A 55,994-nucleotide genomic window follows, 5' to 3' on the forward strand; every position below is an offset into this window, starting at 1 on the left:
GGCGACGGCCCACAGCAGCCAGCGTGAGACGCGGGCGGGCTCGAGCGCGGGGGGGTGGGCGTCGTAGGTGAGGGCGTCTGTTGCTGCCATCGTCTCTCTCCGGTTGTCATCCCCGCGCAGGCGGGGGCCCATGAACACCGCTATTCGCCGTCGCGGTCGACCGGCGGCGCATCGTCTCGACTAGCGGTGATCATGGGTCCCCGCCTGCGCGGGGATGACACCGAATGCTTGGCACCGCGCCGCTGCACGCCCCTCAGTTCACCGCCAGCGACTTCAGCACGTCATCTCGCGGCCCGACCGCGACGATCTTCCCCCGGTCGAGGATGATCACCCGGTCGACCAGCCGCAGCATCGACTGGCGGTGCGTGACCAGCACCACCGTCCGCCCCGCCAGCTCGGGCTCCAGCCGCGCGATCAACGCATTCTCCGACTGGATATCCATCGCGGAAGTCGGCTCGTCGAACAGCATGATCGGACGTTCGTGAGCCAGCGCCCGGGCGATCGCGATCGACTGGCGCTGGCCGCCCGACAGGCCCTCGCCGCGGTCGGCAAGCCGCAGGTCGTAGCCGTTCGCCAGCTGCCCGATGAAGTCGTGGGTGCCGCTGAGCTTTGCCGCCCGGAGCACGGCCGCGCCGTCCACCGCAGCCTCCCCCAGGTCGATGTTCTCGCGCACCGAGCCGCTGAGCAGCATCACGTCCTGCAGGACCGCGCCGATGTTGCGGCGGAGGTCGTCGGGGTGGAGCTGGCGGACGTCGGCGTCGTCGATCAGCACCGCGCCTTCCTCGGCATGGTACAGCCCGAGCAGCAGGCGGCCGATCGTCGACTTGCCGCTGCCGACCCGGCCGATCACCGCGACGCGCTCGCCGGGCTCGATGCGGAACGACACGTCGTCGAGCGCGCGCGCCGTCGCGCCGGGGTATTTGAACACGACGTTCCGGAACTCGATGCCACCGTCGAGTTTGTCACGGCGCAGGTAGTTGCCGCTGGTCTCGCCGCTCGCCTGCATCAGCCGGTCGATCGCCGCGTAGGCCGAGCGGGTGTGGCTGAGCCGGGTCAGCAGCGCCGCGATCTGGGCCAGCGGCGCGACGCAGCGTCCGACCAGGATCGAACAGGCGATCAACCCGCCCATGCTCAGCGACTGGTGCGCGATCATCGCGACCCCGGCGACGACGGTGGCGACATAGGCGACCTGCTGGGCCGAGGCGGCGACGTTGATGCCGGCCGCCGCGACCAGCCGCTGGCGCAGCGACGACGCGGCATGGTCGTCGACCGCGCTCGCCCAGCGCCGGGCGAGAAGGGGGCCGGCCGAGGACGACTTGATCGTCTCCAGCCCGGAGATCGCCTCGACCAGCACGCCCTGCTTCGACATGCCCTGGTTGAGGCCCTGCACCGCGAGGCGAGCCAGCAGGGGTTGCGTCGCCAGTCCGACGAGGACGACGAGCGGGATCAGCACCAGCGGTACCATCACCAGCCAGCCGCCGATCGCCCAGATCACGACACCGAACAGCAGGATGAACGGCACGTCGACGACCGCGGTGAGCGTGGCGGAGGCGAAGAAGTCGCGCAGCGCCTCGAACTCGCGGAGCAGCCCGGCGAAGGCACCGCTAGAGCCCGAGCGATCACCGAGCTTCATGCCGAGCATGCGCTCGAAGATCGCGGTGCCGACGACGCGGTCGATGCGGCTGCCGGCGATGTCGATGAAATAGCCGCGCAACGTCCGCAGCACGAAGTCGAACACCACGACGATGCCGACGCCGATGGTCAGCGCGACCAGCGAGTCGATCGCGTTGTTGGGGACGATGCGGTTGTACACCGTCATCGAGAACAGGCTCGTCGCCAGTCCGAACAGGTTGACCAGCACGGCGGCCAGCGCGACCTGCAGGTACAGGCTGCGGCTGTCGCGGATCGGCCCGGTCAGCCACTCGGCGAGGCGCGGCTCTGGGGCCGCGTGAACCTGGCCGGTCAGGCGCGGCGCATCCGTCGTTGGGGTCATCGGGGTCATCCTCACAGCGTGATGTCGAGCTTGATGCCGAGCACCGGGAGCATCTCGCCGGTGCGCGCCAGCAGGGCGTAGCGGGCGACGTCGAGGTCGACGCTACCCTGCAACAGCGCGGCAGCGGCGGACTGGAACTCCTGCTCGGCGCGCAGCAGCTCGATCAGCGTGCCGCGCGACACCCGGAACTGCTCGACGTACGCATCGCGCACGCGGCGGTTGGCAACGTAGGCGGTTTCGAGGCTGGCGGCGGAGCGGGTCAGCGCGGCGACGTCGGCGAAGGCGGACGCCGCGTCGCGCTCGCTGTTGCCAGCTTGATAATCGGCGTTGGCGGCGGCGGCGCGGGACTTCGCGGCGGCCTCGGCGACGACGCCGCGCTGGTGGCCGCCGGCGAACAGGCTCTGGCGCAGCGTGAGTTGTCCGCGGACCTCGTAGTCGGAGCCGGTGAACACGTCGTAGCGGGTCGCGGCGATCCCGGCCGACAGGCGCGGCAGGCCGTCGGCGTGGGCCGCGCGCCAGTCACGCCGGGCAGCGGTGGCGAGGCTCAATGCGGCGACGACGGCGGGTGACTTTCGCGCCATCGCGGCGGCGGCGTCCAGGCTGTGGGCGGCGGATTCGGGGGCGAGCGGGCGCGGCAGTTGTGCCGGGGCTTCGACTCCGAACGCCTCGCGGTACCGTGCCAGCGCCTGCCCGAGCTTGCGGTCGTAGCGCGCCGCCAGCCCGAGCGTGTCGGCGAGCATCGCTTCGGCGCGCGCGATGTCCCCGCCGGCGCCGAGGCCCTGGTCGACGCGGGCGCGGACCTGGTCGAGGATCGCCTGCTGACGCTCGGTCGCAGCGGCTTCGAGGTCGACCAGCAGCCGCGCCGCGACGACGTCGTACCAGGCTTCGACGCCGCTTAGCGCCGTGTCGGCGGCGGTGCGCTCGACCTCGGCGCGGGCGGCGTCGATGCGGGCGCTGGCGGCGGCGATGCGGTTGCCGGTGGCGCCAAAGTCGAACAGCAACTGGTCGCCGTTGGCCAGCGCATCGGTCCGGCCGCGCGGCTGCAGGCTCTCGACGATGGTGTCGCTGGTGTGGAAATCGCGCGCCAGTTGCCGGCTCGCGACGAGGCTGACGTCGAGCTGCGGGAACAGGCCGGAGCGGACCTGGGTCCGCACCCCCTGCGTCGCCTGCGCCTCGGCGATCGCGGCGGCGACGGCGGGGTGATGCGCGACCGCCTCGCCGAGCCGGTCGAGGAAGGGTTGGGCCGGGGCCGCCCCCCGGACGAAACCGAGCAGCGGATCGCGGGCGAAGTCGATGCGCTGCGGGTCGCCACTCGGGGCGGGCAGCACGAGGGTTGCGGCGGCGAGGGGTGCGGCGAGGGCGAGCCAGACAGCGCTGGCGGCGAGGGGCCAGCCCTTGCTAGGCTGTGCGCCTGCCCCGCTGAAGGAATCCGATTTGCGCGCGATCATTGCCATTTCAGCGCTGCTCGCCAGCACGGCGGCTGCGGCGGCACCGCCCACCGATCTCGTCGCGATTTACCGTGATCTGCATGAGCACCCCGAGACCGCGTTCAAGGAAACCAGGTCGGCTGCGATCCTCGCCAAGGAGGCGAAGGCCGCGGGCTTCACGGTTACGACGGGCGTCGGCAAGACCGGCGTCGTCGCAGTCTTGGTTAACGGTCCGGGGCCGGTGCTCTTAATCCGCACCGACATGGATGCGCTGCCGGTGACCGAGACGACAGGGCTGCCCTATGCCAGCCTGACGCCGGGAACGATGCATGCCTGCGGGCACGACATCCACATGAGCAGCTGGATCGGGCTGGCGCGCTACATGTCCGAAAACCGCCAGAAATGGTCGGGCACGCTGGTAATGATCGGGCAGCCCGCCGAGGAGGGCGTCGGCGGGGCCAAGGCGATGCTCGAGGACGGGCTCTATACGCGCTTCCCCAAGCCGCAGTTCGCGCTCGCCTTCCACGACTCCGCCAGCCTGCCCGCGGGGCAGGTCGGCATCACCGACGGCTATGCGCTGGCCAACGTCGACTCGATCGACATGACGGTGCGCGGCATCGGCAGCCACGGCTCCGAGCCGCAGAACGGCATCGATCCCATCGTCATCGCGGCGCGCATCGTCGGCACGCTGCAAACCCTCGTCAGCCGCGAGAACGACCCGCGCCAGCCCGCGGTCATCACCGTCGGGGCGTTCAACGGCGGCACCCGCTACAACATCATCCCCGACGAGGCGAAGCTGATGATCACCGTCCGCAGCTACGACCCCGTCGTCCGCGAGCGGCTGATCGCGAGCATCCGCCGGGTGGCGCGCGCCGAGGCCGAGGCGGCGGGCGTGCCCGAGGCGCTGATGCCGGTGATAACCCGCGGCAACGGCAGCGAGTCGACCTTCAACACGCCCAAGATGACCGCCACCGTCACCGCCGCGCTCGACAAGGCGCTGGGCCCGGACCGGGTCAAGCGCGTGCCCGCCTCGATGGCGGCGGAGGACTTCGGCGCGTTCTCGCGCGGCCTCGGCGTCGAGAGCACGATGTTCTGGGTCGGCGCCCAGCCGCAGGCGACGTGGGATGCGGCCGGCGGCGATGTCCGCAAGCTGCCCGGCCTGCACAGCGCCAAGTTCGCGCCCGATCCCGCCCCGACGCTGGCGACTGCGGTCAAGGCGATGGCGGCGGCGGCACTGTCTATCGTTGGAAAGTAAGCGCTAGTGTCCGAGAACGAACGTGGCGGGTGACGTTTACGTAAACCGGTGCTAAAAACCGCTCAAAATAAAACCTTGGGAGACGTTGCGATGCGCGATTACCTGAAGTTCTACATCGACGGCGCGTGGGTCGACCCGGTCGCCGGGGCCCGCCAGCTCGACGTCATCAACCCCGCCACCGAAGCCGTCGCGGGGCGCATCAGCCTCGGCGGTGCCGCCGACGTCGACGCCGCGGTAAAGGCCGCCCGGCGCGCCTTCGAGAGCTTCAGCGTGTTCACCCGAGAGCAGCGCCTCGAGTTGATGCAGAACGTCGTCGCGGAATACCAGAAGCGCTACAACGACGTCGCCTCGGCCGTCACCGAGGAGATGGGCGCGCCGGTGTGGCTGGCGACGCAGGCCCACGCCGCGATCGGCATCGGCCACCTGATGACCGGCATCGAGGTCCTGAAGACCTACAGCTTCGAGGAGTTGCACGGCACGACGATGATCGCCAAGGAGCCGGTCGGCGTCTGCGCTTTCATCACGCCGTGGAACTGGCCGATCAACCAGATCGCCTGCAAGGTCGTGCCGGCGCTGGCGACCGGTTGCACGATGATCCTGAAGCCGTCGGAGATCGCGCCGTTCTCGGCGCAGGTGTGGACCGAGATCATGCACGCGGCCGGCGTGCCCGCAGGCGTCTTCAACCTCGTCAACGGCGACGGCCCGACGGTCGGCGCGGCGCTGTCGTCGCATCCCGGCGTCGACATGGTCAGCTTCACCGGCTCGACCCGCGCCGGCATCGAAGTGGCGCGCAACGCCGCCCCGACCGTCAAGCGCGTCGCCCAGGAACTCGGCGGCAAGTCGCCGAACATCGTCCTCGACGACGCCGACCTGCAGACCGCGGTGACGTCCGGCGTCCTCCAGATGATGACCAACAGCGGCCAGAGCTGCAATGCGCCGAGCCGGATGCTCGTCCCCGCCGCGAAGATGGCGCAGGCCAAGGAGATCGCGCGCGCCGCGGCCGAATCGGTGACCGTCGGCTCGCCCGACGGCAACGCGAAGATCGGCCCGGTGGTCAGCGAGCTCCAGTGGAACAAGATCCAGGGCCTGATCCAGAAGGGCATCGACGAGGGCGCGACCCTCGTCAGCGGCGGCACCGGCCGGCCCGAGGGTCTGGAGGTCGGCTATTACGTCAAGCCGACGGTGTTCGCCGACGTCACCAACGAGATGACCATCGCGCGCGAGGAAATCTTCGGACCCGTCCTGACGATGCTGCCCTACGAAGGCGAGGACGAGGCGGTCCGCATCGGCAACGACACGGTCTACGGTCTTGCGGGCTACGTCCAGGGCGAGCTCGTCCACGCTCGCGAAGTCGCCCGCAAGCTGCGCGTCGGGCAGGTCTTCATCAACGGTGCGCCCGGTGACATGAACGCCCCGTTCGGCGGCTACAAGCAGTCGGGCAACGGTCGCGAATGGGGTGCCCACGCGTTTGCCGAGTTCCTCGAGACCAAGTCGATGCTCGGCTACGAGGTCAAGCAAGCCGCGGAGTAGCATCTACCCTCCCCCCTCGGGGGGAGGGACAGGTCGCGTCTTCGCGACCAGGGAGAGGGGCCGGGAGCCGCTCACCCGGAGGATCCCCTCCCTCTCCCTCTCCCTGGCTGCAAGCGCAGCCGTCCCTCCCCCTCAAGGGGGGAGGGTAGCAAGAAGGAAGATCGTATGACCGCCTATATCGTTTTTACGCGCGAGCGCCTTCGCGACAAGACCGAGTTCGACGCCTACGGGGCCGTTGCCGGCGGCACGCTGGCCGGGCATCCGGGCAAGCCGCTCGCCTTCTACGGCACCAACGAGACGCTCGAGGGCGCGCCGATCGAAGGCGCGGTGATCGTCGAGTTCCCGACCATGGCCGAGGCGAAGGCCTGGTATGAAAGCCCCGACTACCAGGCCGCGGTCCCCCACCGTTGGGCCGGCGCCGACTACCGGGTGTTTATCACCGAGGGGATGTAGTGGGCCTGCGCACCCCGATCTGCGACCTGCTCGGGGTCGAGCATCCGATCCTCCTCGCCGGCATGGGCGGGGTCTCGTACGCCGAGGTCTGCGCCGCGGTCAGCGAGGCCGGCGGCTTCGGCTCGCTCGGCATGGCGGGGCTCGGGCCCGACCGCATCCGCCAGCAGATGCGGCGCGTCCGTGAGCTGACCGACAAGCCGTTCGGAGTCGATCTCCTGACGGCGCAGCCCGAGACGCTGACCGACGCCGTCGATGTGATCATCGAGGAGGGCGCCAAGGCCTTCATCGCCGGACTCGGCGTGCCGGTGGCGATCGTCGACCAGCTTAGGCAGGCGGGCGTTATCGTGATGTGCATGGCGGGCAATGTCCGCCACGCCGTCAAGGCGGTCGAGGCGGGCTGCGATGTCGTCATCGCGCAGGGCACCGAGGCCGGCGGCCACACCGGCTCGGTCGCCTCGGTGGCGCTGTGGCCGCAGGTCGTCGATGCGGTCGACGTGCCGGTGATCGCGGCGGGCGGGCTGTTCGACGGGCGCGGCCTTGCAGCTGCGCTGGCGTTCGGTTGCCAGGGCGTCTGGATGGGCACGCGGTTCATCGCCAGCGACGAGGCGCATGCGGGGCAAGCCTACAAGGACGCGATCGTCGCGATGTCGGAGAGCGACACGGTGATCAGCCGCGCCTTCACCGGCAAGACGCTGCGCGCCATCGCCAACGCCACCACCAGGGAGTGGGAGGGCAAGCCGACGCTGCCGTTCATGGCGCAGGTCGCGAATTCGGTGCGCAACAACCTGCTCGGGCCGATCTCGGGGATCATGGAGGTCGACGCCGACACCCAGTGCCTCGCGGCGGGCCAGGGCGGCGGCGCGATCACCGAGGTGCTGAGCTGCGCCGAGATCGTGCGGCGGACGATGGCGCAGGCCGAGGCGACGATCGAGCGAATGGGCGCGCGGCTAGGCCGGGGCTGAGACCCGCTTCAGCAGCCACGCCAGCGCAACGCCGACGCCGATCGCGACCGTCAGGTCGACGAGCACGGTCAGCAGGAAGGTGACGAGCAGCACCGCAGCATCGCCGCGCGGCGCCTTGGGCAGCGCGGCGAAACGGTGCGCCTCGCTCATCCCCCAGGCGACGACGAGCAGCACCGCGGCCAGCGCCGCCATCGGGACGTAGGCCATCAGGCCCCCCGCCAGCCCCATGAAGGCGAGCAGGAACACGGCGTGGAGAATGCCGGCAACCGGGGTCCGGCCGCCGCTGCGGACATTCGTCGCCGTCCGGGCGATCGCGCCGGTCGCGGGCAGGCCGCCGAACAGCGCCGAGCCGAGGTTGGCGACGCCCATGCCGACGAGTTCCTGGTTCGAGCGGTGGTTGAACCCGGTCATGCCGTCGGCAACGACCGCCGAGAGCAGCGCCTCGATACCGGCGAGAAAGGCGATGACCAGCGCCGATGGCAACAGCTCGATCACGCGGGCGACGGTGACGACGGGCAGCGCCGGCATCGGCAGGCCGGTGGGGAGCGCCGGGAAGCGCGAGCCGATGGTGTCGACCGGCAGGCCGAGTGCTGCGACCGCGACCGCCGCGGCGACGACTGCGACCAGTGTCGCCGGCCCCTTCGGTACGATGCGCCGCACCAGCAGGATCAGCGCCAGCGCCGCCGCGCCGACGGCCAGCGCCGCCGGGTTGATGCTGCCGAGCGCCGCCGCATAGGCGCGCCACTTGGGGACGAAGTCGGCGGGAACCGACGCCATGTGCAGCCCGAGGAAGTCGCGGACCTGGCTCGACGCGATGATCACCGCGATCCCCGCTGTGAAGCCGGTGACCACGGGCTGGGGCACGAAGCGGATATAGCGCCCCAGCCCCGCGAACCCCGCGACGATCAGGATCAGTCCCGCCAGCAGCGTCGCGATGACCAGGCCGTCGTAACCATGCGCCGCGATCACCCCGAAGACGACGACCACGAACGCGCCGGTCGGGCCGCCGATCTGGACCCGCGAGCCGCCCAGCAGCGAGATCAGGAAGCCGGCGACGACGGCGGTGACCAGGCCCTTGTCGGGCGAGGCGCCGCTGGCGATCCCGAGCGCCATCGCCAGCGGCAGGGCGACGATGGCGACGGTCAGCCCCGCGACCGCATCGGCGCGCAGGTCGCCGAGACGGTAGCCCGCACGCAGCACGGTCCACAGCTTCGGCGTGAATTGCAGGGCGCGATCGGTCATCGCAGCCGGTCTGGGCCGCAATCATGGCCGAATTGTCCCGGAGGCAGGCGGCGGGTGCTGTTGCGCCCCCGTTGTCATCCCGGGCTTGACCCGGGACCCAGCTAACGCCGTGCTCGGACTTCGGAAGAAGCTGGGTCCCGGGTCAAGCCCGGGATGACAATAGGCCAGCGCCCCCTCACGCCGATGGGGCCAGCGCCGCTCTCACTCCGGCACGCTCTCCCCCGAACCCCCAAGCTCCGCCGGGAAATCCTTCAACTTCGGCAGCCCGTCGCGCATCGGCAGCACAGTCTCGGCGTAGTTGACGTGGACGCCCGGGACAAAGGCCAGTTCGGGGATCGTCGCGGCGAACACGTCGACGAGGCCGAGCGGCGGGTGGTTGGTCATCAGGTGGCCGCCGCACAGGCTGCAGAACTTGCGCTGGCTCAGCGGCGACGCGGAATAGGTCGCGACGTGCCCGGCACCGGCGACGACGACGACCGCCGCAGGCTTCCACAGGCTGAACGCGTTGACCGGGCTGCCCGACCATAATCGGCACGACGCGCAGTGGCAGTAACCCATGCCCTCGGGCTCGCCGCTGACCTCGATCTCGACCGCCCCGCAGAAACATTTGCCGTGAAGTGTCATCGCAGTTTTCTCCGTCACCCGATCGACGACGATAGCGGCTGCAACGCTATCGGCATTGGACAGAAGCGACAAGGACGACCCGCCGGCATGCCGGCAGGGCATCACACTCAGATCACCTAAGCCGTCGAAATTGCTTAACGTTTAATGTGCAAACCCCGTATAAGCGTAAACATCGTACAGTTCGGTCAGGCCTTCGTTGCCGGCCTCGCGACCATCGACGGCGCGAGCCGCGCCGCCTCGCTGGGCGTCGTCTCGGGCGACGGCAGGCCTGCATCGACTCCGCCCGCCGCGGCCCGGTGGATCGCCTTGCGGATGCGCGGGTAGGTGCCGCACCGGCACAGGTTGGTGATCGCGGCGTCGATCTGCGCGTCGCTCGGGTGCTTGTTGACCTTGAGCAGCGCCGCCACCGCCATGATCATCCCCGACTGGCAATAGCCGCACTGCGGTACGGCTTCCGCGATCCATGCCTGCTGGACCGGATGCGAGCGATCGTCGGCGAGGCCCTCGATGGTAGTGACGAAGCTGCCCTCGATGTCGCCGATCGCGACCTGGCAGCTGCGCTGTGCAACGCCGTCGACGTGGACCGTGCAGGCGCCGCACAGCCCGGCCCCGCAGCCGAACTTGGTGCCGGTCAGGTTCGATGCGTCCCGCAGCGCCCACAGCAGCGGCGTCGACGGCGGCATCAGGTACTGGACGGGGTTGCCGTTGACGGTGAACTTGGTCATGCCGGGAACAGATAGCCGAGGAACGACGCGCATGGAACTGACGACGCTGACGCTCGAAGTCGCCGATGCCGTGGCGACCGTGACGATGATCCGCCCGCAGGCGCTCAACACCATGAACAAGGAATTCTGGACCGAGCTGATCGAGGTCTTCGCCGTCATCGACGCCGACCCGAGCGTCCGCGCCGTCGTCATCGCGTCGACCGGCAGGCACTTCACCGCGGGCCTCGACCTGCAATGGGCGGGCGCGACGCTCGGCGGTCCTCCCGGCGACGCGGGCCGGGCCCGCGAGGCCTTCCGCCGCCACACCCACGACATGCAGGACACCTTCAGCGTCGTCGACCGCTGCCGGGTGCCGGTGATCGCCGTGGTCCAGGGCGGCTGCATCGGCGGCGGCGTCGACTTCGTCACCGCCTGCGACATGCGGATCGGCACCGCCGACTGCTTCTTCACGGTGCAGGAGATCAACATCGCCATCGTCGCCGACGTCGGCACGCTGCAGCGCATCCCGCACCTGCTGCCGCAGGGCATCGTCCGCGAGCTTGCCTACACCGGGCGGCGCTTTCCGGCGGAGGAGGCGAAGGCGCACGGCTTCCTCAACCGTGTCGAGCCCGACCATGCGGCGGCGCTGGCCAGCGCGCGCTCGCTCGCCCTCGAGATCGCTGCCAAGTCGCCGCTGGCGATGACGGGCGTAAAGGCGGTACTCAACTACGGTCGCGACCATTCGATCGCCGACGGACTCGAATATGTCGCGCTCTGGAACGCGGCGATGTTGCAGGGTGAGGACGTGCCTGCAGCGGTCGGCGCACAGATGCGCAAGGAAAGCGCACGCTTCGCCGATCTGAAGGCATGAGTCATTTGCCTCGTGTGCGACCGCTTGCGCGCTTGTCGCACTGCACCACGGCGCATATAAGCCCCCGCAACGTCGACCGCCGCCGGCATTCCCGTCGCTACCTGAGGGCCTGATGAACCGACTGAGGCTTGCCTGTTCTGCCCTGCTGCTGGCGATGACGCCGGTGGGCGCGCTTGCGCAGGTCGCTGCCGCGCCCGTGACTCCGGTCCAGACCGTCGAGGTCCAGCCGGGTGGCCCGGCCGTCACCCGCGTTCCTCAGGTTGCCGGCATCGGGCAGCCGACCCCGGGTGCTTGGCAGCTGCAGGCTCCCGAGACGCCGATCGCCGACGAAGCGCATGGCATGGTGCTCAGCGTGCTCGATCCGCTGATGATCGTGATCTCGGTGTTTGTGCTCGGTCTGCTCGGCTATGTCGTCTTCCGCTTCCGCGCCAGTCGCAACCCGACTGCGTCGCGGACCAGCCACAACACTGTCGTCGAGGTGATCTGGACGGTCGTGCCGGTCCTGATCCTGGTGTGGATCGCGGTCCCGTCGTTCCGCCTGCTGGCAAACCAGTACTCGCCGCCCAAGGCCGACCTGACGATCAAGGCGACCGGCCACCAGTGGTACTGGGAGTATGAATACCCGGACCAGGGCAAGTTCAGCTTCGACTCGATCATGCTGACCAAGGAGGAAGCCGCCAAGGCCGGCTCGCCGTATCAGCTCGATGTCGACAACCGGATCGTCGTGCCCGTCGGCGCGACCGTCAAGATACTGACGACATCCGCCGACGTCATCCACGCCTTCATGATCCCGAGCTTCTGGGTTCAGATGGACGCCGTGCCGGGCCGCATCAACGAGACCTGGTTCAAGGCGTTAAAGACCGGCGTGTATTTCGGCCAATGCTACCAGCTCTGTGGCACGCGCCACGCCTTCATGCCGATCGCGGTCGAGGTCGTTTCGAAGGACCGCTTCGACGCCTGGGTCGCCGCCAAGCAGAAGGAAAACGGCATCACGCCCGCCGGTGCTGCAAGCGGTGCTGCTCCTGCGCCCGTGGGCAATGCCACTGCAGAGGCCGCGACGACGCCGACCCCGTCTGATCCGGCGAAGGCTGCTGCTGCCGGCGGCCTGTCGACTCCGGTAACCGAAACCGACTCAACCGCCGCGTCCGCGCCCGCCAAGGCTGCTGCCGCGACCCCGGCGCCTGCCGCCGCCCCTGCCGCGAAGTAAGAGAGCCCGACGATGGCCAGTCCCCCCACCCACGCCGCCGCCCGCGACCTCGTCCACGACGATGCGCACGGTCACGACGATCATGCCCACGCGCCGTTGAGCTTTGCCCAGCGCTGGCTGTTCTCGACCAATCACAAGGACATCGGCACACTGTACCTGATCTTCGCGATCATCGCGGGGACCATCGGCGGCGCGATCTCGGGCATCATGCGCGCCGAGCTCGCCCAGCCGGGTATCCAGTACCTGACGTGGTTCACGCAGGGCAATCTCGACGCCGGCTACCACTTGTGGAACGTCTTCATTACCGCGCACGGCCTGATCATGGTGTTCTTCACCGTCATGCCGGCGATGATCGGTGGCTTCGGCAACTGGTTTGTGCCGCTGATGATCGGCGCGCCCGACATGGCCTTCCCACGCATGAACAACGTCTCGTTCTGGCTGCTGGTGCCGTCGTTCCTGCTGCTTGTCGCGTCGATGTTCGTGCCCGGTCCTGCCGGCTTCAACGGAGCCGGCACCGGTTGGACGCTTTATCCGCCGCTTAGCACGTCGGGCCACCCGGGTCCCGCCGTCGATCTGGCGATCCTGTCGCTCCACCTCGCCGGTGCGTCTTCGATCCTCGGCGCGATCAACTTCATCACGACGATCTTCAACATGCGCGCACCCGGCATGACGCTGCACAAGATGCCGCTGTTCGTGTGGTCGGTGCTCGTCACCGCCTTCCTGCTGCTGCTGTCGCTGCCGGTGCTGGCGGGTGCGATCACCATGCTGCTGACCGACCGTAACTTCGGCACGACGTTCTTCGACCCGAGTGGCGGCGGCGACCCGATCCTGTACCAGCACTTGTTCTGGTTCTTCGGCCACCCGGAGGTCTATATCCTCATCCTCCCGGGCTTCGGCATGGTGAGCCAGGTCATCTCGACCTTCTCGAAGAAGCCGGTCTTCGGCTACCTGGGCATGGCGTACGCGATGGTCGCCATCGGCGTCATCGGCTTCATCGTCTGGGCCCACCACATGTTCACCTCGGGCCTCGACGTGAACACCAAGATGTACTTCACCGCTGCGACGATGATCATCGCGGTGCCCACCGGCATCAAGATTTTCAGCTGGATCGCCACGATGTGGGGCGGCTCGATCACGTTCAAGACGCCGATGCTGTGGGCGATCGGCTTCATCTTCATGTTCACGGTTGGCGGCGTCACCGGCGTGCTGCTGTCGAACGCCGGCGTCGATACGTACATGCACAACAGCTATTATGTCGTTGCGCACTTCCACTACGTGTTGTCGCTGGGTGCAGTGTTCGCGATCTTCGCGGGCTTCTACTACTGGTTCGGCAAGATGAGTGGCAAGGCTTACAACGAGACGCTGGGCCAGTTGCACTTCTGGATCTTCTTCGTGGGCGTGAACGTCATGTTCTTCCCGCAGCATTTCCTCGGCCAGCAGGGCATGCCGCGCCGCCTGCCCGACTACCCGGTGGCATTCACCTACTGGAATCACATCTCGAGCATTGGCTACGCGATCATGGCGTTCGGCATGGTGTTCTTCTTCATCAACGTGATCTGGTCGCTGATCGCCGGCAAGCGTGTCGAGGGCAATTACTGGGGTGAAGGCGCGACGACGCTCGAGTGGACGCTGAGCTCGCCGCCGCCGTTCCATCAGTTCGAGACGCTGCCGCAGATCAATTAGCATGACGACGACTGTCCTCCCGGCGCCGACGGAGCTGATCCCGTCGGCGGCCCTCGCTGATTGGCGCGACTATTTTGCGCTGCTCAAGCCGCGCGTGATGACGCTGGTCGTCTTCAGCGCTGCGTGCGGCCTGCTGGTTGCGCCAGGGCACATCAACCCGTTTCTCGGCTTCGTCGCGATCTTGTGCATCGCGGTGGGAGCGGGCGCGGCGGGCGCGCTGAACCAGTGGTACGAAGCCGACATTGACGCGGTGATGAAGCGCACCGCCGGCCGCCCGATTCCCGCTGGCAAGGTCTCGCCGCAGGAAGCGCTCTCGTTCGCGGTGGCGCTGGCGGGTGGTTCGGTGATGGTGATGGGGCTGTCCGTCGGCTGGTTGGCGGCGGGATTGCTCCTCGGCTCGATCCTTTTCTACGCGGTCGTCTATACCGTCTGGCTCAAGCGCCGGACCCCGCAGAATATTGTCATCGGCGGTGCGGCTGGGGCGTTTCCGCCGGTGATTGGCTGGGCTGCGGTGACCGGCGATGTGACGCTGATGCCGGTGCTGCTGTTCGCGATCATCTTCCTGTGGACGCCGCCGCACTTCTGGAGCCTCGCGCTGTTCATGGAGGCCGACTACTCCAAGGCTGGCGTGCCGATGCTTCCCGTCACTCACGGCCCCAAGGCGACGCGGACGCAGGTGCTGCTGTATTCGCTGGTTCTGGTGCCCGTGTCGGCGTTGCCGTGGGCGCTCGGTTACACCGGCTGGGTATACGGCGCGGTCGCGCTCGGCCTCGGCGCTGTCTTTATCGTCGAGGCGTATGTGGTGTCCCGGAGCACGGCGGTCGCCACCGCTGACATGCTCGCCGAAAAGCGCCTCTTCCGTTTCTCGCTGCTCTACCTGTTTCTCATCTTCGCCGGCCTCGTCGCCGACCACTGGATCCTCACGTGACGCCGGCCGAGACCCGCGTCTTCATGGCCAAGCGGCGGTCGCGGAGCATTGCGCTCGGTGTGCTCCTGGGGGCGCTGGCGCTGCTGTTCTTCGGGATCACCATTGTCCGGATGGTCAAGTGAGCCTCGCTGCCGCCAAGCGCCAGACCGCGATCGGCACCGCCGCGATCGCTACGGGAATGATCGCGTTGTCGTTCGCCGCGGTGCCGCTGTACCGCGCTTTCTGCCAGGCGACTGGTTTTGCCGGGACGACTCAGCGTGCCGAAGCGAGCGCGCTGCCGAACCAGACGGCGCTCACCGGCCGCACCATCAAGATCCGCTTCGACGCCAACACGTCGGCTGGGATGCCGTGGCAGTTCGCGCCCGAGGTGACCGACGTGCCGGTCAAGATCGGCGAGCGCAAGCTGGCGTTCTTCAAGGCCACGAACATCAGCGCTGCGCCGGTCACGGGTCGTGCCACCTATAATGTGTCTCCCGACGTTGCTGGCAAATACTTCAAGAAGATCCAGTGCTTCTGCTTCAACGAGCAGACGCTCAAGGCCGGCGAGACGGTCGAGATGCCAGTGACGTATTTCGTCGATCCGGCGATCCTCGACGACCCGATCGCCAAGCGCATCGACGAGATTACCCTCAGCTACACTTTCTACCCGGTGGACGAGCGCGACCGGACGCAGGTAGAGAGCAATTCGAAGACACAGGGCTAAGACCAATGGCAGCCGGCAAGACCCACTCGTTCCACATCGTCAATCCTTCGGCGAACCCGCTGCTGGCCGCCTTCTCGGCGTTGGTGCTGGCGAGCGGCGCGGTGTCGTGGATGCACAAGCTCGGTGCCTGGGCGCCGTGGATGTTCGGCATCGGCGCAGTGCTGGTGCTCTATACCTTCTATCGTTGGTGGTCGGACGTGGTGCATGAAGCCAACGCCGGCGACCACACGCCAGTCGTCCAGCTCCATCACCGCTACGGCATGATCCTGTTCATCGCCTCCGAGGTGATGTTCTTCGTCGCCTGGTTCTGGGCCTATTTCAGCGCTGCACTGTACCCGTCGGGCGCCGAGGTCATCGGTGGTGTCTGGCCGCCCAAGGGCATCGAGGCGCTCGACCCGTTCGTCTTCCCGCTGCTCAACACGATGATCCTGCTGCTGTCGGGCACGACCGTTACCTGGGCCCATCACGCGCTCATCCATGGTGACCGCAAGGGCCTGAAGCAGGGTCTGTGGCTGACCATCGTCCTCGGGCTCTGCTTCTCGGCGATCCAGGCCTTCGAGTATCACCACGCCGAGTTCGGCTTCGCAGGCAGCATCTACGGTGCGACCTTCTACATGGCGACCGGCTTCCATGGCTTTCACGTCATCGTCGGCACGATCTTCCTCATGGTCTGCCTGGCGCGTGCCTACCGCGGCGACTTCACGCCCCGTCAGCATTTCGGCTTCGAGGCGGCGGCCTGGTACTGGCACTTCGTCGACGTGGTCTGGCTGTTCCTGTTCGTCTCGATCTACGTCTGGGGTTCGAACTTCGGCGCGGCGGCCGCAGCCGCGGTGCATTGACCCGGAAGCTCGCGCGGCCGCTCGTTACCGGCGCGCTGCTCGGAGCCTGTCCGCAATGCGGGGCACCGACCCTGTTCCGCAGCGTCGCCGGTTTCGCCAAGCGCTGCCCCAAGTGCGGTCTCGACTTCGAGCAGTTCGATGTTGGTGATGCCGCCGCTCCCTTCCTGATCTTCTTGGTCGGCACGGTCGTCGTCGTCGGCGCGATCTGGCTTGAACTGTCCCGGTCGCCGCCGTGGTGGGTCCACGCCCTGATCTGGGTACCGCTGACGATCATCCTGACGCTGGCTCTGCTCCGTTTCGCCAAGGCGATGCTGGTTGCCCTCGAGTACAAGAACGAGGCAAAGCTCGGCCGCCTCGAGTGACGCCCCCAGTGAACCGTCGCCTCCCCCTGATCCCGACGCTGATGACCCTGGTCATGGTCGGCACGATGATCTGGCTCGGCTTCTGGCAGCTCCAGCGGCGCGAGTGGAAGCACAGGCTCATCGCCAGCCTCGAGGCGGCCGAGCATTTGCCACCCGCGACCCCGAGCGACTTCTACCGCGCGATGATCGGCGCCGGCAGCGTCCAGTACCGCCGCGCCGTCGTCGCTTGCCACCCGGGTCGCGTCACCCCCTATGACGTCCGTGGCGGCGAGAGCGCCACCGGCCAGTCCGGCTTCCTCATCGTCGTCGCCTGTCGCGAGCCGGCGTATACCCACAAGAAGGGCCCCGACCTCGTCGTCGTCGCCGGCTTCAGCGATCGTCCCGAACTCCGCGCGCCCCTCATCGTTGACACCGAGTTCGACGGCACCATCATCGAGCGGCCATACGACAAGCAGCCCGGTCGACCGCTGTTCATGCTCATTCCGAAGACTGCGGTGCCGCCGCTGACGCCGTCCCGCCTGCCGTCGCCCGAGGATTTGCCCGATAGCCACCTGAGCTATGCCATCCAGTGGTTCTCGTTCGCGACGATTCTTGCGGTGATCTACGCAATTTTCGTCTTTCGGCGGCAGCGTGACCAGCGAGCAACCGGGGTGATGGTCTGACGAACTTTACGAAGTTTAGGCTTAGTCGACTGATTGCATCATACCTTTTCACCGAGATAGTTTGTGACAACCTTAAGACATAACCCATAGGGTTCGTAATGTCAAGGTGCGATCGGCGTTCTTTTGTAGCCCCATTGTCATCCCGGGCTTGACCCGGGACCCAGCTAGCTCAGCGCTCGGACTTCGGGGTTAGCTGGGTTCCGGGGCAAGCCCGGGATGACAGGGGGGGTGGCCCGGGCGGAATGACTTCGCATTGCCCACACCAACCCCCGCGCCACCCCCCGCCTCCCGCACTCCCGCAGCGGCGCGGCAATATTGCGCTGCACCACTCCCGCGCCTAAACCCCGCGCGATGCGTTACATCAGCACGCGCGGCCGTGCGCCGACCCTCGACTTCGAAGCCGTGACGCTTGCCGGGCTCGCCAGCGACGGCGGGCTCTACGTGCCCGAGACGCTCCCGCATTTCAGCGAAGCCGCGATCGCCGGGTTGGCGGGCCTGTCCTACGTCGAGACCGCGGTGCGCATCTGCCTGCCGTTCGTCGGCGAAGCGCTGACCGAGGCTGAATTGCGCGCGCTGCTCGCCGAAGCCTACGGCAGCTTCGACCACGACGCCGTGACCCCGCTGGTCCAGCTCGACCAGCGGTACTGGCTGCTCGAGCTGTTTCACGGCCCGACGCTGGCGTTCAAGGACGTCGCGCTCCAGGTCATCGGGCAATTGTTCGAGCGCTTCCTCAAGGGGCGCGGCGAGCATCTGACGATCATCGGGGCAACCAGCGGCGACACCGGGTCGGCGGCGATCCACGCGCTGGCCGGGCGCGCCAACCTCGACGTCTTCATGCTGCATCCGGCGGGCCGGGTGTCCGACGTCCAGCGCCGCCAGATGACGACGGTGATGGCGCCCAATGTCCACAATATCGCGGTGACGGGCACGTTCGACGACGCGCAGGCGCTGGTGAAGGCGATGTTCAACGACGATGCGTTTGCGGGGCGTTTCCGGCTGTCGGCGGTCAATTCCATCAACTGGGCGCGGCTGCTGTTCCAGATCGTCTATTATTTCTATGCGGCCGTCCGCCTCGGCGCACCGGGGCGGCGGATCAGCTTCGCGGTCCCGACCGGCAATTTCGGCGACGTCTTCGCGGGCTATCTGGCCGCCCGGATGGGCCTGCCGATCGAGCGGCTGATCGTCGCCACCAACGTCAACGATATCCTGTCGCGGGCGCTCGGCAGCGGCGATTACTCGGTCGGGCACGTCGAGCCGACCGCGGCACCGTCGATGGACATCCAGGTCAGCTCCAACTTCGAGCGGCTGCTGTTCGACCTGCATGGTCGCGATGGGGCCAGCCTTGCCGCCGCGATGCACGGCTTCGAAGTGAGCAAGCGACTGCAGCTTTCGCCCGACCAGCAGGCGCAAGCGGCAGGATTGTTCTCGGCCGCGCGCATCGATGCCGACGGCATGGCGCTGACGCTGCGCTGGGCCCACGAGCGCTGCGGGCAGGTCATCGACCCGCACACCGCGATCGGGCTGGCGGCAGCGCGTGCGCACCCTGGCAACGAGCCGGTGGTGACGCTGGCGACCGCGCACCCGGCGAAGTTCCGCGATGCCGTCGAGCGCGCCACCGGAGTGCGCCCGTCGATGCCGCCACGCGCGCAGGGGCTGTTCGACCGCGAGGAGCGCTTCGACACGCTGCCCGCCGACCTTGCTGCGGTCGAGGCGTTCATCGCCGCACGGGCGGTGGCGCGATGACCCGGATCACCACCCTCGCCAACGGCCTCCGCGTCGTCAGCCAGGCGATGCCGCACGTCGAGACCGTAGCCGTAGCGCTCCACATCGACGCCGGTGCGCGGCACGAGGGCGCTGGCGTCAACGGTGTCGCGCACCTGTTCGAGCACATGGTTTTCAAGGGCACCGCGACTCGCTCGGCGCGCGACATCGCCGAGGTCGTCGAGGACGTCGGCGGCTCATTGAACGCCTACACCGCGCGCGACATGACGGTGTTTCACGCCCGTCTGCTCAAGGACGACCTCGGGCTCGGGGTCGAGGTCATCGCCGACCTCGTCACCGGGCCGCTGTTCGATGCGGAGGAGACCGAGCGCGAAAAGCAGGTCGTGCTGCAGGAGCTCGGCGAGGCGCGCGACACGCCGGACGACATCGTCTTCGACCACCTCCAGGAGGCCGCGTTCCCAGGCCAGGCGCTCGGCCGCTCGATCCTCGGCACCGACGACAGCATCGCCAGCCTCGGGCCGACGCACCTGCGCGACTGGCTGGCGACGCAGTATCGGGCCGGGTCGTGCGTGCTCGTCGCGGCGGGGGCGGTCGAGCACGAGGCGCTGGTGGCGATGGCGGAACAGCGGCTCGGCGGCCTGCCCGCGGGCGAGCGTCCGGCGACCATCGGGGCGAGCTTCGGCGGCACGACGCATCACGACCGCCGCAAGTTCGAGCAGGCGCATCTGACGCTCGGGTTGTCGGCTCCGGGCCACGGCGCGTCCGACCATGACGCGGCGATGCTGTTCACCACGGCGGCGGGCGGCGGCGCGTCGTCGCGGCTGTTCCAGGAACTGCGCGAGGACCGCGGACTCGCGTACAGTGTCTACGCCAGCACGACGCCCTACGCCGACACCGGGCTGTTCTCGGTTTATCTCGCGACCGCCAAGCGCGACGCGGCAAAGGCGCTGGCGCTGACCGACACCGTCCTCGCCGCGACCGCTGCGGGCCTGACCCAGGCCGAGCTCGACCGGGCGAAGGCGCAGGTTCGCGCCGGGCTGCTGATGTCGCTCGAGGCACCCGGCGGCTGGTCCGAGTATCTGGCGCGCTCGCTGCTGGTCCACGGGCGGGTCGTGCCGACGGCGGAAGTCGTAGCGCGGATCAACGCGGTGACCGTCGACGAGGCCCGCGCCGCCGGGGCCGCGATGCTGGCCGGGCCGCGCGCGCGCGCCGATGTCGGGGCGCCGCTGCTGAAGGCCGCGTGATGGCTACGAACGTCGCTATCATCCCCGCGCCACTCCCTGTCATCCCCGCGCAGGCGGGGACCCATGAACACTCGTTTGCGCTTAAAGGCGGAACCCGGTGTTCATGGGTCCCCGCCTGCGCGGGGATGACAAGCAACGTCGGCCCCCGATGCAACTGAGCATCCTCACCGCCGAGCCTTGGCCCGACTACGCGCTGCTCGACAGCGGCAACGGCCGCAAGCTCGAGCGCTACGGCCCCTACCGCTTCATCCGCCCCGAACCGCAGGCGTTGTGGTCTCCAGTCGAGACCGAATGGCAGGCGGACGGCGAGTTCGTCGGCGGGTCGGAGGAGGACGGCGGCGGGCGCTGGAACCTGTCGGGCAATGTCCCGGCGTCGTGGCCGCTGGGTCGGGGCGCGCTGCGCTTCCACGCCGCGAACACCAACTTCCGCCACCTTGCGTTCTTCCCGGACATGGCGGTGCACTGGGACTGGATGGCCGAGCGGCTCGGAGCGGGGAGCAGCGTGCTCAATGTCTTCGGCTACACCGGCGTCGGCAGCCTGGCGTGCGCTGCCGCCGGAGCCTCGGTTACCCACGTCGATGCGTCGAAGAAGGCGGTCGCCAGCGCGCAGGCCAACGCCCAGCTATCGGGGCTGTCGGGCGCGCCGATCCGCTGGCTGACCGACGACGCGATGAAGTTCATCCGGCGCGAGGTCCGGCGCGGCAAGCGCTACGACGGCATCGTGCTCGACCCGCCCAAATATGGCCGCGGGCCGGAGGGTGAGGTCTGGGAATTGTACCGCGACCTGCCCGAACTGGTGCGCGCGGCGCGCGCGCTGATGGATGCGGACAGCCGCTTCCTGGTGCTGACCGTCTACGCGATCCGCATGTCGGCGGTGGCGATCGCCGAGCTGGTCGCGGAGGCGTTCGCCGACCTCGGCGGAACGGTGACTGCGGGCGAGATGACGATCCGCGAGGAGGGCCGGGGGCGGTTGCTGCCGACCGCGATCTTCGTGCGCTGGGAGGCAGCGGGCGCGGACTAAGAGCGCGTCCGAACCCCGATTGTCATCCCGGGCTTGACCCGGGACCCAGCTTACTCCGGAGTCCGACCTCGGGGTTAGCTGGGTCCCGGGTCAAGCCCGGGATGACGAGGGAGCACCGGGAACGCGCTACCGCCGCGCGAAGATTTCGCTCAGCGGGTTGGACGGGGCCATGCTGCCGTCGCCCTGCAGGAACGACACCAGCGGGCCACGGCGGCGGGCGAGCTCCGACTGGCCGAGGCGGGCGAGTTGGATGACCGCGCAGATCACGCACCAGGCGACCAGCACGCGGTATCCTTCGGTGATCATGCCGAGCGCCAGGGCCACGGTGAGGATCAGCAGGTTCGGGTTGCGGCGCGCGAGGATCAGGCGGAAGCGCGCATCGAAGGGCCGCCAGACGAACGGGCCGAAGCCGTTCCGGAGTTCGAAGGCACCCTCGCACAGGCGGCCGACGACATAGCTCGCCATGATCAGCCCGAAACAGATCCACAGGCGCGCGTCGCCGGCGGGGGGCTCGTCGATCATCGCGCCCCACATGAACGCCCACCACCAGATCGGCGGGAAGACGATGTCGGGGATGTGATCGAAGTAATTGCCGAATTTCGAGTAGCTGACGGTGACCCGCGCCAGCTTGCCGTCGACGGTGTCGAGGAAGGTCATGCCCCAGGCGCAGGCCAGTCCGGCGGCAAACCAGTGGGTCATCAGCAGCGGGATCGCGGCGATCGACAGCAGGGTCGACAGCGTCGTCACCATGTTCGGCGTAATGCCGAGCGCGACGCAGGCGCGGACGACGAGCAGCGCCGGGTGCGGCCAGGCGTACTTCGTGACGAGGTCGGTGACGCCCTTGAAGCTGGCGAAGTAAAGCGCGTCCTCGGGCGCTTTCGAGCGGTCGTCCGAGCGGCCGTAGGCGAGGAATTTCTCGCGCTTCTTGAGGGTGCCGCTGGCGAAGTCGAAGCTGCCCGCGACCACGACGGGGCAGGGTGGGGCGGCGGGTAAGGTGCCGCTGGCGAAGCTGTCGCGCAGGCCGTCGACCATCGCCGGGTCGACCCAGCCGAGCAGCGGGCGGCCCTTCGCATCGGTGACCAGCAGCGGCTCGCCGGCCAGTAAATGGGCGAGGGCGGGAGTGTCGACGATCGCATCGCTGGCGACCATGAGCACGCGGCTGGCGGCGGGCTTGAGACGGGCAAGCTGGCGGTCGAGTCGGGTCGCGGGCGACAGGCCGAAGGTCGTCGCGGGGGTGCCGGGGTAGTCGATGCGGACGACTGCGGTTGCGCTCATGCCGCGCCTCGGGCAGCGTCGGTGGCATGCATGCGACACTCGCCAAGTTCGGCTACGGCCCCGGCACGGTCTTCGAGGACGAGCATTGGGCGGTCGTGGTTCGTGCCGCTCAGCCGACGCTCGGCGCGGTCGTGCTGATCGCCAAGCGCGAGGTCGAGGCGTTTGGCGACCTGACCCCCGACGAAGGCGCGGCGCTGCCGGCGATGGCGGCGCGGATCGCGCTGGCGCAGGCTGGTGTCTCGCAGCCGCAGAGGGTCAACTACCTGATGTTGATGATGGTCGACCGCCACGTCCATTTTCACGTCATTCCGCGCTACGAGCAGGCGCGCGCATGGCGCGGGCGCAGCTTTCCCGATGCCGGCTGGCCGGGGGTGCCCGAACTCGGCGCGGCGGTGACGCTCGATGCGGACGGCGTGGCTCAGATGGTTCGCGACCTGCGCGACGCGCTGAACGGCACCACGCTCGGGGGCTGAGCCCAGGTGGCGGTCGACCATGACGCGGTCAGCGCACGCGCCCCGGGCAGATCGGCCGGGAAGTCGACCTCGGCGGATTCGTGGCCGGTGACGTCGGTCGCGCCGACGACTCCGGTGATCGCCAGTTCCGCCACGGCGCTGAGGTAGTAGTTGCCGGTGCCGCCCTCGCGCGCGATGACGCGGTCGACCATCGCGGCGAAGGTCGCGCCGCCCGTGCCCTTCATCACCAGCATGCCGATCGACTCGGCGTCGGTCTCGCCGGGGGGCAGCAGCTTCGACACCGCCGTAACGCGGCCGGCGGCGAGCGTCACCTTCATGTCGTCGGCGTCGTAGGCGGGCTTGACCGCGATCGTGACGTTGACCGGAGCGGAGGCCCCGGCGATCGCCTGCGCGATCAGCTCGGGCCCGATCAGCGTGTCACCGTTGAGGACAATGGCGTCGCCCGCGGCCAGCACGCCGCGCGCCAGCCAGACCGACGAGATGTTGTCGGCGATCCGGTAGAACGGGTTGTGCAGCGTCTCGACGTTGACGTGCGCCGCCGCCAGCCGGTCGCGGACCTGCCCAGCCTCGAAGCCGGTGACCACGGTCATGCGGTCGACCCCGGCGGCGGCCAGCGCCGCCACCTGCCACTCGAGCAGGCTGCGGCCGTGGAAGTCGATCAGGCACTTCGGCGTCGTGGCGGTCAGCGGCGCGAGCCGCGACCCCTGGCCGGCGGAAAGGATGACTGCGTGCAAGGCGGTGACCTTCGGAACTTCGGTCGCATGATCTGCCGGTGGCTTGCGGCGATTTTGCGGCGAGTTTGTTACGCTCGGCTCAGGCCGGCGCGCGCACGCACGGCTTGATCGCCGACGGTGCCGGACGTCGGCCGACCGGCTCGAACACCGCGAGGTAGCCGCCCGCCGCGCCGAGATCGAGATCGCCGATGCGACGGAAGCCGACTGCGGCGAGTTCGCAAGCAAGCTGGGCGCGGGGCGTGCCGTGCTGGGCGGCGGGCCGGTCGACGTCGACGATCGCGACCTTGCCGCCGCGGCGCAGGGCCCCGTGGACGTGCCACAGCAAGGCGTAGGGCTGGCGAACCTCGTGGTACATGTGGACCATCAGCGCGGCGTCGACGCTGTTGAGCGGCAGGTGCGGATTGTCGGGTGCGCCGCGCACGACGGTGACGTTCTTCAGGCGCTGCTCGCGGACGCGCTGGCGCAGCGCGGTGATGTAGGCGGGCACGATATCCTCGGCGATGACGCGGCCGGTCGGCAGCAGGCGCGGCGCGAGGCGGACGGTGTAATAGCCGCTGCCGGCCCCGATGTCGGCGACGACCATGCCGGGCTTTGCGCCCAGGAAGACCATCACCTGCTCGGCCTCGCGGGCGGCATCGCGGCTGTTTTCGTCGGACCATTCATCGGCGACGATCGAGGCGACCGGGCGCTCGACCTGCGGAAAGCGGCTGGGGCTCGCGCCGATCAGGACGAGCAGGGGCAGGACGGCAAGGGCTCGGGACATGGCTTACTTGTAGCGAGATTGCAGCGTCGGTGGCTAGGGGCGGCCCGGGACCGCGCAAAATCTAGCCGCGCAGCTTCGCCATCGCGGCCTTGAAGCGCGCCAGGTCACCGCCGGCAAGATTGGTGCCGCCGAGGAACTTGAGCGTGATCGGGTTGACCGGCTTGCCGTTGAGCCAGGTCTCGTAGTGGAGGTGCGGACCGGTCGACAGCCCCGTGGAGCCAACGTAACCGATGACCTGGCCCTGCACGACCTGCTGGCCGGGCTTCACCGCGAACTTCGACATGTGCGCGTAGGCCGTGCTGAGCGTCTTGCTGTGCGCCAGCATGACGTAGTTGCCGTGGCCGCCGTGCCAGCCAACGAAGCTCACCTTGCCGCTCGCCGCCGCCTTGATCGGGGTCCCCATCGGCACGCCGAAGTCGACGCCCTGGTGCATCCGCGAATAATTGAGCAGCGGGTGGAAGCGCATGCCGAAGTCCGACGTCAGCCGCGCGCCGTCGACCGGGGTCTTCATCAGGCCCTTGCGGGCGCTCTCGCCGTTGGCGCGGAAGAACTGCGACGCGCCGCTGTAATCCCAGCGCATCAACTCGGCGTTGCCGAGCGCGGCATACATCAATTTGCCGGTCTGGGTTTCGCCGGTCTCGGCGCGCTTGTGCTCGACGATGAGTGTGAACTTGTCGTGGCGGCCGATGCCGTGCTGGAAATCGACGACATAGCCGAGCTGCTGGATCGCATCGGCGATGACGTCGGCGGGCAAACCGCTGGCCTTCGCCGAGCGTGCCATGCTGCCGCCGACGACGCCGCTGACGCGCAGGGGTGTCGAGTCGATGGCGATCGGTATGCGCTTCAGCTGCAGGGTGCCGTTCTCGGCACGGGTCAGTTCGACGCGGAGGTCGAAGGCGGCGCGGAAGGCGAGGCTTTCGAGGGGGCGCGGCACGCTCTTGGTCTCGCGGCGGCCGAGCACGACGTCGATGTCGGTGGTGGTGCGGATCTGGTCGAGGCGGACGGCACCGCCGATCGCGCGGGCGGCATCGTTGGCGTCCTCCTTGCCGACCCCGGCGCGGCGCAGCGCGCCTTCGAAATTGTCCGACGGGCGGAGCGTCGCGGTCTTTTCGACGCGCGGGCGCTCGGGGATTTCCGACAGGGCGCGAACGCGGGCGGTCGGGGCAGTGAAGCGGCCGGTCGCGGCACCGAGCGCCAGCGGGGCGATGGTGTCGGGGCGGGCGTCGTCGTACTGGGCCGGGGTCATCGTGCCGCGCACCGCGACCGGCAGCGGCGTCATATGAGTACCGGCGTAGAGGGTCGCGACCGACAGCAGCGCCAGCGTCGCGATGCCGCGCCACCAGGTCCGCGAGCCGATGCCGTCGCCGAGGTCGATGGCAATGTCGGCACCGGCGAGCCGGTCGATCAGGGCGGCATGGTCGAAGCGACGGCGGCGCGGCCCGGTGGCGTTCCCGCCGAAGCCGGACAGCGACGGGGCGAACCCGTCCGCGACCAGCACTCCGCCGAATCCTCGCCCGCTCGCTTGAAACAAGTCCGTCGCCCCCCGGGATCCCGCGAGGCGCAACAGGCCCCGCGCCGCCAATGAAGTCAACAACTAGCGATTTTTGCCCTCGCGAACTGCGACGAATCGCCGTCTTCGAACGGTCACTTGAATCGGGAGTCCGACTGTGCGACCTTCCCTGCGTCGGACGCGTTTCAAAGGACGTGATGACCAGTTGGCGTAACGTTTCGCTCGCGGCCTTGTGCACAGGCCCTTCACGCCCAGATTGGGCGGGATGAGCACTTTACCGTGACCAACCGGGCAGGATCCAACCTCACCGCCGTGCTCGGCCCGACAAATACGGGCAAAACCCATCTCGCCGTCGGACGCCTGTGCGGCCACGTCAGCGGCATGATCGGCTTTCCGCTGCGTCTGCTGGCACGTGAGGTCTATGACCGCGTCGTCGCAATCAAGGGCGAGGCGCAGGTCGCACTGATCACCGGCGAGGAGAAGATCCTGCCGCCCAACGCCCGCTATTTCCTGTGCACCGCGGAATCGATGCCTGCCGACCGCGAGGTCGCATTCGTCGCGCTCGACGAGGGGCAGGTCGGCGCGGACCCGGAGCGCGGGCACATCTTCACCGACCGCATGCTGCACCGCCGGGGCTATGCCGAGACCATGATCCTCGGGTCGGAGACGCTGCGCCCGCTGATCCGGCGGCTGCTGCCCGACTGCGAGATCATCACCCGGCCGCGCTTCTCGACCTTGAGCTATGCGCCACCCAAGAAGCTCAGCCGCCTCCCCAAGCGCTCGGCGATCGTCGCGTTCACCGCGGCCGAGGTCTACGCGCTGGCCGAGATGCTGCGGCGTCACAAGGGCGGGGCGGCGGTGGTGATGGGCGCGCTCAGCCCGCGCACCCGCAACGCCCAGGTCGCGATGTACCAGTCGGGCGAGGTCGACTACCTCGTCGCCACCGACGCGATCGGCATGGGGCTCAACATGGACATCGCCCATGTCGCGTTCGCGTCGCTGCACAAGTTCGACGGGCGGCGGCAGCGGCGGCTGACGACCTCGGAGCTGGCGCAGATCGCCGGGCGCGCCGGGCGGCACCAGCGCGACGGCACGTTCGGGGTGGTCCAGCTCGGCCACGACGCGGCGCAGACCTTCGAGCCCGAAGAAATCGCGGCGATCGAGAACCACCAGTTTCCGCCTTTGACCCATCTGGTGTGGCGCAACCCAAAGCTCGATTTCGACAGCCTGCCGCGGCTGATCGGCAGCCTCGAGGAGATGCCGGGCTGCCGCGAACTGATCCGCGCCGACGACGCGATCGACCTCGCGGTGCTGCGGCGGCTGGCGAGCGAGGACGGCATCGGTGCCCGCGCGCGGGGACGCGACCGGATCCAAAGGCTGTGGGCGGCTTGCCAGCTCCCCGATTACCGCAAGACCGGGCCGGAGCAGCATGCGCGCCTCGTCAGCCGGGTGTTCCGCCACCTCAGCGAGGGCGACGGCACGTTGCCGCCGGCCTGGATTGCCGCGGAAGTCGCGGCGCTCGACAACGTGAACGGTGATATCGCGACGCTGTCGGGGCGGATCGCAGCGGCGCGGACGTGGACCTACGCGACGCACCGGCCGGGCTGGATCGCCGATGCGGCGGAGTGGGCGGCGAAGACGCGGGCGCTCGAGGACCGGCTGTCGGACGCGCTCCACCAGCGCCTGACCCAGCGCTTCGTCGACCGGCGCACGGCGGTCCTGCTCAAGGATTTCCACGTTCGCGGCGAGCAGCGCGTCGCGGTCGACGACGACGGCGTGCTCGCGGTCGAGGGCGAGGCGATCGGCACGCTCGACGGCTTCCGCTTTACGCCCGACCCGACCGCCCGCGCCGGCGAGCGCAAGCTGCTGCTCGCCGCCGCCGAGCGCCACCTGCCGCGCGAACTGGCGCGGCGCGCGGTCGCGCTCGCCGACAGCGCCGACGCCGATTTCGAGATGGTCTTCGATGGCGGGATGCCGCCGCGCATCCTGTGGAAGGGCGCGCGGATCGCCAAGCTCCGTCCGGGCCGCGACGCGCTGCATCCGCGGATCGATCTCGACCGCGCGCTAGAGGTTATCCCGACGCCCGAGCGGGCCCGCGTCGTCGGACGGCTGGCGGCCTGGTTCGAGGTGGCGCGCGACAAGCACCTCGCGGCGCTGATCCGCGTCGTCCGGCTGTCGCCCGACCTGTCGCCTGCAGCCCGTGGCCTCATTGTCCGCCTCGTCGAGCACATGGGCTGCGCGCCGCGCGAGGCGCTGTCGGCGCAGGTCGAGGCGCTGACCCGCATCGACCGCAAGATGCTGCAGGGCGCGGGCGTCCGCCTCGGCGACATCCACGTTTACGTCCACGAACTGCTGCGGCCGGAGCCGACGCGCTGGCGGCTGGCACTGTGGGGGGTCGCGACGGTTGCCGACGACCTGCCCGCGCCGCCGCTCGGCGGGCGCGTCGCGATCGACGTCATCGCGACCGCGCCGCCCGCCTATTACGGGGTCGCCGGGTTCTGGATCGTCGGGACGCAGGCGGTGCGCGTCGACATGGTCGACCGGCTGGCGCGGGCCATGCACGGCGCCCGCGACGGCCGCGCGCCGTTCGTGCCCGACGACAATTGGGTGGCGAGCGTCGGCATGAGCCGCGACGGCTTCGCGCGGCTGATGCGCGCACTCGGCTACCGCCCGCGCCTCGTCGACGGTGCCCCGGCGTTTGCCTGGGGCGGCATCAGTCGCGAGCGCGGACGCGACGCCCCGGTCCTGGTTTCTCCCTCCAACCCGTTTGCCGCTTTGGCAGGAATGAAAGGCCCGCGCGGATAGTCGCGCTTTAGACAGGAAAGGACGGTAGCTTTTGGTTTACGGTCAGGGATTGCGACTGGACAAGTGGCTCTGGTTCGCACGGCTGGCGAAATCGCGCAGTGATGCGCAACGGCTCTGCGAGAGCCGACACCTGAGGCTCGACGGCCGGGTCATCGACCGGGCTTCGGCGCTGGTCCGGGCCGGTTCGGTGCTCAGCTACCCCAGGCACGACGAGGTCGTGGTGGTGCGGGTCGAGGGCCTGGCAGAGCGCCGTGGACCCTTCGTCGAGGCACGGGAGCTCTACACCGACCTGACGTCGCGGCGGGCGTCGGCGGCACAGGTCGAGGAACTAGTCCTCGCCTAGTGGCATTGAGGAAGGCGGTTGCCGTCGATCAGCGGCATTGACGGAGGCGCTTGCCGCCGTTTAGCAGGGCCGTAGATAACCTAAAATGCGTTCAGGGGACCGGCGATGACCTATGTGGTGACGGAAGCTTGCATCAAGTGCAAGTACATGGATTGCGTCGAGGTCTGCCCCGTCGACTGCTTCTACGAGGGCGACAACATGGTCGTCATCAACCCGAACGAGTGCATCGATTGCGGCGTCTGCGAGCCCGAGTGCCCCGCCGAGGCGATTCTCCCGGACACCGAGGGCGGTCTGGAAAAATGGCTCGAGCTCAACGCCACCCTGTCCGCGACCTGGCCCAACATCACGGTCAAGGGCCCGACGCCCGCCGATGCCGACGAGCACAAGGGCGAAGAAGGCAAGTTCGACAAGTATTTCAGCGACAAGCCCGGCGACAGCTGAGCCGCCTGCCCGGCCCGTATCCGCAAGTCCGCAACAGTGGATTTCGGCGCAAATTTCTGATATGAAGGATTTGCGTTAATCGCGAACGTCAACCGGCTGCCGTACCCGTCCTGCGGTACGGCATCGCCTATAACAGTCGCCGGCAGGTCAGAGGCAAGGTCCGCAGTCGCTCCTCTCATCGGGAAGGTGCGCTCAACTCTCTTCGGGAGCAAGCGCGCACCACGGCTGGCCCATCCGCGGCGGCACGAAAGGTAAGACACTATGGTGGTAGCAGCCAAGGCGCTCAACTTCGTCGCGGGAGATTATGTCGTTTACCCCAAGCACGGGGTCGGCCGGGTGGTCGAAGTGCAAAGCTCCGAGATCGCTGGCGCCGCGCTTGAACTGTACGTGCTCCGCTTCGAGAAGGAGCGCATGACGCTCCGCGTTCCAACCAACAAGGCCGAAGGCGTCGGCATGCGCAAGCTGTCGAGCCAGGCGACCCTGCTCGAGGCGCTGACCACCCTGAAGGGCAAGCCCAAGGTCAAGCGCACGATGTGGTCGCGCCGCGCCCAGGAGTATGAGGCCAAGATCAACTCCGGTGATTTGGTCTCGATCGCCGAGGTCGTCCGCGACCTCCACCGTGCCGAGGACCAGCCCGAGCAGAGCTATTCCGAGCGCCAGATCTACGAGGCCGCGATCGGCCGCCTGGCACGCGAGCTCGCCGCGATGGAGAACATCGACGAGCCGGCAGCACAGCTGAAGATCGAACAGGTCCTCAAGGCAGCCTGACTTCCGGCGCGCAAGGCGAAGTCCGCTTCACGGCGGTTTCGTCTTGCGCGCCGACTCATGTCAGCCTGTGCGTCGCGTCAGTTGGGTACAGTCACGTCCGACGCTGGCGGTTGCTCGTTCCAGCCTTCCTGCCATTCGCGGTATTTGCCGGTATCCTGAGCGAACGGGCAACTGGACTCCGGGGCGCCCTTCAGGCGCGCGTCGAAGCCGGCCCAGAAGGCAGCCCCCGTTACGTCCGACATGGCCCACCCGTTGCGCCCATGTCCGACCGTTATCGCATCCGCTAATTTGTGACAGTCCGTTCACGTACCGCCGTTCGCGTACCGGCCGTTCGCGTACCGGAATGGCGACAGCGACAAACGCCAACGCCGCACGCGCGCGAAGGCCGTGCCAGTGGGCGAGCTAAAGTGCAGCGCGGACGTCCCATAGACCAACAGGGGTGCTCGCCTATGGGACGGTACGCACTCATAACTCGAGGGCAGTCGAGTCGCTCTCTTGATAGTTTAACAACTCGTTAATTACCATCTATCGGATGGTGTACGAGTGGCGGCTGTCGCGTCAGCGGTCGGGGCGGATGGCGCGCGTCGAGAAGCCGCCCCGATGCTTGCTCGTCCGGAAGATGTCGAGGCAGGCGGCGCAGGTGATGCTGCCGTACAGCATCGTCTGCATGTGCTCGTTTCCGTCGATGACCTGCCCGCAGCGCGCGACCTGATCACGGCGATGCTCGCCGGTCAGGTGGATCGCCGACATGAAGACCTCCGGCGCGACTTTTGCATGGCGTCTCATGGCACGGTGTTGCGGCCATGACGGTACGATCTCGGACCAATGATTATTTATTCTGGTACGAAATTGTACAGGACGGCGTGGGTCCGCCATAAACCGTCTTGAACCCGCCTGTTCGACGTGTATTATTATGCCAATACAGCTTGGGAGCTCTCGATGATCCGCACCGCCGCCATTGCCGCCGCCCTGCTTGCCTCCGCCGCGACCGGAGCGAGCGCCGCCGAACAGTCGTTTCCGGTCGGGAATTTCGACCGCATCGCGCTCGGCGGCTCTCCCGAAGTCACCGTGACTACCGGCGCCGCCGCATCGGTGCGCGCGACCGGCGAGCAGCAGGCGCTCGACCGCCTCGATATCCGCGTCGAGGCGGGCGTCCTGCGCATCGGCAACAAGCGCGGCAGCGGCTGGAACTGGAGCGGCGGCAACCGCAGCCAGGTCCGCATCGCGGTCACCGTGCCCATGGTCCGCGGCGTCGAGATCGGCGGGTCGGGCAGCGTCGCCGTCGACCGCGTCAAGGTGCCGGCTTTCGTGGCTTCGGTCGGCGGCTCGGGCTCGATGCGGATCGGCGCGCTCGACACCCGCGATGCGAGCTTCAGTATCGCCGGCTCGGGCAATGTCACCGTCGATGGCCGCTGCGACACGGCGAAAATCGATGTCGCCGGGTCGGGCCGCCTGCGCCTCGGCGGGTTCAAGTGCCATACGCTCAGCGCCAGCATCGCCGGATCGGGCAACATCGACGCGACCGCGACGCAAACCGCCAGCGTCTCGGTGATGGGCTCGGGCGATGCGCGGATCGGTGGCGGTGCGGTGTGCAGCGTCTCGAAGCACGGCAGCGGCTCGGTGATCTGCGGCACGAATTCGATCAGCTAGACCAGCCAGAGCGACTGCAGTTCGCGCAGCATCGCCGGCGGGACATCGGCCTCGGGGTCGCTGCCGTCGCGGTCGGGCGGGGCGTCGGCAGGCTCGAAATAGCGCCAGCCCTGGTGCGCCTTGCGCGGCGTCCCGACCACCGGGACCGGGCCGGGGCGCAGCAGGATGGCGCATTTCTCGCCCCACGGCGTCGGCGTCATGGTCAGGCCGAGCACCTCCTGCCGTCCGATCAGCCGGTGCTTGATGATCCAGAACAGCGAGCCGCCGACCAGCTCGTCGGCACGGCGCGGCATGTAGCGGGTCAGCGTCACTGCCGCGGCGCCGAGGCCGGGCAGGTCGGCAGCGCGAGCAGCCTGGCGCGCGGCGAGGACCTCCAGGTCGGCACAACCGACCGCGACCTTGGTCAGGTGGATCACGCCAGCAGGAACACGGTCGCCAGACCGAGGAACGAGAAAAAGCCCATGACGTCGGTCATCGTGGTGACGAACACCGCCGACGACACCGCCGGATCGACGCCGGCCTTGTCGAGCCCGACCGGGATCAGCAGCCCGGCGAGCCCGGCGACGAGGTTGTTGATCAGCATCGCCGCCGCGATCACCGCGCCGAGCTGCCACTCGCCGTAGATCAGCGACACCCCGGCACCGATCAGCACCCCAAGCGCCAAGCCGTTGGCGCAGGCGATGGTAAATTCGCGCAGGATCATCCGGCGGGTGTTGGCGGTGGTGAGCTGGTTCAACGCCAGCGCCCGCACCGCGACTGCCATCGTCTGCGTGCCGGCGTTGCCGCCCATGCCGCTGACGATCGGCATCAGCACCGCGAGCACGACGAGCTTCGAGATCGTCGCCTGGAACAGCCCGACAACCGAGGCCGCGAGGATCGCGGTGAGCAGGTTGACGATCAACCACGACAACCGGACTTTTACCGTCCGCGCGATTGGCTCGTTGATGTCGCCGTCGCCGGCGCCGGACAGCTTGAGGATGTCCTCGCCGGCCTCCTCCTGGATGATGTGGACGACGTCGTCGACGGTGACGACGCCGACCAGTCGCCCGATGTCGTCGATCACGGCAGCCGAGATCAAGGCGTACTTCTGGAAGCGCAGCGCGACTTCCTCCTGGTCCATGTCGACCGGGATCAGCGTCTGGTCGCGCTGCATGATGTCGGCGACCCTGATCTCGTCGGGCGAGGTCAGCACCAGGCTGAGGCGCATCGTGCCGACCGGCTTGTGCGCGGTGTCGACGACGAAGATCTCCCAGAACTCGGTAGTCTGGTCGGCGCGCGATCGGGCGAAGGCGACGGTCTGCCCGACGGTGAAATGCTCCGGCACCGCGACCAGGTCGCGCTGCATCAGGCGGCCGGCGGAATCGAGCGGGTAGGACAGCGCCTCCTCGATCGCGGCGCGGTCGTCGGGATCCATCGCGCGCAGGACTTCGCGCGCGTCGTCCTCGTCCATGTCCTCGATGATCGCGACGGCGTCGTCGGTATCGAGCGCCTCGGCGATGTCGGCGACCTGTTGCGGCTCGAGCAGGTCGAGCAGTTCGCTCTTCACCCACTCGTTCATCTCGGCGAAGACATCGGCGTCGAGCAGGTCGCCGAGCGCCGTCGCCAGCGCCGCGCGGTGGTCGCCGCGGACCTGCTCGAACAGGTCGGCGATGTCGGCATTGTGGAGCGGCTCGACGAGCGCCCGCACCCCGGCATAGTCGCCGGCGTCGAGGGCATCGACGACGTCGCCGACATAGACGCCGGTCAGCCGGTCGTCCTCGTCGAGCGCGGCAGCGCGGGCCTCGGGGGCTGCGTCGGGGAGAGTGTCGGCCATTGCCCGGGGCTTATAGCCCTCGAATCGCGCGCGTCATCCCCGCGTGAAGCGGCTGGCCGCTATGCACTGTGCGAACTTTGCGGGGGCCGGAAGCGGTGCTAGTTGCGGACCATGACCTCTCCACGCACCCTTTATGCCAAGATCTGGGACGACCACGTTGTCGCCCGCGGCGATACCGCCCCCGACGCGGGCGGCACCGATCTCGTCTGGATCGACCGGCATCTCATCCACGAGGTCACCTCGCCACAGGCTTTCGAGGCGCTGCGCGTCGCCGGGCGGCGGGTCCACCGTCCCGACCTGACGCTGGCGGTTCCCGACCACAATGTCCCGACCAGCCACCGCGACCTGCCCAACCCCGACCCGCAAAGCGCGCTCCAGCTTGAGATGCTGACCCGCAACTGCGCCGAGTTCGGTATCGAGCTGATCGACGTATTCGCGCCCGAGCAGGGCATCGTCCACATCATCGGGCCGGAGCAGGGCTTCACGCTGCCCGGCCTGACGCTGGTGTGCGGCGACAGCCACACCGCGACGCACGGTGCCTTCGGGACGCTGGCGTTCGGCATCGGCACGTCCGAGGTCGAGCACGTCTTCGCGACCCAGACGCTGCACCTGGCGCGAGCAAAGGCGATGCGCGTCACGGTGACCGGCAGCCTCGGCTTCTCGATTAGCGCGAAAGACGTCGCGCTGGCGATCTGCGGGCAGCTCGGGGCGGGTGGCGGCACCGGCTACGTGCTCGAATACGCGGGCCCGGTGATCGAGGCGCTGTCGATGGAAGGCCGCATGACGGTCTGCAACATGGCCATCGAGGCCGGTGCGCGCGCCGGGCTCATCGCACCCGACGACAAGACGTTCGAGTATATCCGCGGCCGCCAGCGCGCGCCGCAGGGCGCCGAGCTCGAGGCGGCCATCGCCTATTGGCGGACCCTGCCGAGCGACGCGGGCGCGGTCTTCGACGCCGAGATCACCATCGACGGCAGCGCCATCGCGCCGCTGGTGACATGGGGCACCAGCCCCGAGGACGTCGTCGCGATCACCGGCCGGGTGCCCGCACCGGCGGACTTCGCGGACGCCGGCAAGCAGGCGGCGGCGGCGAAAAGCCTCGCCTACATGGGGCTGGCGCCGGGTGACCGGCTGGACGAGGTCCGGGTCGAGAACATCTTCATCGGCAGTTGCACCAACAGCCGCATCGAGGATCTTCGTGCGGCCGCCGCGGTCGCCAAGGGGCGGCACGTCGCCAGCGGCGTCAAGCAGGCGCTGGTCGTGCCGGGCTCCGGCCTCGTCAAGCGCCAGGCCGAGGCCGAGGGGCTCGACCGCATCTTCATCGAGGCCGGCTTCGACTGGCGCGAGCCGGGCTGCTCGATGTGCCTCGCGATGAACCCCGACAAGGTCCCGCCCGGCGAGCGCTGCGCCTCGACCAGCAACCGCAACTTCGTGGGGCGGCAGGGGCCCGGTGCGCGGACCCACCTGCTCAGCCCGGCGATGGCGGCGGCAGCGGCGGTGACCGGTCGCCTCACCGACGTGCGCGAGTTGATGGCCTGATGCAGCCCTTTCACACCCTCACCGGCGTCGCCGTGCCGTTCGGCCTGTCGAACATCGACACCGACGTCATCATCCCGGCGCGCTTCCTGAAGACGATCACCCGCGCCGGACTGGGGCAGCATGCCTTCGCCGGGCTGCGCGCCGAGCCGGGCAACATCTTCGACACGGAGCGCAACCGCGGCGCTCCGATCCTCGTCGCGGGCGACAATTTCGGCTGCGGGTCGAGCCGCGAGCACGCGCCGTGGGCGCTTGCCGACATGGGCTTCCGGGTGGTCATCGCGCCGAGCTTCGCCGACATCTTCGCGGGCAACGCCTTCAAGAACGGCATGCTGCTGGTCGCGCTGCCGCAGGAGGAGATCGACCGGCTGATGGTCGTCGCCGAGAACTTCGAGGTCACCGTCGACCTTGAGAACCAGGTCGTCACGACCCCCTTCCAGGACCGCTTCGCCTTCGCCGTCGACCCGTTTCGCAAGGACTGCCTGCTGAATGGCCGCGACGAGATCGGGCTGACCGAGACACGGCTCGCGGACATCACCGCTTTCGAGGCGCGGCTGGCGAGCGCCCGGCCGTGGGTCGCGGGCGCAGCAACGCGGGTGAGCGCATGACCAAGACCCTGCTCCTGCTGCCCGGCGACGGCATCGGCCCCGAAGTGACTGCGCAGGCGCGCCGCGTCGTCGAAGCCCTCGACGCCGGCATCGTGATGACCGAGGCGCGCTTCGGCGGTGCCGCGATCGACGCCGACGGCGTGCCGCTGGCGGCCGAGACGCTGGCCGCGGCGAAGGCGGCGGACGCGGTGCTGATGGGCGCGGTGGGTGGCCCGCAGTGGGCGAAGCAGCCCTACGACAAGCGGCCCGAAGCCGGCCTGCTGGCGCTGCGAGCGGGCATGAACGTGTTCGCCAACCTGCGTCCGGCGCGGTGCTTCGATGCGCTGGCGGACGCCTCGAGCCTGAAGCGCGAACTGGTCGAGGGCCTCGACATATTGTTCGTCCGCGAACTGACCGGCGGGGTCTATTTCGGCGAGCCGCGCGGCATCGAGGACCTTGGCGGCGGCGAGCGACGCGGGCTCAACACCCACAGCTACACCAGCGGCGAAATCCGGCGGGTGGCGCGGGTCGCCTTCGAGCTGGCCGCCGGACGCTCGGGCCGGGTCTGCTCGGCTGAGAAGTCGAACGTCATGGAGGCCGGGCTGCTGTGGCGCGAGGAGGTCCAGGCCCTGCGCGACGCCGAGTACCCGCACGTCGAGCTCAGCCACATGCTCGCCGACAACACCGCGATGCAGCTGGTCAAGAATCCGAAACAGTTCGACATCATCCTGACCGACAATCTGTTCGGCGACATCCTCAGCGACGAGGCGGCGATGCTGACCGGCTCGCTCGGGCTGCTGCCGTCGGCGGCGCTCGGGGAAAAGGGCATGCCCGGCCTGTACGAGCCGATCCATGGCTCGGCGCCCGACATCGCGGGGCAGGGGCTGGCGAACCCATGTGCCTCGATCCTCAGCCTGGCGATGGCGCTGCGCTATTCGCTCGGGCGGGTCGATCTGGCGGACCGGGTCGAGGCGGCGGTCGAGGCGGCGCTCGATGCGGGGGCGCGGACGCGGGATCTGGGCGGGGTGCTTGGGACGCAGGCGATGGGTGACGCGGTGCTGTCGCGGCTGAGCGTCTAAATCCAGTGTCATCTCCGCGCAGGCGGAGACCCATGAACACGGAATGCGGTGTTCATGGGTCCCCGCCTGCGCGGGGATGACAGTCGGGTGAGATCGCCGGGAAACAGGGCGCCATCCGTCCTCCAAGCTTTCCTCGTTTGCCAAACCCGCGCCGCCCGCGTTCACTGCGCGCATGACCCTGACCGTCCGCATCTTCCTCGCCCTCGTGCTCGGCCTCGGCGGCGGCATCGCGCTGGCGGCCTTCGCCTCCCCTGACATTGTCGCGCGCATCGCCAGCGTTGCCGAGCCGACCGGCGGCATCTGGCTCGACGCGCTGCAGATGACCATCATCCCGCTGGTCTTCGGGCTGCTGTTCACGGGCATCGTCTCGGCGGCGGGCAGCGCGGGGGCGAGCAAGCTGGCGGGCCGCGGCCTGTTGTGGTTCGCGGTGATCATCATCGCGGGTGGCGCGATGAGCGTCATCGTCGTGCCGTTGCTGCTCCAGCTCGTGCCGATCCCCGAGACCGCGGCGAAGGCGTTGCTCGCGACCGCCGGTGCCGCCCCCGCCGCGGTGCCGCTCAGCGCCGGCGCCTGGGTCCGCAGTTTCGTGCCGTCGAATGCCTTCAGCGTCGCGGCGGAGGGCAAGATGCTGCCGCTGGTGGTGTTCGGCATGGCCTTTGCCTTCGCCGCGACGCGTATCCCCGATGCACCCCGCGCCGCGCTCAACGGGTTTTTCGACGCCGTCGTCCAGACCATGCTGGTGCTGGTCGAGTGGGTGCTCTGGCTCGCGCCGGTCGGGGTGTTCGCGCTGGCGCTGCTGGTTGGCGCGCACGCCGGGCTCGGTGCGATCGGCGTGCTGGCGCATTATGTCGGCATCGTCATCGCGGTCCAGCTGGTGCTGATTGCCGGGCTCTACGGGCTGGTCGCGGTGTTCCGCCCGGTGCCGTTCATGCTGTTCGTGCGCGCCATGATCCCGGTGCAGGTGGTGGCGCTGAGCACCCAGTCGTCGATTGCGACGCTGCCCGCGATGGTCGAGGCTGCCAACGAGAGCCTCAAGCTGCCGCAGCCGCTGACCCGCCTGATCCTGCCGCTCGCGGTGTCGATCTTCCGTGCCACCAGCGCCCCCGCCAATCTCGCGGTCGTGGTCTATGTCGCGCATCTCCACGGACTGGTGTTGTCGCCGACGACGCTGGCCGCGGGTGTCGCGGTGGCGTTTGCGGTCAGCATCGCGGCGATCGGGCTGCCGGGCCAGGTGTCGTTCATCACCAGCGTCGCGCCGATCGCGCTGGCGATGGGGGTACCGATCACGACGCTGCCACTGCTGATCGCGGTCGAGCTGCTGCCCGACCTGTTCCGCACCATCGGCAACGTCACCGGCGATGTCGCGGTGACCGCGCTTGTCGGCAAGGGCAAGGCTGGAAGCCAAAATCCGTAACAATCTTTCGTTAACCCCTTCGTAACAGCAGGGGGTTTTCTGGCGATGACGAAGTTGAAACTGGCGCTGGCTGCAGCGCTGCTCGGGAGCAGCGCAGCGCAGGCGGCGACCTTCCAGTTCACCTACCGCGCCGATGCGGGCACCGTGAGTGGCCGCCTGACTGGCACGCTCCAGTCCGACAACAACACGGTCCTGGTCGACGGCGTCCGCGACTTCGTCACGCTCGACGGTGTCGCGCTGCCGTCGTTCCCGTTCGTCACCACCGGCAGCAGCATCTATGGCACGCCGCGCGCGGCGTCGGTGACCTTCGACGGTTCCAACCTCGATTTCCTCGCCTGCACTGCCGACGAATTCTGCTCGGACCAGGGGATCGGCTTCGATCCGGACACCCTGGCGTTTACGCCGGTCTTCCGCATCTTCGTCGGTGCCGTCAGCCCCGACCTGATCGAGGAAGCAACCGACGCTACGCGCTGGACCCTCAGTGCCGTCCCTGAGCCCGCGACCTGGGGCCTGATGCTCGTGGGCTTCGTCGCTATCGGCGCGGTCAACCGCCGACGTACGGCAAGCGTCGCTGCCTGAATGGTGACCTGACAGCTGCGCAACCGGTCTTGCCCGAAACGGCCACCGGCCTTAAGTCGCAGCGCTCAGGAGATCAACAACATGGCTTATAAAGTCGTCGTCGTCGGCGCGACGGGCAGCGTCGGGCGCGAAATGCTCAATATTCTCGCCGAGCGCCAGTTCCCGATCGACGAGATCGCAGCGCTGGCCAGCGGTCGCAGCCAGGGCGACATCATCGATTTCGGCGAGAACGGTCGCGAGCTCAAGGTCCAGAACCTCGAGCATTTCGACTTCACCGGCTGGGACATCGCGCTGTTCGCGGCGGGCTCCGGCCCGGCGAAGATCTATGCGCCGAAGGCTGCCGCTGCGGGCTGCACCGTCATCGACAACTCGTCGCTGTTCCGCATGGATCACGACGTGCCGCTGATCGTGCCCGAGGTGAATCCGCAGGCGATCGACAAGTACCGCAAGCGCAACATCATCGCGAACCCGAACTGCTCGACCGCGCAGATGGTCGTCGCGCTGAAGCCGCTCCACGACGCGGCGACGATCAAGCGTGTCGTCGTCTCGACCTACCAGTCGGTCAGCGGCGCCGGCAAGGCGGGCATGGACGAGTTGTTCGAGCAGACCCGCGCGGTGTTCGTCGGCGACCCCAAGACCAGCCACAAGTTCACCAAGCAGATCGCCTTCAACGTCATCCCCCACATCGACGACTTCATGGCCGACGGCCAGACCAAGGAGGAGTGGAAGATGGTGGTCGAGACCCGCAAGATCCTCGATCCCGACATCGAGGTGACCGCGACCTGCGTCCGCGTGCCGGTGTTCGTCGGGCACTCCGAGGCGATCAACATCGAGTTCGAGCGGCCGCTGTCGGTCGCCGAGGCGCAGCGCATCCTGCGCGAGGCCCCGGGCATCATGCTCGTCGATAAGCACGAGGACGGCGGCTACATCACCCCGATCGAGTGCGTCGGGGAGTTCGCGACCTACGTCAGCCGCGTGCGCAAGGACCCGACCGTGCCGCACGGCCTCAACCTGTGGTGCGTCAGCGACAACCTCCGCAAGGGCGCGGCGCTGAACGCGGTGCAGATCGCCGAACTGCTCGGCCGGCGGCACCTGAAGAAGGCGGCTTAACGGGAAAACCCCGTCATCGCCGCGCGGGCGAGGAGCCGTCACCACGGCATCCCGTGGTGATGGGCCCCGCCTGCGCGGGGATGACGGGCTGCGGGATTGGACTCGCTTCACCGGTTCCACTGCCCGCCCCGCCGCCCCTGCATGGCTGCCATGCAGGGGGTCGGCGGATGAACCTGCGTAACGCGACCGGGCTGCAGCTGGATCGCTGCTCCTTGCGCCGGTGCAGTTCGCCGGAAGTAGCGCGAGTTTGAACCCATGAAAAAGCAGATCCTTATCGCCGTGGCGGCACTGGTTGCCGCGCCCGCGTTTGCCGCGCCCGCCGAGCCGTTCGACGGTCCGTTCGTCGGCATCCAGGGTGGCTGGCAGCAGGATACCCAGCATCTTCGCATCGACGACGTCGACAGCACCGACCGCTTCCGCGAGCGCAAGGACGGTTTCGCTTATGGTGGCCAGATCGGCTACGACTACCGCATCCAGCCCCGCGTCGTCCTCGGGTTCGAGGCGAGCGTGACCGGCCGTACCGGGCATGACGACTTCAGCGACTCCGCCGGCAACGACTACCGCCTCAAGCAGGGCCGTACCGTCGGCGCTAGCGCGCGTGTCGGCTATCTGGTGACACCGACCGGGCTGCTCTACGCCCGCGGCGGTTATACCAACGCCCGCTTCGACCTCAACGACACACTCGGTGACCGTGCGTCGAGCAACCGCGACGGCTATGTCGCGGGCGTCGGTTACGAGCAGGCGCTGACCAAGACAGTGTCGGCGCGGGTCGAGTACGACTACTCGAACTTCGGCCATGACCGGCTTTACGATGTCGGTAGCGATACCGACGCGACGGCCCGCTACCGCCGCAACGCGGTCACCGCCGGGCTCAACCTGCACTTCTAGTGACGGCCCGCGACGCCACCCTCGCGACCGCGGGGGTGGCAGCGGTGCCTAGCCGTCGATCGTCGGCAACGTGTCCGGCTGGACGTCGACAAGCCACAGGCTGACCGAGTTCGGCACCGGGGTCAGCGAGGTCCGCAGCACTGGCGTCGCACCGAGCGCGTATTTGCCGAGTTCGCCCCGGGACAGCATCAGCGCCCCACGACCGATCTCGCTCGAAGCCAGGCAAAAAGCGTATTGCGCGTCGAGGGTCGAGAAGCTGTTGTAGGTCCGGGTCGTGTACTGGTCGAAGCTGTTGAGCGCCCGGGTGCCGTCATAGCGCTTGAAATGCTTGAGCATCGTCGCCTGTGCGTCGGCCAGTTCGCCCGAGTGCAGCTTCAGCAGGTCGTTATAGATCCGCACCGTCGCGAGAAACGGCGAATATTGGCACTGCAGCGCCGCGACATTGAGCCCGGCGCGCAGGTTCCAGATCGCGTTCGCCTCGGCCTCTGCCGGGGTCAGCGGTTTCATGATTGTCGCTTGCGGGATGTGGATCCCGGGATGGGCGTCGTAGACCGGCGCTGCCTCGACCTCGGCAGGCTTTTTCGCCGCTGGTTTCTTGGCCGCCGACTTGGTGGGTGCCCGCTTGGGCGGGGCCGCGGCCAACGGTGCGGTGGCAACGGCGAACGCCGCCAGGCTTCCGAGAACGACCTGAATACGCATCATAACTCCCCGACGCCGTGCGCTTGTGATGCGACATAGCCCTCACCGGCGACGACCGCTAGCCGCCGCCGCCAGGTGCCGGGAAACTTTGCGTCTAGCCGAGGATGCTGCCGAGCTGCATCGCGACGCCCATGTCGCCTTCGACCTTCAGCTTGCCCATCATGAAGGCCATCTGCGGGTTCTGCTTGCCGGTCGCCATGTCGGTAAAGTCCGACATGCTGACCTTGACCGTGCAATCGGTCGGCAGGCTCTGGTTGTCGACCACGGCGGGGCTGACCGTGTCGTCGATGCGGACGACGCCGTCGTCACCGAAATCGAACTTGACCGACTTCTTGAGGTTCGCGCTGGCGCCGACGCGGGCGCGCATCTGCTCGGTGATCGTGTCGAGGCTCATCGTCTCACTCCCCAGTGGGTCTGCTTCGTGGCCGGGCTCGATGCGAGCCAGACAAAAGAAGGGCCGCCAGTGCGGCGGCCCTTCCCTAACATTCGAACGAGCTAAAAGAAGCTTACTTCTTTTCGGTCGTCGTCGTGGTGCTCTCGGTGGTGGTGGCCGGAGCAGCCATCGCGTCGGCGGCCGGAGCGGTCGCGGTTGCGTCGGTGGCACCAGCAGCCGGCGCCATCGCGTCGGTGGTGGTGGCATCGGCGGCCGGCGGCGTCGCGGTCGCATCAGCGGCCGGCGGCGTTGCTTCGGTCGTCGTGGTGGTGCTGGTGTCGGTGGTCTCGGCCTTCTTGCCGCAAGCGACGAGTGCCAGGCCAACGCCCGCGATCAGCGCGACAGTCTTGAGATTGCTAACCATATTTATCTCCTTCGGTGTTTTTCTTGAGCGAGCGTTATAGCGACGGTTTGGTTCAGCCCTTATCCCCACACCGGAGTGGACATTAGCACATATCGCGCGCCCCTCAAGCGCGATTGATGCGGTCCTGAAACCGCAATATTGCCAATGCCCGTACGCAACGCGCGAGGAACATTGCAACTCTAGTCGCATGTCGGCACGATCGCAACAATTGTCAGCGCAACAGCGGCGGAACGGTCGCAGCGAGCGCCGCGTCGAGCGCGGGAAGGCCTGCCGTGCTGTCTAGCGCGGCGAGGCTGGTGACCGCGAACTCGGGCAGTCCGCAGGGCACGATGCCGGCGAAATGTCCGAGGTCGGGCGACACGTTGAGCGCAAATCCGTGGTAGGTGACCCAGCGCCGAACGCGCACGCCGATCGCACCGATCTTGGCTTCGCCCGCCGCTGTGTCGACCCACACCCCGACCCGCCCCGGCACCGCATAGGCCGTCACGCCCAGCTGTCCGAGCGCGGCGATCGCCCAGCCTTCCAGGCTCGCTACATAGCCTCGGATGTCGCGTCCGCGCTTGTCGAGATCGGCGATCACATAGACCACGCGTTGGCCCGGGCCGTGGTAGGTGTAGCGCCCGCCGCGGCCACTCACGAACACCGGGAAACGCGACGGCTCGAGCAGTTCGTCCTCGGCCGCGCTGGTCCCGGCGGTGTAGAGCGGCGGGTGCTCGACGAGCCAGATCAGCTCTTCCCCGCCCGCGTCGCGGACAGCGGCGGCGCGTGCCTCCATCGTTGCGACGGCATGCGGGTAGGGCGTGAGGCCCGGCTCGACCCGCCACTCCATCGCCGTCGTCAGAGCCCCGCCGCGAAGGCGCGTACATCCGCAAGGAACAACTCGGGCTCCTCGAGACTGGCGAAATGCCCGCCGCGAGGCATCGTCGTCCAGTGCACGACGTTATAACCGCGCTCGACGACGCGACGCGCCGGGAAGGCGAGCAGGTCGTGCGGGAACGCCGCAACGCCGGTCGGCACTTCGACGCGGCTGCCCTCGGGGATCGCGAAGCCCCCGTCGAGGATCATGCCGCGGTAGATCCACGTCGCCGTCGCAAAGCTGCGCGTCGACAGGTAGATCATGATGTTGGTGAGCAGCCAGTCCATCGAATAGGGCGGGTCGGTGACCTTGCCGCCACCGTCGGACCAGCCGACGAACTTCTCGCAGAACCACGCCGCCACGCCCATTGGCGAGTCCATCATCGCGAAGCCGAGGCTTTGCGGCTTGGTGCCCTGGAGCTGGAGGTAGCCGGTCTCGTTGTCGCGGACCTTCATCGCCTTCTGCAGCCAGGCGACGTCTTCCGGAGTCTCGGGGCTCATGTTGGCCGGACGCAGGCCGAAGCCGCTGAGGTGCAGCGCATCGAGGCGCGTGCTGTCGAGGCCGAGCCAGCCCCCAATCACGCAGCCCCAGTCGCCGCCCTGGTACATGTAGCGGTCGTAGCCGAGCGCCGGCATGAGCTTGTCGTACAGCCCGGCGATGTGCCGCGGCCCCCACATGTCGGTCGGCCGGTCGGACCAGGCGTAGCCGGGCAGCGACGGCGCGACGACGTGAAAGGCGGGCGACCCGTCCTCAGGCTCGGCGAGGCGCTCGATGATCGCATCGAACTCCATCACCGATCCCGGCCAACCGTGCGCGATCAGCAGCGGGCGAGCGTCGGAACGCAACGAGCGGCGGTGGATGCAGTGGAGGCTGAAGCCGGGCTCGACCTCGACCCTGAAATGCGGATGGCGGTTGAGGCTGGCGACTGCAGAGGGCCAATCGAAGCTCTCGAGCCAGTAGGTCCGCAATTTCTCCATGTAGGCGCGGTTGGCGCCGTGCTTCCAGCCCGCACCCTTGGGCTCGTCGAAGAAGCGGTAGGCGGCGACGCGCTCGCGCACCCACGCCGCTTCGGCCTCGGCAACGGGGACGGTGAAGGGCTGGGCAGTCATGCGGCAAGGGCCTGCTTTGCTTGTGCCAGGATCATGTCGCTGGCCTTTTCGGCGATCATGATCGTCGGCGCGTTGGTGTTGCCGCTGACGAGATAGGGCATGACGCTGGCGTCGACCACTCGCAGCCCTTCGACGCCGTTGACCCTGAGCGAGCCGTCGACGACCGCGGCATCGTCGACGCCCATGCGGCAGGTGCCGACCGGATGGTAGATGGTCTCGCCCCACTCGCGCATCGCCGATAGCAGCGCCGCGGGGTTGTCGGCGACCGCTTCGGTCGGCCAAAGTTCGGCCTTGCGGTAGGGGTCGAAGGCGGGCGAATTGCCGATCTTGCGCGCGATGTGGACGCCGGCGGTCAGGGTCTCGACGTCCTCGCGCGCCGTGAAGTAGCGCGGGTCGATCGCAGGGGGCGTCGCAGCGTTCGGTGCAGTCAGCCGGATCGTGCCCCGGCTCTCGGGGCGGAGCTGGCAGACGTGCATCTGGTAGCCATGCTCGGCCGACATCGTGCCGGCGCCGTGGGCGCGGCCGCGCACCGGCATGAAATGGATCTGGACGTCGGGTGCCGCCAGTCCCTCGCGGGTCGACAAGAACGCGCCCGCCGGGGTCGGCATGAAGGCGGCATTGCCGGCCTTCTTGAAGCGCCAGTTGAACAGCGCAACCAGCTTGCGATGGAAGGCCGCGTTGCCGTTGAGCGTGATCGGCTGGGTGCAGCTCCACTGGACGATCATGTCGAGGTGGTCCTGCAGGTTGCCGCCGACGTCCTTCGCGTCGTGGACGACCGCGATGCCGAGGTCTTTCAGATGCCCGGCGGGGCCGATGCCCGACAGCATCAGGAGTTGCGGCGAGGCGACCGCGCCGCCGCACAGGATGACCTCGCGCGCCGCCACCGCCTGGGGTTTGCCCTTGACGGTGTAGGCGACGCCGGTGGCGCGCTTGCCCTTGAAGGTGACGCGCTCGACCTGGACCCCGGTGCGAATCTCGAGGTTCGCGCGCGGCTTGGCGGCGTCGAGATAGGCGCGCGCCGCCGACCAGCGGCTACCGCCCTTGATGGTCGAATCGTACAGGCCGGCGCCCTCGAAGCGGGCCCCGTTGAAATCTTCAGTGCGGTCGTAGCCGGCCTCGACGGCAGCCTCGATGAAGACCTCGTTGAGGACGTGGGGCAGGCCACGGTTCGAGGTGTGGAGCGGACCGCCCTCGCCGTGGAAGTCGCAGCCGCCACGCTCGCTGTGCTCGGCCCGGCGGAAATAGGGGAGCACGTCGGCCCAGCCCCAGCCGGTCAGGCCAAGCTGCGCCCAGCGGTCGTAGTCGCTCGAATGGCCGCGGATGTAGACCATGCCGTTGATCGACGAACTGCCGCCGAGCACCCGGCCGCGCGGCCAGTACATCCGGCGGCCACCCATCTCGGCCTGCGGTGTCGTCCAGAAGCCCCAGTCGTAGGGACTGTCCTTCTCGGGCGGGATGATCGAGACGAGTCCGCCCGGCATGTCGATCATCGTGGCATTATGGTCGCCGCCCGCCTCGAGCAGCAACACCCGGTTGCCCGGGTCCGCCGAGAGCCGATTGGCGAGGACGCACCCCGCACTGCCACCGCCGACGATGATATAGTCGAAAATCTCGCTCATGATCGGCCTCCCCAGGCAGACCCGCACCTTAGGCGTGCGGAGTGAAGGAACGCAATGCGGACGGCGGTGCAGTGCCGCCGCACTCTTCACTTTCGCCGCCCGCACTGCCACATGCGGTGGCATGAGCGACCCGCAAGCCCTGATCGATGCCGCACCCTACGAGGTGTCGGAGGTGGTGTCGCCGTTGGTCCGCAGGGTGCTGGCACGGAACCCCTCGCCGTTCACCTACACCGGGACCGGGACGTACATCGTCGGCAACGGCACGGTCGCGATCATAGATCCGGGTCCGGCTCGGGAGTCCCACATCGAGGCGCTGCTGCGCGCGGTCGAGGGACATACGGTGAGCCACATCCTCGTCACCCACACGCACAACGACCACTCTCCCGCCGCGCCCGCGATCAAGGCCGCGACCGGCGCCGAGATCGTCGGCTGCGTGCCGCTCGTGCTGTCGGACGACGGGCCGCGCGCGGATGCGGGCTTCGACCCCGACTACGCCCCAGACCGGGTGCTCGCGGACGGCGAGAGTGTTGCCGGTCCGGGCTGGACACTAACCGCAATTGCCACACCGGGGCATACTTCCAACCATTTGTGCTTCGCTCTCGCCGAGGAGCAGGCATTATTTTCGGGCGACCACGTCATGGGCTGGTCGACGACCGTCGTCGCACCGCCCGACGGCGACATGGCGGATTACATCGCAAGCTTGCGGCTGCTCACCGACCGCGACGACCGCATCTATTACCCGACCCACGGCGCGCCGGTGACGGAGCCGCAGCGCTTCGTGCGCGGGCTGATCGGCCACCGCAAGCAGCGTGAGGGCCAGATCCTGCGGCTACTCGGCGAGGGCGAGAAGGCCGTCCCGGCGCTGGTCGCGACCATGTACGTCGGTGTCGATCCGCGCCTGCATCCCGCCGCCGGGCGTTCGGTACTGGCGCACCTCATCGACCTCAGGACGCGGGGGCTGGTGGCGCAGAGTGGCGACGACTGGAGGCTGGCGGCATGAAGTGGCGGGCGGTTCTACTTGGAGTGTTGGCGGGTCTCGTGGCGGGCGGGCTGATTGTGGCGCTGCTCGGCACATCGCTGACCAGCCTGTTCGGGCGTGGGGTCGATCCTCAGACGATCGCTGCGACCTCGTTGCGCAGCGTCCAGGCCCAAAATCGCCTGACGTCGTTCGCTGCCGGCTTCAACGTCGCGGTGACCTCGGAGCAAACCCGCCTCGGCATCTTCACTGCCAAGAAGACGCTGATCGTGCCCGGCACCGTGCGTTACGAGCTCGACTGGAACCGGGTGTCCAAGAACGACCTCGTGTGGGACGCCGCCACCAAGACTTTGACCGTCACCGTGCCGCGGCCGACAGTCAGCGAACCGGCTATCGATCTGACGCGCATCCGCGAGTTCAAGGACGGCGCGGTGCTGTTCGCGCTGACCGATGCGGAGGCGAGCTTCGACGCCTCCAACCGCAGCCGGGCGGTCAAGGAAATGCTGACCGAGGCGCAGGCGCCGGTTCTCCTCGGCATGGCCGACAAGGCCACGACCGAGGCGGTAGCGCGGACCTTCGCGCTGCCATTCGCAGCGGCCGGCATCGACGCCAAGGTCGTGGTTCACATCGCGGGGCAGGGCTAGGCTCATGGACGCACGTATCGCACTGCTCGGCGGTAACCCGACTGGCCTCGACCTCCGCTCGGAGATCGAGCGACTGCGGAAGGACAAGAACGCCGTCATCCTGGCGCATTATTACCAGGACCCGGTGCTGCAGGATCTCGCGGACTTCGTCGGTGACAGCCTCGACCTGAGCCGCAAGGCGGCGGCGACCGACGCCGACGTCATCGCGTTTTGCGGCGTGCGCTTCATGGCCGAGGTTGCAAAGATCCTCAGCCCGCAGAAGACCGTGGTGCTGCCCGACATGGCGGCGGGGTGCAGCCTCGAGGATTCGTGCCCGCCCGACGAGTTCGGCGCGTTCCGGAACGCCCACCCGGACCACATCAGCCTGACCTACATCAACTGCTCGGCGGCGGTGAAGGCGCACAGCGACATCATCGTGACCTCGTCGTCGGCGGAGAAGATCATCGCCCAGCTGCCCGCCGACCAGAAGATCATCTTCGCCCCGGACAAGCATCTCGGCGCGTACCTGAACCGCAAGACCGGGCGCGACATGCTGCTGTGGGACGGCAGCTGCATCGTCCACGAGGCGTTCTCGGAGACCGAGCTGCTCAAGCTGATCGCGCTCAATCCCGGCGCGCCGGTCGCCGCGCATCCCGAGTGCCCGGGCTATATTCTCGACCACGCGGACTTCGTCGGGTCGACGACGGCGATCCTCGAATGGTCGATCAAGTCGCCGGCGCAGGTGATCATCGTCGCCACCGAGGCGAACATCATCCACCAGATGCAGCTCAAGGCGCCGCACAAGCTGTTCATTGGAGCGCCGGGTGCGGACGGCAACTGCAACTGTAACATGTGCCCGTACATGGCGCTGAACACGCTCGAGAAGCTGTACCTGTGCCTGCGCGACCTCAAGCCGGAAATCATCGTACCCGAGGCGATCCGGGTCCGCGCCAAGCTGCCGCTCGACCGCATGCTGGAGATGGCGAGCGCGGTGAGCTCGGTGCCGGTAAAGGGCGACTAGGCGGGCGCCGCAAGTGTCCCTAGTCGGTGGAAAGGCGACCGTCCGCTCTCGGGGAGGGGGAGGCGCCTAGCCGACGTTGCCGGTGGGCTACCGCCTTTTCCTAAAACGATCGAGACTGTTGAAAAGGCCCGACGCCTTGCCCCGATCGTCTTGGTCAGGATGTCAGGCAATACTATCTATCGCTGCCAGTCTACGATGATCCTTCCTACCTCCCTTATCACGGCTTCCTGCGCTGCCAGTTCCATGGCGGGCGCTGCGTAATAGGCAGCGATCAAAAGTAGTGAGCGGCCAGGCCGGCGGGCGAAAGCATAGTCGTTACAGATGCCATCGCCGGTACCGGTGCGATCGCCGGATTCCCATTTCGCTGGAAAGGCGGCTCGCAGCCGGGAGCGGCCGACTTTGTTGCTTGCCATCCACGCTTCCCATTGACGGCGCTCCGGCTCGGGCAAAATGGGGCCGGCCAAGATGCGACGGATCGTCGACGTGACCGCAGCGGGAGTGGTGGTGTCGGCCGGAAAAGGCGCCGTTGCCAGCTGCGGGCCTTCATAATTGTCGACGCGGGTAGTTCGATCGCCGATGCTCCGCAGATAGGCCGTTACCGCCAAGGGTCCGCCCATCCGCCGCATGAGAAGATTGGCGGCGGCATTGTCGCTAGTCGCCATAGTAGCTGCGCACAGTTCACCGACCGTCATCGTGCCGGCGGCAACATGCTCCGTCGTGACGGGTGAAGCGTTCAGAAGATCGGCCGGGCTGTAGCGGACTGGCGCGTCAAGCCGGTCACGACCCGTTGCCACCTGGTGCAGCATCATGGCCGTAAGCAGACCCTTGAAACTGCTTTGAAGTTTGAACCGCTCGCCTGCTCGGTGCGCCACAAAATGGCCGCTTGAAAGGTCGATGGCATATACACCGAGACGACCGCCATGAAGGCGCTCCAGTTCGGCAAAGGGATTTGCAGGTACGACGGCAACCGCTGGTAGCGCGGATGTCAGCATGCCCGCGGCGAGACCAGACAACACCGTCCTCCGGCCAATTTCATCTACCTTCAAGGATCGCTCCCCTACATTCTACGAACACGTGGCGGGACCACCGCTTTGGCGAGGGTTTGCGGATCGCCAGGCTGAGCGTCCGAGATTGGGGCGCCGCCCGCCGTCACCGACCTTCTAAGCCGTTCGCTCCCCGCGATCCTTGGCGTTGGTCGCCTGGATCGACTGCTTGATCGTGCTCCAGTCGTCCTTGTCGAGAGCGCTGAGGCTGTGGAAGTTGCCGCCCGAAGCCAGCCATTGCCCGCCGTCGATGGGGATGACGGCGCCGGTGAGGTAGTCGCACTGGCCGCTCAGAAGGAACACCGCGAGGTTGTTGAGCTCGTGGTAGTCGCCCATGCGGCGCAGCGGGATGCTGTCGGAGCCGGTGCCGGCACCGGTCTTCTTGGCGAGCGGCGCGGGCATCAGGCGCTCCCACGCACCCTTCGTCGGGAAGGGGCCGGGCGCGATGGCGTTGGCGCGGATGCCCTTGGGACCCCACTCCTGCGCGAGGCTCATCGTCATCGCGGCGACGCCGGCCTTCGACATCGCGCTCGGTACAGTGAAGGGGCCACCGGTCCACACCCAGGTCGTGACAATCGAGACGATCGAGCCCTTGAGGCCGCCCTCGATCCAGCGCTTGCCGGCCGCGACCGTGGTGTTGAAGGTGCCGGCAGCGACGATGCTGGCGATGGCGTTGAAGGCGTTGGGCGACAGGTCCTCGGTGGGCGAGATGAAGTTGCCCGCGGCGTTGTTGACGAGCCCCGTCAGCGGCCCGGCGTCGAACACCGTCTGCATCGCCTCGTCTATGGCCGCGCCGTTACGGATGTCGACTGCCATCGGGGTGCAGGTGCCGCCCGTCGCCTCGCGCATCTCCTTCGCGGCAGTCTCGAGCACAGCGCCGCGGCGGCCCCAGATCACGACTTCCGCACCCAGCGTCATGAACGCCTCCGCCATGCCGCGGCCGAGGCCAGTCCCGCCACCGGTGATCAGGATCTTCTGCCCCTTGAGCAGGCCTTCGGCGAACATCTGCATGCGTCTCTCCCCATAGTCTTTCAGGCCATGCTAGGGGAGGCGGCGATGCCCGGCCAGCCTGTCATAAGTGTCGACGCCCGAGGTCTCCGATGTCCTTGGCCAGCGCTGCGGCTGGCGCGGGCGGTGCGCGAGGCCGGGCCGGGCGCGACCATCGAGCTGGTCGCAGACGACCCGGCCGCGGTCGCCGAGGTCACGGCGCTGGCGGCAGAGCGCGGTTGGCGGCTCGAGGCCAACCCGCCGCACTTCGTCGTCAGAGCCTAGGCGGCGAGTTCGACCAGCGTGTTGAGCATCGCGCGGATCGGGATCGGCTTGTCGAAGCGCGGCGCGGCGGCATAGGGCTCGGGCACGGCCTCGGCTCCCATCGCGTTGGCGCTGGCGAACACGTAGGGCACCCGGCGCTTGCGCAAAGCCTCGGCGACCGGCCAGACCTTCTCGCCAAGCAAGTTGATGTCGAGGACGGCGACGTCGATCGGCTCATTGTCGGCCAGCGCGAGGGCCTCCTCGACCGAGAACGCCGGACCGACGACCTTCGCGCCTGCGACCTCGACTTCGGCGGCAATGGTGATCGCGACGAGAACCTCATCCTCGACAACGAGTACGCGGCGGCCGGTCAGGTTGACGCCGCGCGCCGCTGACCAGACATCGTGAACAGGATCGATCTCGTTCGTCACTTTGAAACTCTCTAAAGCAGCCCCTCTAACGCCAAACCAACGACTTAGGCGCTAGTTCCGGCCGACCGCGGCTGTCACGCGACAATCTCGAACGCCATCGCCGTGGCTTCCCCGCCGCCGATGCACAGGCTCGCGATCCCAAGGCTGCCCCCGGTGCGGCGGAGGCCGTGAAGCAGGGTCACCAGGATGCGCGCCCCGCTCGCGCCGATCGGGTGGCCGAGCGCGCAGGCTCCGCCGCTGATGTTGATGCGGGCCTCGTCGATGCCGAGGTCGCGCGACGCCGCCATCGGAACAACCGCGAACGCCTCGTTGATTTCCCACAGGTCGATGTCGGCGACCGCCAGCCCGGTGCGCTCGAGCAGCTTCCGGATCGCCGGCCCCGGCGCGGTGGCAAACTGCGATGGTGCCTGGGCGTGGCCGGCGTGGCCGCGGATGCGCGCCAGCGGAGTGAGGCCATGCGCCTTCGCGGTGCTTTCGCGCATCATGATGAGGGCTGCCGCGCCGTCGCTGATCGACGAGGCGTTGGCGGCGGTGACGGTGCCGTCCTTGGCGAAGGCGGGCTTCAGCGTCGGGATCTTGTCGAGGCGGGCCTTGCCGGGCTGCTCGTCGTGGACCATTTCGCCGGCCTTGGTGGCAACGCCGACGACCTCGGCATCGAAGCGGCCATCGGCAATGGCGGACTGCGCGCGAGTGGTGGAGCGGATCGCCCACTCGTCCTGCGCGGCGCGGCTGAACTGGTAGTCGCGGGCGCAATCCTCGGCAAAGCTGCCCATCAGGCGGCCGGGCTCGTAGGCGTCCTCGAGGCCGTCGAGGAACATCGAATCCTTGATCTCGCCGTGGCCCATGCGGAAGCCGCCGCGCGCCTTGGGCAGCAGGTAGGGCGCGTTGGTCATGCTCTCCATGCCCCCGGCGATGATTATGTCGGCCGACCCGGCGGCGAGCGCATCGTGCGCGTCCATCGCCGCCTGCATGCCGCTGCCGCACATCTTGTTGACCGTCACCGACGCCACGGACTGCGGCAGCCCGGCGCCGAGCATCGCCTGCCGCGCCGGGGCCTGGCCCTGGCCCGCGCCGAGCACGCAGCCCATGATGCCGCGGTCGATCGCCTCGCCCGGCAGGCCGGTATCGGCGAGGGCGGCGCGTACCGCCGCGCTGCCGAGCTGGCTCGCGGTCAGGCCGGCAAGCGCGCCCTGGAAACCGCCCATCGGGGTACGGCGGGCAGCGACGATGACGATCGGGTCGGCGGACATTTCATTCAACTCCCAGGGGCCTCGACGTGGTTTTCTGTGCAAATGGTAGGAACAGGACGCTTAGAACATATAATTCGGGTCATATCATTTGCATGGGGAACGATCGTCGGCGCTGCCGTTGCGCCGGCCAGACCTGTCATTCCGGCGCACGCCGGAACCCAGTTGCCCCCGGCGCTCCGAGTTAAGAGCGCGTGATGTAGCTGGGTTCCGGCGTTTGCCGGACTGACAAGTTTGAAAGTTCGTCAAGGCTCGTCCTCGCGGCTGTAGTTCGGCGACTAATGTACCATATCGGTTCCAAAACGTCAATCAGCGGCTCTTGTCGAGCGCCGCGAACGGGTGCTGGCCGCCCTGGTTGTCGGACCAGCCGCTGACCCCGCGCCCGACCAGGGCCCAGCGCACCGGTACGAACAGCGGGATCATCGGCGTGTCGGACAGCATCGCGGTCTCGGCATGGGCGAAGGCGGCGGCGCGGGCGTCGTCGTCGGCCATGCCGCGGGCGCTGTCGATGAGGGCGTCAGCGCCCGGGTTGCAGTAGGCACCACCGCTGCCGGCGCAGGTCAGAGGGCGCAGGAAGAACAGCGGCTGGCCCGCCGGGGCGACGCGCTCCACCAGCGCCAGCGTGAAGTCGCCGCGCGCAAGGGCAACGCGCTGCGCGGCGGTCGAACGCGCCACCGCGGTCGCCACGACCCCGAGCGGCGCCCAGTCGCGGGCCGCCGCGGCCACCACCTGCAGATGCTCGGGCCCGGGCGGCACGCTGATCGTCAGGTGAAGCGGGTTCGCCGGGCCGTAGCCCGCAGCGCCGAGCAACTGGGCCGCGAGCGCGCGCCGCGCGCCGAGGTCGAGGCTCGCCCAGTCGGGCACCGGCGCGCCGCCGCTGTCGCCGGCACTGCCGCTCCCCGCATCGGGCGGCACCAGCGAGACCAGGGGGATGACCGCGGGCAGGTTGAAGACGCCCCGGACCAGCGCGTCGCGGTCGATCGCCATTGCCAGCGCGCGGCGGACGCGCGGGTCGACCAGCGGGCCGCTGCGCAAGTTGGCGGCATAGCCATAGACGCCCCAGGTCGGCTCGATGCGCAGGCTGCCGCGCGGCGCGAGGGCGCGGGCCTGCACCAGCCCGGCGATGCCGTCGCCGATGACGAGGTCGGTATCGCCGCGGAGGAAGCGCGCGACGGCATTGGTCGCATCCGGCGCGGCGGTCAGCACGACCTTGCCGAGGCGCGTGTCGGCGGCGTCGAAATAGCGCGTGTTGCGGACCAGCCCGAGCGGGCGGGTGCCCGGGTCGGGCAGGGTGAACGCGCCGATGGCGGGCGGCCGACTCTCGCCGCGCACGATGGCGGCCTGAGGCAACGCGAGCAGCGCCAGCATCCCGGCATCGGGGGTCGAAAGGCGCACCTCGACGACGTCGTCCAGCGGCGCATTGACGCCGAGCAGCGACGCGGGCGCCTGCCCGGTCATTACTGCGGGGGCGTTGTCGATGCCCGCGAACAGCGCCTTGAGCGGGTTGTTGCTGCTGGGGGCGACGATGCGCCGGAACACCTGCACCACATCGCCGGCCTTGAGGACGCGCCCGTCGGACCACTTGGCGTCGCGCAGGCGGAAGATCAGGCTGCGCCCCTGGTCGACGACCCGCCAACTTGCCGCCAGGCCCGGCACGACCTGGCCCTTGTCGTCGAACTGGACCAACCCGAGCTGGGTCGACGCGGTCAGCGCCAGGCGGGGCGGCGACGACGGATCCGACAGGTCGCCGACGACGTCCGCGCGCAGGGTCGCCGTGCGGTCGCTGCCGCCGGAGCCGCAGCCGGCGAGGACGAGGGCGATGGCAAGGGGCCGGATGAGCCGCATGAACCGGGGATAGGGTAGCGGCTCCGCATTGTCATCCCGGCGAACGCCGGGACCCAGTTGCCTCCGAGGCTCCGAGCGCGGAAGGAAGCTGGGTCCCGGCGTTCGCCGGGATGACAACACGGAGTAGGGTCGTGGGCGACGCGCCGGACCCGCCCCCACCTTCGACCTTCCCAAGCATCGCTTGCTTGTGAGCCGGGCGCGCCGCCACTAAGTCCGCTCCATGACCGTGCCCCCCGACGTCACCGCCCTGATCGGCAACACCCCGCTCGTCAATCTCCGCGGCCCGAGCGAGGCGAGCGGTGCGACCATTCTCGGCAAGTGCGAGTTCCTCAATCCCGGCGGGTCGGTCAAGGACCGCGCGGCGCTGTACATCATCGAGGACGCGGAGGCGCGCGGCGTGCTCGCGCCTGGCGGTACCATCGTCGAGGGCACCGCGGGCAACACCGGCATCGGGCTCGCCGTCGTTGCCAATGCGCGCGGCTACAAGACCATCATCGTGATGCCCGACACCCAGAGCCAGGAGAAGCAGGATACGCTGCGGGCGCTCGGGGCCGAGCTGGTGCTGGTGCCGGCGGCGAAATACTCGTCGCCCTACCATTATGTGCACACCTCGCGGCGGCTGGCAGAGGAGATGCCGGGCGCGGTGTGGGCCAACCAGTTCGACAACACCGCCAATCGCCTCGCGCATATCAAGACCACGTCGCTGGAGATCTGGGCGCAGACCGAGGGGCTGGTGAACGGCTTCACCTGCGCGGTCGGGACGGGCGGTACTTTGGCGGGCGTCGGCCTCGGGCTGAAGGCGCAGCGGGCGGACATCTGCATCGCGCTGACCGACCCCGAGGGTGCGGCGCTGTTCGACTATTACGACCATGGCGAGCTTACCGGCACGGGCTCGTCGGTGTCGGAGGGCATCGGGCAGAGCCGCATCACCGGCAATCTCGAAGGCTTCACCCCCGACACCCAGTTCCGGGTTCCCGACAGCGAGGGCCTGCCGTGGGTCCACCGGCTGCTGGCGGAGGAGGGGCTGTGCCTCGGCTTGTCGTCGGGGATCAACGTCGCGGGCGCGGTCCGGCTGGGGCGACATCTCGGCCCCGGCAGCACCGTCGTGACGATCCTTTGCGACAGCGGACTGCGGTACCTGTCGACCCTGTTCGACCCGGCCTGGTGCGCGGCCAAGGGCATCGCTGCACCGCCCTGGCGCGTTTAGGCCGCCTTATCGCTTTTTGGCCACGGCTCGACATAATCGCGAGGAGTGACTATCTTGTCACAATAGAAAG

General features: G+C 68.4%; 58 protein-coding genes (1 of these 58 only partly in view). 33 read left to right on the forward strand and 25 right to left on the reverse strand.

Features of this window, described 5'->3' with window-relative positions:
- The 3 genes from KX816_02765 to KX816_02775 form a co-directional block, all read right to left on the reverse strand.
- Nucleotides 1–90, reverse strand: partial view of an HlyD family type I secretion periplasmic adaptor subunit gene (locus KX816_02765; GenBank protein QXQ06997.1) — the 5' portion only. It extends 1,209 nt beyond the left edge of the window; the window shows 90 of its 1,299 coding nt (coding positions 1–90); its start codon is at nt 88–90; its stop codon lies off the left edge, out of view.
- A 163-nt stretch (nt 91–253) separates the two neighbouring features.
- Nucleotides 254–1,993, reverse strand: coding sequence for a type I secretion system permease/ATPase (locus KX816_02770; protein QXQ06998.1), 1,740 nt, complete (start codon nt 1,991–1,993; stop codon nt 254–256).
- Between the two features lie 11 nt (nt 1,994–2,004).
- Nucleotides 2,005–3,321 (reverse strand): TolC family protein, encoded by a 1,317-nt coding sequence (locus KX816_02775; protein QXQ06999.1) that lies wholly within the window; start codon nt 3,319–3,321, stop codon nt 2,005–2,007.
- Between KX816_02775 and KX816_02780 the strand changes: the two genes are divergently transcribed.
- The 4 genes from KX816_02780 (at nt 3,287) to KX816_02795 (ending at nt 7,620) form a co-directional block, all read left to right on the forward strand.
- Nucleotides 3,287–4,675 carry an amidohydrolase gene (locus KX816_02780; GenBank protein QXQ07000.1) on the forward strand — a complete coding sequence of 463 codons (1,389 nt, stop codon included), beginning with the start codon at nt 3,287–3,289 and terminating at the stop codon, nt 4,673–4,675. The two genes, KX816_02775 and KX816_02780, sit on opposite strands and share 35 nt — an antisense overlap.
- A gap of 90 nt (nt 4,676–4,765) precedes the next feature.
- Entirely contained in the window at nt 4,766–6,205 is a 1,440-nt protein-coding gene (locus KX816_02785) for an aldehyde dehydrogenase family protein (GenBank protein ID QXQ07001.1), read from the forward strand.
- A 165-nt stretch (nt 6,206–6,370) separates the two neighbouring features.
- Entirely contained in the window at nt 6,371–6,658 is a 288-nt protein-coding gene (locus KX816_02790; protein ID QXQ07002.1) for a DUF1330 domain-containing protein, read from the forward strand.
- Nucleotides 6,658–7,620, forward strand: coding sequence for a nitronate monooxygenase (locus tag KX816_02795; GenBank protein QXQ07003.1), 963 nt, complete (start codon nt 6,658–6,660; stop codon nt 7,618–7,620). The genes KX816_02790 and KX816_02795 overlap by 1 nt, the downstream gene beginning before the upstream one ends.
- Here the strand turns inward: KX816_02795 and KX816_02800 are convergent.
- The 3 genes from KX816_02800 to KX816_02810 form a co-directional block, all read right to left on the reverse strand.
- Complete coding sequence (locus KX816_02800; protein ID QXQ07004.1) at nt 7,606–8,862, reverse strand: sodium-independent anion transporter; 1,257 nt, start codon at nt 8,860–8,862, stop codon at nt 7,606–7,608. The genes KX816_02795 and KX816_02800 overlap by 15 nt on opposite strands.
- Nucleotides 8,863–9,063: 201 nt before the next feature.
- Entirely contained in the window at nt 9,064–9,486 is a 423-nt protein-coding gene (locus KX816_02805; protein QXQ07005.1) for a GFA family protein, read from the reverse strand.
- 185 nt (nt 9,487–9,671) lie between these two features.
- Complete coding sequence (locus KX816_02810) at nt 9,672–10,211, reverse strand: (2Fe-2S)-binding protein (protein QXQ07006.1); 540 nt, start codon at nt 10,209–10,211, stop codon at nt 9,672–9,674.
- A gap of 31 nt (nt 10,212–10,242) precedes the next feature.
- On the opposite strand from KX816_02810, the gene KX816_02815 reads away from it, so the two are divergent.
- The 11 genes from KX816_02815 to KX816_02865 all read left to right on the forward strand — a co-directional run bounded on the left by KX816_02815 (nt 10,243) and on the right by KX816_02865 (nt 21,432).
- Nucleotides 10,243–11,061, forward strand: coding sequence for a crotonase/enoyl-CoA hydratase family protein (locus KX816_02815; protein ID QXQ07007.1), 819 nt, complete (start codon nt 10,243–10,245; stop codon nt 11,059–11,061).
- 112 nt (nt 11,062–11,173) lie between these two features.
- A complete protein-coding gene (coxB, locus tag KX816_02820; GenBank protein QXQ07008.1) occupies nt 11,174–12,268 on the forward strand; it encodes a cytochrome c oxidase subunit II in 1,095 nt (364 codons plus the stop codon).
- Between the two features lie 12 nt (nt 12,269–12,280).
- Nucleotides 12,281–13,951: a cytochrome c oxidase subunit I gene (gene ctaD / locus KX816_02825; protein ID QXQ07009.1), complete on the forward strand. Its 1,671-nt coding sequence runs from the start codon at nt 12,281–12,283 to the stop codon at nt 13,949–13,951.
- A 1-nt stretch (nt 13,952) separates the two neighbouring features.
- Nucleotides 13,953–14,879, forward strand: coding sequence for a heme o synthase (locus KX816_02830; GenBank protein ID QXQ07010.1), 927 nt, complete (start codon nt 13,953–13,955; stop codon nt 14,877–14,879).
- Between the two features lie 118 nt (nt 14,880–14,997).
- Nucleotides 14,998–15,582, forward strand: a complete 585-nt coding sequence (locus tag KX816_02835; protein ID QXQ07011.1) for a cytochrome c oxidase assembly protein — start codon at nt 14,998–15,000, stop codon at nt 15,580–15,582.
- A gap of 5 nt (nt 15,583–15,587) precedes the next feature.
- Complete coding sequence (locus KX816_02840) at nt 15,588–16,421, forward strand: cytochrome c oxidase subunit 3 (protein ID QXQ07012.1); 834 nt, start codon at nt 15,588–15,590, stop codon at nt 16,419–16,421.
- Entirely contained in the window at nt 16,418–16,783 is a 366-nt protein-coding gene (locus tag KX816_02845) for a DUF983 domain-containing protein (protein QXQ07013.1), read from the forward strand. The genes KX816_02840 and KX816_02845 overlap by 4 nt, the downstream gene beginning before the upstream one ends.
- 8 nt (nt 16,784–16,791) lie before the next feature.
- Complete coding sequence (locus KX816_02850; protein QXQ07014.1) at nt 16,792–17,445, forward strand: SURF1 family protein; 654 nt, start codon at nt 16,792–16,794, stop codon at nt 17,443–17,445.
- Nucleotides 17,446–17,796: 351 nt separating this feature from the next.
- Entirely contained in the window at nt 17,797–19,188 is a 1,392-nt protein-coding gene (thrC, locus tag KX816_02855) for a threonine synthase (GenBank protein QXQ07015.1), read from the forward strand.
- Nucleotides 19,185–20,411 (forward strand): insulinase family protein, encoded by a 1,227-nt coding sequence (locus tag KX816_02860; protein ID QXQ07016.1) that lies wholly within the window; start codon nt 19,185–19,187, stop codon nt 20,409–20,411. The genes thrC and KX816_02860 overlap by 4 nt, the downstream gene beginning before the upstream one ends.
- 148 nt (nt 20,412–20,559) lie before the next feature.
- Nucleotides 20,560–21,432 carry a class I SAM-dependent methyltransferase gene (locus KX816_02865; GenBank protein ID QXQ07017.1) on the forward strand — a complete coding sequence of 291 codons (873 nt, stop codon included), beginning with the start codon at nt 20,560–20,562 and terminating at the stop codon, nt 21,430–21,432.
- A 126-nt stretch (nt 21,433–21,558) separates the two neighbouring features.
- Here KX816_02865 and KX816_02870 read toward each other — a convergent pair whose 3' ends face one another.
- A complete protein-coding gene (locus KX816_02870; GenBank protein QXQ07018.1) occupies nt 21,559–22,707 on the reverse strand; it encodes a CDP-alcohol phosphatidyltransferase family protein in 1,149 nt (382 codons plus the stop codon).
- A 26-nt stretch (nt 22,708–22,733) separates the two neighbouring features.
- Between KX816_02870 and KX816_02875 the strand changes: the two genes are divergently transcribed.
- On the forward strand, nt 22,734–23,180 hold the full coding sequence (locus tag KX816_02875) for an HIT family protein (protein ID QXQ08367.1): 447 nt from the start codon (nt 22,734–22,736) through the stop codon (nt 23,178–23,180).
- On the opposite strand, the gene KX816_02880 is transcribed toward KX816_02875, so the two are convergent.
- The 3 genes from KX816_02880 to KX816_02890 form a co-directional block, all read right to left on the reverse strand.
- The gene (locus KX816_02880) at nt 23,126–23,914 is read right to left on the reverse strand and encodes a phosphocholine cytidylyltransferase family protein (GenBank protein ID QXQ07019.1); all 789 of its coding nucleotides are present in this window, start codon (nt 23,912–23,914) and stop codon (nt 23,126–23,128) included. The genes KX816_02875 and KX816_02880 overlap by 55 nt on opposite strands.
- 79 nt (nt 23,915–23,993) lie before the next feature.
- Nucleotides 23,994–24,677, reverse strand: a complete 684-nt coding sequence (locus KX816_02885) for a class I SAM-dependent methyltransferase (protein ID QXQ07020.1) — start codon at nt 24,675–24,677, stop codon at nt 23,994–23,996.
- A 61-nt stretch (nt 24,678–24,738) separates the two neighbouring features.
- Nucleotides 24,739–26,175, reverse strand: coding sequence for a M23 family metallopeptidase (locus KX816_02890; GenBank protein ID QXQ07021.1), 1,437 nt, complete (start codon nt 26,173–26,175; stop codon nt 24,739–24,741).
- Nucleotides 26,176–26,568: 393 nt separating this feature from the next.
- Here KX816_02890 and KX816_02895 point away from each other — a divergent pair, with 393 nt between their 5' ends.
- The 4 genes from KX816_02895 to KX816_02910 all read left to right on the forward strand — a co-directional run bounded on the left by KX816_02895 (nt 26,569) and on the right by KX816_02910 (nt 30,544).
- Nucleotides 26,569–28,992, forward strand: coding sequence for a helicase (locus KX816_02895; GenBank protein QXQ08368.1), 2,424 nt, complete (start codon nt 26,569–26,571; stop codon nt 28,990–28,992).
- Between the two features lie 49 nt (nt 28,993–29,041).
- Nucleotides 29,042–29,335 (forward strand): RNA-binding S4 domain-containing protein, encoded by a 294-nt coding sequence (locus KX816_02900; protein QXQ08369.1) that lies wholly within the window; start codon nt 29,042–29,044, stop codon nt 29,333–29,335.
- A 105-nt stretch (nt 29,336–29,440) separates the two neighbouring features.
- Complete coding sequence (locus KX816_02905) at nt 29,441–29,776, forward strand: ferredoxin family protein (GenBank protein QXQ07022.1); 336 nt, start codon at nt 29,441–29,443, stop codon at nt 29,774–29,776.
- Nucleotides 29,777–30,037: 261 nt separating this feature from the next.
- Nucleotides 30,038–30,544, forward strand: a complete 507-nt coding sequence (locus tag KX816_02910) for a CarD family transcriptional regulator (protein ID QXQ07023.1) — start codon at nt 30,038–30,040, stop codon at nt 30,542–30,544.
- 77 nt (nt 30,545–30,621) lie between these two features.
- Here KX816_02910 and KX816_02915 read toward each other — a convergent pair whose 3' ends face one another.
- Complete coding sequence (locus tag KX816_02915) at nt 30,622–30,786, reverse strand: hypothetical protein (GenBank protein QXQ07024.1); 165 nt, start codon at nt 30,784–30,786, stop codon at nt 30,622–30,624.
- 316 nt (nt 30,787–31,102) lie between these two features.
- Nucleotides 31,103–31,330, reverse strand: coding sequence for a hypothetical protein (locus KX816_02920; protein ID QXQ07025.1), 228 nt, complete (start codon nt 31,328–31,330; stop codon nt 31,103–31,105).
- Nucleotides 31,331–31,483: 153 nt separating this feature from the next.
- Here KX816_02920 and KX816_02925 point away from each other — a divergent pair, with 153 nt between their 5' ends.
- Nucleotides 31,484–32,194 (forward strand): DUF2807 domain-containing protein, encoded by a 711-nt coding sequence (locus KX816_02925; protein ID QXQ07026.1) that lies wholly within the window; start codon nt 31,484–31,486, stop codon nt 32,192–32,194.
- Here the strand turns inward: KX816_02925 and KX816_02930 are convergent.
- Nucleotides 32,191–32,607 (reverse strand): DUF1489 family protein, encoded by a 417-nt coding sequence (locus tag KX816_02930; protein ID QXQ08370.1) that lies wholly within the window; start codon nt 32,605–32,607, stop codon nt 32,191–32,193. The genes KX816_02925 and KX816_02930 overlap by 4 nt on opposite strands.
- Nucleotides 32,607–34,007 carry a magnesium transporter gene (gene mgtE, locus KX816_02935; GenBank protein ID QXQ07027.1) on the reverse strand — a complete coding sequence of 467 codons (1,401 nt, stop codon included), beginning with the start codon at nt 34,005–34,007 and terminating at the stop codon, nt 32,607–32,609. The genes KX816_02930 and mgtE overlap by 1 nt, the downstream gene beginning before the upstream one ends.
- 111 nt (nt 34,008–34,118) lie before the next feature.
- Here mgtE and leuC point away from each other — a divergent pair, with 111 nt between their 5' ends.
- From leuC to KX816_02970, 7 genes are all read left to right on the forward strand, one after another.
- A complete protein-coding gene (gene leuC / locus KX816_02940) occupies nt 34,119–35,546 on the forward strand; it encodes a 3-isopropylmalate dehydratase large subunit (GenBank protein ID QXQ07028.1) in 1,428 nt (475 codons plus the stop codon).
- Nucleotides 35,546–36,151, forward strand: coding sequence for a 3-isopropylmalate dehydratase small subunit (gene leuD / locus KX816_02945; GenBank protein ID QXQ07029.1), 606 nt, complete (start codon nt 35,546–35,548; stop codon nt 36,149–36,151). Before leuC ends, leuD begins: the two co-directional genes overlap by 1 nt.
- The gene (gene leuB / locus KX816_02950) at nt 36,148–37,209 is read left to right on the forward strand and encodes a 3-isopropylmalate dehydrogenase (GenBank protein QXQ07030.1); all 1,062 of its coding nucleotides are present in this window, start codon (nt 36,148–36,150) and stop codon (nt 37,207–37,209) included. The genes leuD and leuB overlap by 4 nt, the downstream gene beginning before the upstream one ends.
- Before the next feature lie 172 nt (nt 37,210–37,381).
- Nucleotides 37,382–38,623: a dicarboxylate/amino acid:cation symporter gene (locus tag KX816_02955; protein ID QXQ07031.1), complete on the forward strand. Its 1,242-nt coding sequence runs from the start codon at nt 37,382–37,384 to the stop codon at nt 38,621–38,623.
- A gap of 45 nt (nt 38,624–38,668) precedes the next feature.
- Nucleotides 38,669–39,202 (forward strand): PEPxxWA-CTERM sorting domain-containing protein, encoded by a 534-nt coding sequence (locus KX816_02960; protein QXQ07032.1) that lies wholly within the window; start codon nt 38,669–38,671, stop codon nt 39,200–39,202.
- Nucleotides 39,203–39,283: 81 nt separating this feature from the next.
- Nucleotides 39,284–40,312, forward strand: a complete 1,029-nt coding sequence (locus tag KX816_02965) for an aspartate-semialdehyde dehydrogenase (GenBank protein QXQ07033.1) — start codon at nt 39,284–39,286, stop codon at nt 40,310–40,312.
- 255 nt (nt 40,313–40,567) lie between these two features.
- A complete protein-coding gene (locus KX816_02970) occupies nt 40,568–41,200 on the forward strand; it encodes an outer membrane beta-barrel protein (GenBank protein QXQ07034.1) in 633 nt (210 codons plus the stop codon).
- 48 nt (nt 41,201–41,248) lie between these two features.
- On the opposite strand, the gene KX816_02975 is transcribed toward KX816_02970, so the two are convergent.
- From KX816_02975 to KX816_03000, 6 genes are all read right to left on the reverse strand, one after another.
- Entirely contained in the window at nt 41,249–41,899 is a 651-nt protein-coding gene (locus KX816_02975; GenBank protein QXQ07035.1) for a hypothetical protein, read from the reverse strand.
- Between the two features lie 94 nt (nt 41,900–41,993).
- Nucleotides 41,994–42,293, reverse strand: coding sequence for an SCP2 sterol-binding domain-containing protein (locus KX816_02980; protein ID QXQ07036.1), 300 nt, complete (start codon nt 42,291–42,293; stop codon nt 41,994–41,996).
- A 112-nt stretch (nt 42,294–42,405) separates the two neighbouring features.
- Nucleotides 42,406–42,696, reverse strand: a complete 291-nt coding sequence (locus tag KX816_02985) for a hypothetical protein (protein QXQ07037.1) — start codon at nt 42,694–42,696, stop codon at nt 42,406–42,408.
- Between the two features lie 211 nt (nt 42,697–42,907).
- A complete protein-coding gene (lipB, locus tag KX816_02990) occupies nt 42,908–43,525 on the reverse strand; it encodes a lipoyl(octanoyl) transferase LipB (protein ID QXQ07038.1) in 618 nt (205 codons plus the stop codon).
- A gap of 8 nt (nt 43,526–43,533) precedes the next feature.
- Nucleotides 43,534–44,661, reverse strand: a complete 1,128-nt coding sequence (locus KX816_02995) for an epoxide hydrolase (protein QXQ07039.1) — start codon at nt 44,659–44,661, stop codon at nt 43,534–43,536.
- Nucleotides 44,658–46,280 carry a choline dehydrogenase gene (locus tag KX816_03000; protein ID QXQ07040.1) on the reverse strand — a complete coding sequence of 541 codons (1,623 nt, stop codon included), beginning with the start codon at nt 46,278–46,280 and terminating at the stop codon, nt 44,658–44,660. Before KX816_03000 ends, KX816_02995 begins: the two co-directional genes overlap by 4 nt.
- 121 nt (nt 46,281–46,401) lie before the next feature.
- Between KX816_03000 and KX816_03005 the strand changes: the two genes are divergently transcribed.
- From KX816_03005 to nadA, 3 genes are read left to right on the forward strand one after another with little or no spacing between them, the layout of a single operon-like run.
- Nucleotides 46,402–47,280: an MBL fold metallo-hydrolase gene (locus KX816_03005; protein QXQ07041.1), complete on the forward strand. Its 879-nt coding sequence runs from the start codon at nt 46,402–46,404 to the stop codon at nt 47,278–47,280.
- Complete coding sequence (locus KX816_03010) at nt 47,277–47,900, forward strand: DUF4230 domain-containing protein (GenBank protein ID QXQ07042.1); 624 nt, start codon at nt 47,277–47,279, stop codon at nt 47,898–47,900. Before KX816_03005 ends, KX816_03010 begins: the two co-directional genes overlap by 4 nt.
- Nucleotides 47,901–47,904: 4 nt before the next feature.
- Entirely contained in the window at nt 47,905–48,900 is a 996-nt protein-coding gene (nadA, locus tag KX816_03015; protein ID QXQ07043.1) for a quinolinate synthase NadA, read from the forward strand.
- Between the two features lie 176 nt (nt 48,901–49,076).
- Here the strand turns inward: nadA and bla are convergent, their stop codons facing one another.
- Nucleotides 49,077–49,892: a class A beta-lactamase gene (gene bla / locus KX816_03020; protein QXQ08371.1), complete on the reverse strand. Its 816-nt coding sequence runs from the start codon at nt 49,890–49,892 to the stop codon at nt 49,077–49,079.
- Between the two features lie 168 nt (nt 49,893–50,060).
- Nucleotides 50,061–50,954, reverse strand: a complete 894-nt coding sequence (locus tag KX816_03025; GenBank protein QXQ07044.1) for an SDR family oxidoreductase — start codon at nt 50,952–50,954, stop codon at nt 50,061–50,063.
- Nucleotides 50,955–50,999: 45 nt separating this feature from the next.
- Between KX816_03025 and KX816_03030 the strand changes: the two genes are divergently transcribed.
- Nucleotides 51,000–51,215 (forward strand): sulfurtransferase TusA family protein, encoded by a 216-nt coding sequence (locus tag KX816_03030; GenBank protein ID QXQ07045.1) that lies wholly within the window; start codon nt 51,000–51,002, stop codon nt 51,213–51,215.
- On the opposite strand, the gene KX816_03035 is transcribed toward KX816_03030, so the two are convergent.
- From KX816_03035 to KX816_03045, 3 genes are all read right to left on the reverse strand, one after another.
- On the reverse strand, nt 51,212–51,625 hold the full coding sequence (locus KX816_03035) for a response regulator (protein ID QXQ07046.1): 414 nt from the start codon (nt 51,623–51,625) through the stop codon (nt 51,212–51,214). The genes KX816_03030 and KX816_03035 overlap by 4 nt on opposite strands.
- Nucleotides 51,626–51,699: 74 nt before the next feature.
- Entirely contained in the window at nt 51,700–52,875 is a 1,176-nt protein-coding gene (locus KX816_03040; GenBank protein QXQ07047.1) for an acetyl-CoA C-acyltransferase, read from the reverse strand.
- Nucleotides 52,876–53,181: 306 nt separating this feature from the next.
- The gene (locus KX816_03045; protein QXQ07048.1) at nt 53,182–54,717 is read right to left on the reverse strand and encodes a hypothetical protein; all 1,536 of its coding nucleotides are present in this window, start codon (nt 54,715–54,717) and stop codon (nt 53,182–53,184) included.
- Between the two features lie 220 nt (nt 54,718–54,937).
- Here KX816_03045 and KX816_03050 point away from each other — a divergent pair, with 220 nt between their 5' ends.
- A complete protein-coding gene (locus tag KX816_03050) occupies nt 54,938–55,924 on the forward strand; it encodes a cysteine synthase A (GenBank protein ID QXQ07049.1) in 987 nt (328 codons plus the stop codon).
- The last annotated feature ends 70 nt before the right edge of the window (nt 55,925–55,994 follow it).

Source organism: Sphingosinicellaceae bacterium (assembly GCA_019285715.1).
Classification (GTDB): Bacteria; Pseudomonadota; Alphaproteobacteria; order Sphingomonadales; family Sphingomonadaceae; genus Glacieibacterium.

Coding starts and splice junctions, on each gene's coding strand:
- KX816_02770 (QXQ06998.1), bottom strand. CDS start 1,993: ATGACCCCAACGACGGATGCGCCGCGCCTGACCGGCCAGGTTCACGCG.
- KX816_02780 (QXQ07000.1), top strand. CDS start 3,287: ATGCGCTGCGGGTCGCCACTCGGGGCGGGCAGCACGAGGGTTGCGGCG.
- KX816_02785 (QXQ07001.1), top strand. CDS start 4,766: ATGCGCGATTACCTGAAGTTCTACATCGACGGCGCGTGGGTCGACCCG.
- KX816_02790 (QXQ07002.1), top strand. CDS start 6,371: ATGACCGCCTATATCGTTTTTACGCGCGAGCGCCTTCGCGACAAGACC.
- KX816_02800 (QXQ07004.1), bottom strand. CDS start 8,862: ATGACCGATCGCGCCCTGCAATTCACGCCGAAGCTGTGGACCGTGCTG.
- KX816_02805 (QXQ07005.1), bottom strand. CDS start 9,486: ATGACACTTCACGGCAAATGTTTCTGCGGGGCGGTCGAGATCGAGGTC.
- KX816_02810 (QXQ07006.1), bottom strand. CDS start 10,211: ATGACCAAGTTCACCGTCAACGGCAACCCCGTCCAGTACCTGATGCCG.
- KX816_02815 (QXQ07007.1), top strand. CDS start 10,243: ATGGAACTGACGACGCTGACGCTCGAAGTCGCCGATGCCGTGGCGACC.
- coxB (QXQ07008.1), top strand. CDS start 11,174: ATGAACCGACTGAGGCTTGCCTGTTCTGCCCTGCTGCTGGCGATGACG.
- ctaD (QXQ07009.1), top strand. CDS start 12,281: ATGGCCAGTCCCCCCACCCACGCCGCCGCCCGCGACCTCGTCCACGAC.
- KX816_02830 (QXQ07010.1), top strand. CDS start 13,953: ATGACGACGACTGTCCTCCCGGCGCCGACGGAGCTGATCCCGTCGGCG.
- KX816_02840 (QXQ07012.1), top strand. CDS start 15,588: ATGGCAGCCGGCAAGACCCACTCGTTCCACATCGTCAATCCTTCGGCG.
- thrC (QXQ07015.1), top strand. CDS start 17,797: ATGCGTTACATCAGCACGCGCGGCCGTGCGCCGACCCTCGACTTCGAA.
- KX816_02860 (QXQ07016.1), top strand. CDS start 19,185: ATGACCCGGATCACCACCCTCGCCAACGGCCTCCGCGTCGTCAGCCAG.
- KX816_02865 (QXQ07017.1), top strand. CDS start 20,560: ATGCAACTGAGCATCCTCACCGCCGAGCCTTGGCCCGACTACGCGCTG.
- KX816_02870 (QXQ07018.1), bottom strand. CDS start 22,707: ATGAGCGCAACCGCAGTCGTCCGCATCGACTACCCCGGCACCCCCGCG.
- KX816_02875 (QXQ08367.1), top strand. CDS start 22,734: ATGCATGCGACACTCGCCAAGTTCGGCTACGGCCCCGGCACGGTCTTC.
- KX816_02885 (QXQ07020.1), bottom strand. CDS start 24,677: ATGTCCCGAGCCCTTGCCGTCCTGCCCCTGCTCGTCCTGATCGGCGCG.
- KX816_02895 (QXQ08368.1), top strand. CDS start 26,569: ATGATCGGCTTTCCGCTGCGTCTGCTGGCACGTGAGGTCTATGACCGC.
- KX816_02905 (QXQ07022.1), top strand. CDS start 29,441: ATGACCTATGTGGTGACGGAAGCTTGCATCAAGTGCAAGTACATGGAT.
- KX816_02910 (QXQ07023.1), top strand. CDS start 30,038: ATGGTGGTAGCAGCCAAGGCGCTCAACTTCGTCGCGGGAGATTATGTC.
- KX816_02915 (QXQ07024.1), bottom strand. CDS start 30,786: ATGTCGGACGTAACGGGGGCTGCCTTCTGGGCCGGCTTCGACGCGCGC.
- KX816_02920 (QXQ07025.1), bottom strand. CDS start 31,330: ATGAGACGCCATGCAAAAGTCGCGCCGGAGGTCTTCATGTCGGCGATC.
- KX816_02925 (QXQ07026.1), top strand. CDS start 31,484: ATGATCCGCACCGCCGCCATTGCCGCCGCCCTGCTTGCCTCCGCCGCG.
- mgtE (QXQ07027.1), bottom strand. CDS start 34,007: ATGGCCGACACTCTCCCCGACGCAGCCCCCGAGGCCCGCGCTGCCGCG.
- leuC (QXQ07028.1), top strand. CDS start 34,119: ATGACCTCTCCACGCACCCTTTATGCCAAGATCTGGGACGACCACGTT.
- leuD (QXQ07029.1), top strand. CDS start 35,546: ATGCAGCCCTTTCACACCCTCACCGGCGTCGCCGTGCCGTTCGGCCTG.
- leuB (QXQ07030.1), top strand. CDS start 36,148: ATGACCAAGACCCTGCTCCTGCTGCCCGGCGACGGCATCGGCCCCGAA.
- KX816_02955 (QXQ07031.1), top strand. CDS start 37,382: ATGACCCTGACCGTCCGCATCTTCCTCGCCCTCGTGCTCGGCCTCGGC.
- KX816_02960 (QXQ07032.1), top strand. CDS start 38,669: ATGACGAAGTTGAAACTGGCGCTGGCTGCAGCGCTGCTCGGGAGCAGC.
- KX816_02965 (QXQ07033.1), top strand. CDS start 39,284: ATGGCTTATAAAGTCGTCGTCGTCGGCGCGACGGGCAGCGTCGGGCGC.
- KX816_02970 (QXQ07034.1), top strand. CDS start 40,568: ATGAAAAAGCAGATCCTTATCGCCGTGGCGGCACTGGTTGCCGCGCCC.
- KX816_02975 (QXQ07035.1), bottom strand. CDS start 41,899: ATGCGTATTCAGGTCGTTCTCGGAAGCCTGGCGGCGTTCGCCGTTGCC.
- KX816_02980 (QXQ07036.1), bottom strand. CDS start 42,293: ATGAGCCTCGACACGATCACCGAGCAGATGCGCGCCCGCGTCGGCGCC.
- KX816_02985 (QXQ07037.1), bottom strand. CDS start 42,696: ATGGTTAGCAATCTCAAGACTGTCGCGCTGATCGCGGGCGTTGGCCTG.
- lipB (QXQ07038.1), bottom strand. CDS start 43,525: ATGGAGTGGCGGGTCGAGCCGGGCCTCACGCCCTACCCGCATGCCGTC.
- KX816_02995 (QXQ07039.1), bottom strand. CDS start 44,661: ATGACTGCCCAGCCCTTCACCGTCCCCGTTGCCGAGGCCGAAGCGGCG.
- KX816_03000 (QXQ07040.1), bottom strand. CDS start 46,280: ATGAGCGAGATTTTCGACTATATCATCGTCGGCGGTGGCAGTGCGGGG.
- KX816_03005 (QXQ07041.1), top strand. CDS start 46,402: ATGAGCGACCCGCAAGCCCTGATCGATGCCGCACCCTACGAGGTGTCG.
- KX816_03010 (QXQ07042.1), top strand. CDS start 47,277: ATGAAGTGGCGGGCGGTTCTACTTGGAGTGTTGGCGGGTCTCGTGGCG.
- nadA (QXQ07043.1), top strand. CDS start 47,905: ATGGACGCACGTATCGCACTGCTCGGCGGTAACCCGACTGGCCTCGAC.
- bla (QXQ08371.1), bottom strand. CDS start 49,892: ATGCTGACATCCGCGCTACCAGCGGTTGCCGTCGTACCTGCAAATCCC.
- KX816_03025 (QXQ07044.1), bottom strand. CDS start 50,954: ATGCAGATGTTCGCCGAAGGCCTGCTCAAGGGGCAGAAGATCCTGATC.
- KX816_03030 (QXQ07045.1), top strand. CDS start 51,000: ATGCCCGGCCAGCCTGTCATAAGTGTCGACGCCCGAGGTCTCCGATGT.
- KX816_03040 (QXQ07047.1), bottom strand. CDS start 52,875: ATGTCCGCCGACCCGATCGTCATCGTCGCTGCCCGCCGTACCCCGATG.
- KX816_03045 (QXQ07048.1), bottom strand. CDS start 54,717: ATGCGGCTCATCCGGCCCCTTGCCATCGCCCTCGTCCTCGCCGGCTGC.
- KX816_03050 (QXQ07049.1), top strand. CDS start 54,938: ATGACCGTGCCCCCCGACGTCACCGCCCTGATCGGCAACACCCCGCTC.